General features: G+C 67.7%; 52 protein-coding genes and 1 riboswitch (2 of these 53 only partly in view). Of the genes, 37 read left to right on the top strand and 15 right to left on the bottom strand.

Annotated elements, in window-relative coordinates; translation table 11 throughout:
• The 6 genes from iscA to ACN6PJ_RS17325 form a co-directional block, all read left to right on the top strand.
• A protein-coding gene (gene iscA / locus ACN6PJ_RS17350; RefSeq protein WP_043547644.1) for an iron-sulfur cluster assembly protein IscA crosses the window boundary here: on the top strand, positions 1 to 5 show its 3' end. The gene continues 319 nt to the left of window position 1, outside the view; only the last 5 of its 324 coding nucleotides appear in the window; the start codon falls outside the window, past its left edge; it ends in the stop codon at positions 3 to 5.
• A 3-nt stretch (positions 6 to 8) separates the two neighbouring features.
• Entirely contained in the window at positions 9 to 521 is a 513-nt protein-coding gene (gene hscB / locus ACN6PJ_RS17345) for a Fe-S protein assembly co-chaperone HscB (RefSeq protein WP_427997084.1), read from the top strand.
• 71 nt (positions 522 to 592) lie between these two features.
• Positions 593 to 2443 carry a Fe-S protein assembly chaperone HscA gene (gene hscA, locus ACN6PJ_RS17340; protein ID WP_427997083.1) on the top strand — a complete coding sequence of 617 codons (1851 nt, stop codon included), beginning with the start codon at positions 593 to 595 and terminating at the stop codon, positions 2441 to 2443.
• Between the two features lie 9 nt (positions 2444 to 2452).
• The gene (gene fdx / locus ACN6PJ_RS17335) at positions 2453 to 2794 is read left to right on the top strand and encodes an ISC system 2Fe-2S type ferredoxin (RefSeq protein ID WP_427997082.1); all 342 of its coding nucleotides are present in this window, start codon (positions 2453 to 2455) and stop codon (positions 2792 to 2794) included.
• Entirely contained in the window at positions 2794 to 2988 is a 195-nt protein-coding gene (gene iscX / locus ACN6PJ_RS17330; protein WP_427997081.1) for a Fe-S cluster assembly protein IscX, read from the top strand. Before fdx ends, iscX begins: the two co-directional genes overlap by 1 nt.
• A 212-nt stretch (positions 2989 to 3200) precedes the next feature.
• A complete protein-coding gene (locus ACN6PJ_RS17325; protein ID WP_427997080.1) occupies positions 3201 to 4085 on the top strand; it encodes a methylglyoxal synthase in 885 nt (294 codons plus the stop codon).
• On the opposite strand, the gene ACN6PJ_RS17320 is transcribed toward ACN6PJ_RS17325, so the two are convergent.
• On the bottom strand, positions 4078 to 5037 hold the full coding sequence (locus tag ACN6PJ_RS17320; RefSeq protein WP_427997079.1) for a LysR family transcriptional regulator: 960 nt from the start codon (positions 5035 to 5037) through the stop codon (positions 4078 to 4080). The genes ACN6PJ_RS17325 and ACN6PJ_RS17320 overlap by 8 nt on opposite strands.
• A gap of 123 nt (positions 5038 to 5160) precedes the next feature.
• On the opposite strand from ACN6PJ_RS17320, the gene ACN6PJ_RS17315 reads away from it, so the two are divergent.
• From ACN6PJ_RS17315 to ACN6PJ_RS17305, 3 genes are read left to right on the top strand one after another with little or no spacing between them, the layout of a single operon-like run.
• Complete coding sequence (locus tag ACN6PJ_RS17315; protein ID WP_427997078.1) at positions 5161 to 6132, top strand: Bug family tripartite tricarboxylate transporter substrate binding protein; 972 nt, start codon at positions 5161 to 5163, stop codon at positions 6130 to 6132.
• A 4-nt stretch (positions 6133 to 6136) separates the two neighbouring features.
• Positions 6137 to 7366: a CaiB/BaiF CoA transferase family protein gene (locus tag ACN6PJ_RS17310; protein ID WP_427997077.1), complete on the top strand. Its 1230-nt coding sequence runs from the start codon at positions 6137 to 6139 to the stop codon at positions 7364 to 7366.
• Positions 7363 to 8148: an enoyl-CoA hydratase/isomerase family protein gene (locus tag ACN6PJ_RS17305; protein WP_427997076.1), complete on the top strand. Its 786-nt coding sequence runs from the start codon at positions 7363 to 7365 to the stop codon at positions 8146 to 8148. Before ACN6PJ_RS17310 ends, ACN6PJ_RS17305 begins: the two co-directional genes overlap by 4 nt.
• Here the strand turns inward: ACN6PJ_RS17305 and ACN6PJ_RS17300 are convergent.
• The gene (locus ACN6PJ_RS17300) at positions 8145 to 8948 is read right to left on the bottom strand and encodes an enoyl-CoA hydratase/isomerase family protein (RefSeq protein WP_427997075.1); all 804 of its coding nucleotides are present in this window, start codon (positions 8946 to 8948) and stop codon (positions 8145 to 8147) included. The genes ACN6PJ_RS17305 and ACN6PJ_RS17300 overlap by 4 nt on opposite strands.
• Before the next feature lie 305 nt (positions 8949 to 9253).
• Between ACN6PJ_RS17300 and ACN6PJ_RS17295 the strand changes: the two genes are divergently transcribed.
• From ACN6PJ_RS17295 to ACN6PJ_RS17260, 8 genes are read left to right on the top strand one after another with little or no spacing between them, the layout of a single operon-like run.
• Positions 9254 to 10078: an ABC transporter ATP-binding protein gene (locus tag ACN6PJ_RS17295; protein ID WP_427997074.1), complete on the top strand. Its 825-nt coding sequence runs from the start codon at positions 9254 to 9256 to the stop codon at positions 10076 to 10078.
• Entirely contained in the window at positions 10078 to 10956 is an 879-nt protein-coding gene (locus tag ACN6PJ_RS17290) for a branched-chain amino acid ABC transporter permease (RefSeq protein WP_427997073.1), read from the top strand. Before ACN6PJ_RS17295 ends, ACN6PJ_RS17290 begins: the two co-directional genes overlap by 1 nt.
• 3 nt (positions 10957 to 10959) lie before the next feature.
• Positions 10960 to 11997, top strand: coding sequence for a branched-chain amino acid ABC transporter permease (locus ACN6PJ_RS17285; protein ID WP_427997072.1), 1038 nt, complete (start codon positions 10960 to 10962; stop codon positions 11995 to 11997).
• A gap of 55 nt (positions 11998 to 12052) precedes the next feature.
• Positions 12053 to 13234 (top strand): ABC transporter substrate-binding protein, encoded by a 1182-nt coding sequence (locus ACN6PJ_RS17280; protein ID WP_427997071.1) that lies wholly within the window; start codon positions 12053 to 12055, stop codon positions 13232 to 13234.
• A gap of 49 nt (positions 13235 to 13283) precedes the next feature.
• Positions 13284 to 14078, top strand: a complete 795-nt coding sequence (locus ACN6PJ_RS17275) for an ABC transporter ATP-binding protein (RefSeq protein ID WP_427997102.1) — start codon at positions 13284 to 13286, stop codon at positions 14076 to 14078.
• A complete protein-coding gene (locus tag ACN6PJ_RS17270; protein WP_427997070.1) occupies positions 14075 to 15934 on the top strand; it encodes an AMP-dependent synthetase/ligase in 1860 nt (619 codons plus the stop codon). The genes ACN6PJ_RS17275 and ACN6PJ_RS17270 overlap by 4 nt, the downstream gene beginning before the upstream one ends.
• On the top strand, positions 15931 to 17085 hold the full coding sequence (locus tag ACN6PJ_RS17265; protein WP_427997069.1) for a thiolase family protein: 1155 nt from the start codon (positions 15931 to 15933) through the stop codon (positions 17083 to 17085). Before ACN6PJ_RS17270 ends, ACN6PJ_RS17265 begins: the two co-directional genes overlap by 4 nt.
• 27 nt (positions 17086 to 17112) lie before the next feature.
• Positions 17113 to 17739 (top strand): TetR/AcrR family transcriptional regulator, encoded by a 627-nt coding sequence (locus ACN6PJ_RS17260; RefSeq protein ID WP_427997101.1) that lies wholly within the window; start codon positions 17113 to 17115, stop codon positions 17737 to 17739.
• Positions 17740 to 17748: 9 nt separating this feature from the next.
• On the opposite strand, the gene ACN6PJ_RS17255 is transcribed toward ACN6PJ_RS17260, so the two are convergent.
• The 4 genes from ACN6PJ_RS17255 to prfB all read right to left on the bottom strand — a co-directional run bounded on the left by ACN6PJ_RS17255 (position 17749) and on the right by prfB (position 21519).
• Positions 17749 to 18069: a preprotein translocase subunit TatB gene (locus ACN6PJ_RS17255; RefSeq protein ID WP_427997068.1), complete on the bottom strand. Its 321-nt coding sequence runs from the start codon at positions 18067 to 18069 to the stop codon at positions 17749 to 17751.
• Positions 18070 to 18084: 15 nt separating this feature from the next.
• Positions 18085 to 19608 carry a lysine--tRNA ligase gene (gene lysS, locus ACN6PJ_RS17250; RefSeq protein WP_427997067.1) on the bottom strand — a complete coding sequence of 508 codons (1524 nt, stop codon included), beginning with the start codon at positions 19606 to 19608 and terminating at the stop codon, positions 18085 to 18087.
• Between the two features lie 10 nt (positions 19609 to 19618).
• The gene (locus ACN6PJ_RS17245) at positions 19619 to 20374 is read right to left on the bottom strand and encodes an SDR family oxidoreductase (RefSeq protein ID WP_427997066.1); all 756 of its coding nucleotides are present in this window, start codon (positions 20372 to 20374) and stop codon (positions 19619 to 19621) included.
• Between the two features lie 40 nt (positions 20375 to 20414).
• Positions 20415 to 21519, bottom strand: a protein-coding gene (gene prfB / locus ACN6PJ_RS17240) for a peptide chain release factor 2 (RefSeq protein WP_427997065.1) whose coding sequence is annotated in 2 segments (ribosomal slippage) — positions 20415 to 21437 and positions 21439 to 21519 — 1104 coding nt in all. Because the reading frame shifts where the segments join, the coding sequence is not laid out codon by codon here.
• Positions 21520 to 21773: 254 nt separating this feature from the next.
• On the opposite strand from prfB, the gene ACN6PJ_RS17235 reads away from it, so the two are divergent.
• On the top strand, positions 21774 to 23084 hold the full coding sequence (locus ACN6PJ_RS17235) for an MFS transporter (protein WP_427997064.1): 1311 nt from the start codon (positions 21774 to 21776) through the stop codon (positions 23082 to 23084).
• Positions 23085 to 23266: 182 nt separating this feature from the next.
• On the opposite strand, the gene recJ is transcribed toward ACN6PJ_RS17235, so the two are convergent.
• Both recJ and ACN6PJ_RS17225 read right to left on the bottom strand, forming a co-directional pair.
• The gene (recJ, locus tag ACN6PJ_RS17230) at positions 23267 to 24967 is read right to left on the bottom strand and encodes a single-stranded-DNA-specific exonuclease RecJ (RefSeq protein WP_427997063.1); all 1701 of its coding nucleotides are present in this window, start codon (positions 24965 to 24967) and stop codon (positions 23267 to 23269) included.
• Positions 24949 to 25893 carry a hypothetical protein gene (locus ACN6PJ_RS17225; RefSeq protein WP_427997062.1) on the bottom strand — a complete coding sequence of 315 codons (945 nt, stop codon included), beginning with the start codon at positions 25891 to 25893 and terminating at the stop codon, positions 24949 to 24951. The genes recJ and ACN6PJ_RS17225 overlap by 19 nt, the downstream gene beginning before the upstream one ends.
• A gap of 218 nt (positions 25894 to 26111) precedes the next feature.
• Here ACN6PJ_RS17225 and ACN6PJ_RS17220 point away from each other — a divergent pair, with 218 nt between their 5' ends.
• From ACN6PJ_RS17220 to ACN6PJ_RS17210, 3 genes are read left to right on the top strand one after another with little or no spacing between them, the layout of a single operon-like run.
• The gene (locus tag ACN6PJ_RS17220) at positions 26112 to 27344 is read left to right on the top strand and encodes a lipoprotein-releasing ABC transporter permease subunit (protein WP_427997100.1); all 1233 of its coding nucleotides are present in this window, start codon (positions 26112 to 26114) and stop codon (positions 27342 to 27344) included.
• A complete protein-coding gene (locus ACN6PJ_RS17215) occupies positions 27337 to 28026 on the top strand; it encodes an ABC transporter ATP-binding protein (protein WP_427997061.1) in 690 nt (229 codons plus the stop codon). The genes ACN6PJ_RS17220 and ACN6PJ_RS17215 overlap by 8 nt, the downstream gene beginning before the upstream one ends.
• 39 nt (positions 28027 to 28065) lie before the next feature.
• A complete protein-coding gene (locus tag ACN6PJ_RS17210) occupies positions 28066 to 28884 on the top strand; it encodes a TatD family hydrolase (RefSeq protein ID WP_427997060.1) in 819 nt (272 codons plus the stop codon).
• 6 nt (positions 28885 to 28890) lie between these two features.
• Here ACN6PJ_RS17210 and ACN6PJ_RS17205 read toward each other — a convergent pair whose 3' ends face one another.
• Both ACN6PJ_RS17205 and ACN6PJ_RS17200 read right to left on the bottom strand, forming a co-directional pair.
• A complete protein-coding gene (locus ACN6PJ_RS17205) occupies positions 28891 to 30282 on the bottom strand; it encodes a HAMP domain-containing sensor histidine kinase (RefSeq protein WP_427997059.1) in 1392 nt (463 codons plus the stop codon).
• Positions 30282 to 30998: a response regulator transcription factor gene (locus ACN6PJ_RS17200; protein WP_427997058.1), complete on the bottom strand. Its 717-nt coding sequence runs from the start codon at positions 30996 to 30998 to the stop codon at positions 30282 to 30284. Before ACN6PJ_RS17200 ends, ACN6PJ_RS17205 begins: the two co-directional genes overlap by 1 nt.
• Positions 30999 to 31209: 211 nt before the next feature.
• On the opposite strand from ACN6PJ_RS17200, the gene ACN6PJ_RS17195 reads away from it, so the two are divergent.
• The 5 genes from ACN6PJ_RS17195 to ACN6PJ_RS17175 all read left to right on the top strand — a co-directional run bounded on the left by ACN6PJ_RS17195 (position 31210) and on the right by ACN6PJ_RS17175 (position 36974).
• Positions 31210 to 33225 carry a ligand-gated channel protein gene (locus ACN6PJ_RS17195; protein ID WP_427997057.1) on the top strand — a complete coding sequence of 672 codons (2016 nt, stop codon included), beginning with the start codon at positions 31210 to 31212 and terminating at the stop codon, positions 33223 to 33225.
• Between the two features lie 41 nt (positions 33226 to 33266).
• Positions 33267 to 34217, top strand: coding sequence for a siderophore ABC transporter substrate-binding protein (locus ACN6PJ_RS17190; RefSeq protein WP_427997056.1), 951 nt, complete (start codon positions 33267 to 33269; stop codon positions 34215 to 34217).
• 48 nt (positions 34218 to 34265) lie between these two features.
• A complete protein-coding gene (locus tag ACN6PJ_RS17185; protein ID WP_427997099.1) occupies positions 34266 to 35237 on the top strand; it encodes an ABC transporter permease in 972 nt (323 codons plus the stop codon).
• A gap of 76 nt (positions 35238 to 35313) precedes the next feature.
• The gene (locus ACN6PJ_RS17180; RefSeq protein WP_427997098.1) at positions 35314 to 36210 is read left to right on the top strand and encodes an iron chelate uptake ABC transporter family permease subunit; all 897 of its coding nucleotides are present in this window, start codon (positions 35314 to 35316) and stop codon (positions 36208 to 36210) included.
• Positions 36207 to 36974 carry an ABC transporter ATP-binding protein gene (locus tag ACN6PJ_RS17175; RefSeq protein WP_427997055.1) on the top strand — a complete coding sequence of 256 codons (768 nt, stop codon included), beginning with the start codon at positions 36207 to 36209 and terminating at the stop codon, positions 36972 to 36974. Before ACN6PJ_RS17180 ends, ACN6PJ_RS17175 begins: the two co-directional genes overlap by 4 nt.
• A 15-nt stretch (positions 36975 to 36989) precedes the next feature.
• On the opposite strand, the gene thiM is transcribed toward ACN6PJ_RS17175, so the two are convergent.
• The gene (gene thiM / locus ACN6PJ_RS17170) at positions 36990 to 37814 is read right to left on the bottom strand and encodes a hydroxyethylthiazole kinase (protein ID WP_427997054.1); all 825 of its coding nucleotides are present in this window, start codon (positions 37812 to 37814) and stop codon (positions 36990 to 36992) included.
• A 68-nt stretch (positions 37815 to 37882) separates the two neighbouring features.
• Positions 37883 to 38014, bottom strand: a riboswitch (TPP riboswitch).
• Positions 38015 to 38158: 144 nt separating this feature from the next.
• Here thiM and ACN6PJ_RS17165 point away from each other — a divergent pair.
• Complete coding sequence (locus ACN6PJ_RS17165; protein ID WP_427997053.1) at positions 38159 to 40261, top strand: TonB-dependent receptor; 2103 nt, start codon at positions 38159 to 38161, stop codon at positions 40259 to 40261.
• A 34-nt stretch (positions 40262 to 40295) separates the two neighbouring features.
• On the opposite strand, the gene ACN6PJ_RS17160 is transcribed toward ACN6PJ_RS17165, so the two are convergent.
• Positions 40296 to 40766 carry a MarR family winged helix-turn-helix transcriptional regulator gene (locus tag ACN6PJ_RS17160; RefSeq protein ID WP_427997052.1) on the bottom strand — a complete coding sequence of 157 codons (471 nt, stop codon included), beginning with the start codon at positions 40764 to 40766 and terminating at the stop codon, positions 40296 to 40298.
• A complete protein-coding gene (locus ACN6PJ_RS17155) occupies positions 40767 to 41789 on the bottom strand; it encodes an NADP-dependent oxidoreductase (protein WP_427997051.1) in 1023 nt (340 codons plus the stop codon).
• A gap of 135 nt (positions 41790 to 41924) precedes the next feature.
• Here ACN6PJ_RS17155 and ACN6PJ_RS17150 point away from each other — a divergent pair, with 135 nt between their 5' ends.
• The 8 genes from ACN6PJ_RS17150 (at position 41925) to ACN6PJ_RS17115 (ending at position 51068) form a co-directional block, all read left to right on the top strand.
• Positions 41925 to 42377: a MaoC family dehydratase gene (locus tag ACN6PJ_RS17150; RefSeq protein ID WP_427997050.1), complete on the top strand. Its 453-nt coding sequence runs from the start codon at positions 41925 to 41927 to the stop codon at positions 42375 to 42377.
• A 49-nt stretch (positions 42378 to 42426) separates the two neighbouring features.
• Positions 42427 to 43593, top strand: a complete 1167-nt coding sequence (locus tag ACN6PJ_RS17145) for an acyl-CoA dehydrogenase family protein (RefSeq protein WP_427997049.1) — start codon at positions 42427 to 42429, stop codon at positions 43591 to 43593.
• A 10-nt stretch (positions 43594 to 43603) separates the two neighbouring features.
• Positions 43604 to 44536, top strand: a complete 933-nt coding sequence (locus tag ACN6PJ_RS17140) for a 3-keto-5-aminohexanoate cleavage protein (protein WP_427997048.1) — start codon at positions 43604 to 43606, stop codon at positions 44534 to 44536.
• Positions 44537 to 44568: 32 nt separating this feature from the next.
• Entirely contained in the window at positions 44569 to 45777 is a 1209-nt protein-coding gene (locus tag ACN6PJ_RS17135) for a CaiB/BaiF CoA transferase family protein (RefSeq protein ID WP_427997047.1), read from the top strand.
• A gap of 1 nt (position 45778) precedes the next feature.
• Entirely contained in the window at positions 45779 to 46552 is a 774-nt protein-coding gene (locus ACN6PJ_RS17130) for an enoyl-CoA hydratase/isomerase family protein (protein WP_427997046.1), read from the top strand.
• Between the two features lie 10 nt (positions 46553 to 46562).
• On the top strand, positions 46563 to 47438 hold the full coding sequence (locus tag ACN6PJ_RS17125; RefSeq protein WP_427997045.1) for an HpcH/HpaI aldolase/citrate lyase family protein: 876 nt from the start codon (positions 46563 to 46565) through the stop codon (positions 47436 to 47438).
• Between the two features lie 91 nt (positions 47439 to 47529).
• On the top strand, positions 47530 to 48504 hold the full coding sequence (locus ACN6PJ_RS17120; RefSeq protein ID WP_427997044.1) for a Bug family tripartite tricarboxylate transporter substrate binding protein: 975 nt from the start codon (positions 47530 to 47532) through the stop codon (positions 48502 to 48504).
• 161 nt (positions 48505 to 48665) lie between these two features.
• Positions 48666 to 51068 (top strand): DNA internalization-related competence protein ComEC/Rec2, encoded by a 2403-nt coding sequence (locus ACN6PJ_RS17115; RefSeq protein WP_427997043.1) that lies wholly within the window; start codon positions 48666 to 48668, stop codon positions 51066 to 51068.
• Between the two features lie 25 nt (positions 51069 to 51093).
• On the opposite strand, the gene ACN6PJ_RS17110 is transcribed toward ACN6PJ_RS17115, so the two are convergent.
• Positions 51094 to 52335, bottom strand: a complete 1242-nt coding sequence (locus ACN6PJ_RS17110) for a CaiB/BaiF CoA transferase family protein (RefSeq protein WP_427997042.1) — start codon at positions 52333 to 52335, stop codon at positions 51094 to 51096.
• A gap of 91 nt (positions 52336 to 52426) precedes the next feature.
• Complete coding sequence (locus ACN6PJ_RS17105; protein WP_427997041.1) at positions 52427 to 53404, bottom strand: LysR substrate-binding domain-containing protein; 978 nt, start codon at positions 53402 to 53404, stop codon at positions 52427 to 52429.
• A gap of 143 nt (positions 53405 to 53547) precedes the next feature.
• On the opposite strand from ACN6PJ_RS17105, the gene ACN6PJ_RS17100 reads away from it, so the two are divergent.
• On the top strand, positions 53548 to 54237 hold the full coding sequence (locus ACN6PJ_RS17100; RefSeq protein ID WP_427997040.1) for a glutathione S-transferase family protein: 690 nt from the start codon (positions 53548 to 53550) through the stop codon (positions 54235 to 54237).
• Positions 54238 to 54280: 43 nt separating this feature from the next.
• A protein-coding gene (locus ACN6PJ_RS17095; protein ID WP_427997039.1) for a CaiB/BaiF CoA transferase family protein crosses the window boundary here: on the top strand, positions 54281 to 55474 show its 5' portion. Its footprint extends 78 nt past the window's final position; the window shows 1194 of its 1272 coding nt (coding positions 1–1194); its start codon is at positions 54281 to 54283; the stop codon falls past the right edge of the window.

Raw genomic sequence — 55474 nt, 5'->3', positions numbered from 1 at the left:
TGTAAGTCTTGGCTGGAGACGATCACTTCAGCCTGTTCGGCTTGCCGGCGCGCTTCGACCTGGACCCGCAGGCGCTCGAAACGGCGTGGCGCGCCGTCGCCGCCCAGGTGCACCCCGACCGCTACGCCACGGCCAGCCCCGCGGAACGCCGCGTGGCCATGCAATGGGCGGCGCGCGCGAACGAGGCCTACCGGTTGCTGCGGGATCCGCTGCTCCGCGCGCGCTACCTGTGCGAACAGGCCGGCGTGGACCTGCAGACCGAAAGCAACACGTCCATGGATGGGGCTTTCCTGATGCAGCAGATGACCTGGCGCGAAATGCTGGACGACGCGCGCGGCGACGCGGCGGCCCTCGCGGCCTTGCAGGCGGAATTGCAGCAGGCCCGGGCTTCCATGCGCGACACGCTCGCCCGCCTGCTCGACGAGGAACGCGATTACGCCAGCGCCGGGCTCAAGGTGCGGGAATGGATGTTCGTGGAGAAGCTGGCTGAAGAGCTGGCGCACGCCCAGCCCGCTGGATAGCCCAAGGCGCGACGGGCGCCTGCGACACGGACGCCGGCATTGCGGCGTCCACTGACCAGAAAAACAGAATCATGGCCTTATTGCAGATTTCCGAACCCGGTGAGTCGCCCGCGCCGCACCAGCGCAAGCTGGCGGTCGGGATCGACCTGGGCACTACCAATTCCCTAGTCGCGGCGGTGCGCAGCAGCGTTGCCGAAGTGCTGCCGGACGCGCAAGGCCAGGCCTTGCTGCCGTCCGCCGTGCGTTATTTCCCCGACGGCAAGGTCACCACGGGGCGCGAGCCGCTGGGCCAGCAGGCGCTGGACCCGCTGAACACCGTCGTGTCGGTGAAGCGCTTCATGGGCCGGTCGCTCGAAGAAGCGCGGGCCATGCGCGCGCCGTATGAGTTCGTCGATGCCCCCGGCATGGTGCGTATCCGCACTGCCCAGGGAGATCTCAGCCCGGTGGAAGTGTCGGCGCAGATCCTGGCGGTGCTGCGCCAGCGCGCCGAAGACGTGCTGGGCGACGACCTGGTCGGCGCCGTCATCACGGTGCCGGCGTATTTCGACGATGCCCAGCGCCAGGCCACGCGCGACGCGGCCCGGCTGGCGGGCCTGAACGTGCTGCGGCTGCTGAACGAGCCGACGGCGGCCGCGATCGCCTACGGCCTGGATAATGCCGCCGAAGGCGTGTACGCGGTGTACGACCTGGGCGGCGGCACTTTCGACATTTCCATCCTGCGCCTGACGCAGGGGGTGTTCGAAGTGATCGCCACGGGCGGCGACACGGCTCTGGGCGGCGATGATTTCGACTCCTTGATCGTGGATCGCGTCGCCCCGGGAGAGCTCGGACCGTCGGATCGCCGCAGCCTGCTGATGGCGGCGAGGGCGGCGCGCGAAGCGCTTTCGGACGCCGGCGAGGCCCGGCTGCAGCTCACGCTCTCGGATGGCCGCGCCGTGGATGCGGTGCTGACGCGAGCCGATTTCGAGACGCTGGCCCAGCCCTTGATCGAGCGCACGCTGGACTGCGCGCGCCGCGCGCTGCGCGACGCGGCGCTGGCTCCTGCCGACGTGCGCGGCGTGGTCATGGTGGGCGGCGCCACCCGCATGCCGGTCGTGCGCCAGGCCGTGGGGCGGCTGTTCGGCACGCAGCCCCTGACCGATCTGGATCCCGATCAAGTGGTGGCGCTGGGAGCGGCCCTGCAGGCCAACCTGCTGGCCGGCAACCGCGCGCCGGGCGAGGACTGGCTGCTGCTGGACGTGATCCCGCTGTCGCTGGGGCTGGAAACCATGGGCGGGCTGGTGGAACGCATCATTCCGCGCAACAGCACGATTCCGGTGGCACGCGCCCAGGAATTCACGACGTTCAAGGACGGCCAGACCGCCATGAGCATCCACGTGGTCCAGGGCGAACGCGATCTGGTCGCCGATTCGCGCTCGCTGGCGCGCTTCGAGCTGCGCGGCATTCCGCCCATGGTGGCGGGCGCGGCGCGCATCCGCGTGACGTTCCAGGTGGATGCCGACGGCTTGCTGAGCGTGACGGCGCGCGAGCAGAGCAAAGGCGTCGAGGCGATGGTCTCCGTCAAGCCGTCCTACGGGCTGTCGGACGACGAGATCGCGCAAATGCTGGCCGACAGCGTGGCGCAGGCAGATACGGATGCGAAGGCGCGCATGCTGCGCGAGCAGCAGGTGGACGCGCGCCAGCTGGTGGAATCGGTGCAGGCGGCGCTCGCCGTGGACGGCGATCTGCTGGACGCGGAAGAGCGCAAGCGGGTGGACGAATGCCTGCAGGCCGCCATTGCGGCTCAGGATGCCCCGGATGCGGATACCGTGAAGGACGCGGTGCAGGCCCTGTCGGCCGCGACCGACGACTTCGCCGCACGGCGGATGGACCGCAGCATCCGTGCCGCGCTGGCCGGCCGCAAACTTGATGAGATCGCCTGATAAGACGTTATGCCGAAACTGACTGTATTGCCTCATCCCGAGTACTGCCCGGAGGGCGCCGTAATCGAAGACGCGCCCAAGGGCGTGTCGATCTGCCGCGTGCTGCTGGATAATCACATCGACATCGAGCATGCCTGCGAACTGTCCTGCGCGTGCACGACCTGTCACGTGGTGGTGAAGCAGGGTTATTCTTCGCTGGAGGACGCCACCGACGACGAAGAGGACCTGCTGGACAAGGCCTGGGGCCTGACCCCGACTTCGCGCCTGTCCTGCCAGGCGGTGGTGGCGGATGCCGACCTGACGGTCGAGATTCCCAAGTACACGATCAACCACGCGAAAGAGGGCCATTGATGAAGTGGACCGACACCTACGATATCGCCGCCGCGCTGGTGGATGCCTATCCGGACGTGGATCCCAAGACGCTGCGCTTCACGCAGCTGCGTGAATGGGTCCTGGCCTTGCCGGGCTTCAGCGACGACCCGGCGCACTGCGGCGAGAAGATCCTGGAGGCCATACAGATGGCCTGGATCGACGAGGCCGACTGAGGAAAGGAGCTCCCTGCGGGGAGCTTTTTTTGTGCCCGGCAGATGGGGGGTATGGGGCGCCGGCTTCGGTTCCCGCGCCGTCGGCCACCTCGAAGGCATGGGATGCCCCGGTCAACGATCGCGGTCCGGAGGCGGCACCGCGCTCGCAGCGTTGGGGTAGTGCTTTCCCGGTATCATGGGGGGTCCCGTTGTTCTCCTTCCTGAGTCTACAGATGCCCGCTGCCCAATTGCGTTTTGGCCTGGCCGCCAACCGGCTCCACCACGAAACTCCCGATGCCGCCCTGTTTACCTGGCTGCGCGCGTGCTCGTCCACGATACGCGAACTGGGCGTGCAGCTGCATACGGTGGGTCGCACGCACGATGCGATCGTGCGCGAGGGCATGTTGCAGGGCTATAGCGGGCTGATCCGCTATCCCTATGGCCGCGAGGGCGGCCTGATGAAGCTGGTGGCCCGGGTCACCGAGGGCCGGGACGGGCAGGCGCCGTTCGATGGCGCGATCTACCTGATCGATCCGGTGGATCCCTCCTCGATTTTCCCCGAGGCGCTGGCGCTCAAACGTCAGTGCATCACGCATGGCCGGCCCTTCATTTCGACCCTGGCGGGCGCCATCGAATGGATGGAAGTGGAGCGCGTGCATGCGGGCCTGGCGCCCGACGCTTCGGCCTCGCGCCTGTTCGACTTCACCGGCCAGACCCTGGCGCTGATCGCGCACGATGCCTTGAAGGAAGAGATGGTCGCATTCGCCAGCGAGCATTTCGATGTCCTGTCGCGCTTTGCGCGCCGCGTGGCGACCGGCACGACCGGCGGCCGCCTCAATGACCTGGCGTGGTCGCGCGGGTGGCCCAAGGATACGCCCTGGGTCCACCGCTACCTGAGCGGCCCGCTGGGCGGCGACGCGCAGATCGCCGAGCTGGTGCTGGAACACCAGTGCCAGCGCGTGATCTTCTTCGAGGACCCGCACGTGGCCCGTCAGCACGAAGCGGACATCCAGCTGCTGGAGCGCGCAGTGCGCGTGGTGACTGAGTCGGCCACTTGCGCCACCTCGCCCACGGTGGCGCGGCGCTGGGCCCAGGCGGTGGAGAAGCGCGTTATCTGACCCGGGGCCGGGCGGCTGCCGTGGCGGACCGGCAATCCGCAATGATGCGGCCGACGCGGTCCGCGACGGCCGACGCGGCCATCGACAGCGGCAGCACGTCCGAACGGCATAGAAATACAGGCCGCGTCATGTGGAGCCCTGCGATCCTGTGCAACGTGACCTCGCCGCGCTCGGCTTCCTGGCACACCGCCTCGTACGAGAGTATGGTGTGGGCCACGCCGGCCTTGGCTAGCTCGATCAGTTGAGGAATGGCGTTGGCCTCGGCGATGACGCGGAATTCCACGCGTTCGCTCTGCTGATATTGATCGAGCAGCCGGCGCAGGCTGTGGGGATTGCCAGGCAGCACCAGTGGCAATGCCGCGAGCGCGTCCAGGCCCATCGTCGGCAGTCCGCGCAGTTGCGCGGATTGCGCCCGTTTGCCGCGTGCCGCGGAGGGCGGCGAAACCACCACGAGCTCCTCGTCGATCAGGTGCTGGAAGCGCAGGTCGGCCGAGGCGTCGTCACTGAATGTCAGGCCCAGGTCGGCATGTCCGGAACTGACGAAGCCCGGAATGTACCCGGTGCTGGATTCGATGACCTTGAGATAAACGCCGGGCCAGTGTTCCAGGCTGAAGCGCAGCAGCGGTACGGTCAGCAGTTTGGCCATCGACATCGACATCGCCAACGAGACGGTCCCGCGCGGGACGTTCGCGTCCTCTCGCACGTCCGCGCGCGCGGCATCGATGCGGCCCAGGATTTCGCGCGCGTGCGCCAGCATGCGCGCGCCGGCGGCGGTGGGGCTGACACCCCGGGCGCTGCGATGCAGCAAGACCACGCCCAGGTCCTCTTCCAGATTACGGATCAGCAGGCTCAATGCGGGCTGCGCCACGTGCAGCGTTTCGGCGGCGCGGCTGATCGATCCGGTGGAGACCACCGTGACGAAGCACTGCATGGCGCGTATGGACATCGACATCGCTGAATTCCGGTTGCCAGGGTTATCACAATTTTATTATGGCCTGCATATTTAAACGGTATTTCTAATATAGCCGGCGGTTTCGCATAATTCAGCGCAAGCCTACATAACTATGGAGACATCATGGCGCTGAAGAAGATCCTGGCCGCCTGCCTTGCCGCGGCGAGCTTGTCCGCCCCGGCGTACGCCGACAACTGGCCGTCCAAGCCCATCACGTTGCTGGTGCCATTTTCGGCCGGCGGCCCGACCGATTTCATTGCCCGCTTGGTGGCCGATCCGCTGGCGCGCGAACTGGGGCAGCAGGTCATTGTTCAGAACAAACCGGGCGCCAGCGGCAACGTGGGTTACCAGAGCGTGCTTAACGGGCCCGCCGACGGCTACACGCTTATGCACAACACGGTGGGCATGCAGGCTATCAATCCCTTGATGTATCCGAGCGCGAAAATGCACCCGCTGAACGACTTCGTGCCAGTCGGCACGACGGGAGCCATGCCCAACCTGCTGGTGGTGAACCCCGAGCGCACGCCCGTCGGCAGCTTGGGCGAGCTCGTGGAGCGCGGCCGCGGCACCGCGAACGGCCTGAGCTATGCGACGTTCGGGCCCGGCAGCTCGCCTCACGTCTATGGCGCGTTGCTGCAAAAACTGGCCAAGTTCCAGGCGGTGGGCGTGGCTTACAAGGGCAGCGCCAATGCCGTGACGGACGTGATCGGCGGCCAGGTCGACTTCCTGTTCGACAGCATGTCCACCAGCATCGGCCAGGTCCAGGCGGGCAGGCTGAAGGCGTTGGCGATCACCGCGGGCGAGCGTTCGCCGCTGCTGCCCGGGGTGCCCACGCTGAAAGAGGCCGGCTATCCAGGCCTGGACCTGAAATTCTGGTTCTCCCTGCAGGTGCCGGCGGGCACCCCACCCGAGGTGGTGCAGAAGCTGCGCGGGGCGATCGCGCGGGTCGTGGCAAGCGATGCCTACCGCAACGCGATGCAGGAACGCGGCGCCGAAGCGCTGCAGGTGCCGCCCGCCGAACTGGACGCGTTCTTCAAGCGCGAGACCGCCCAATGGACCGAGGCCGCGAACGCCATCGGCCTGAAGGCCGAGTGACGACATGGCTGACACCAAGCGCATGACGCCGCTCAAGAACATCACGGTGCTGGACCTGAGCAAGGTGCTGGCCGGGCCGCTTTGCGGACAGTACCTGGGCGAGCTTGGCGCCAGGGTGATCAAGGTCGAGCCGGTGGGCACGGGCGACGATACGCGCGCCTGGCTACCCCAGGACGAGGGCCAGTCCGCGACGTTCCTCGCGGTGAACCACAACAAGCGCAGCCTGGCGGTGGACCTGAAGTCGGCCGATGGGAAAGCGGTGGTGCACAAGCTGGCCGCGCAGGCTGACGTGGTGCTGCAGGGCTTCGGCGGGCGCACCGCCGCCCGTCTGGGAGTGGACTACGAAACGCTTAGCGTCATCAATCCCAAGCTCATCTATTGCGAGATCTCGGGCTACGGCAGAGAAGGGCCGATGGGCGAGGAGCCGGGCTACGACGTGATGCTGCAGGCCTTCAGCGGCATGATCAGCACCATGGGCGAGCCGGGCGGAAACTTCGCCCGCGCCAGTTTTTCTCCGGTCGACCTGGGCACGGGTTCCTTCGCATTGAGCGGAATCCTGGCCGCGTTGCTGGAACGCAGCCAGACCGGCCAGGGCCAGTACCTGGACGTCTCGCTGCTGGATACCTCGCTGGGCCTGATGTCGTACATGGCGCAGAACTACTGGCGCACCGGCCAGATTCCGCGCCGCATGGGCACCGGACATCCGGCGATGTGTCCTTACCAGGCGTTTCGCGCCGCCGATGGCGATATCATGCTCGGCGTGGGCAACGACGCGCAGTGGCAGCGGTTCTGCGCGGTGGCGGGCTTGCAGGACCACATGGAGGCGCCCGACTTCGCGAGGAACGCCGACAGGGTGCGCAACTTCGACGCGACGGTCGCCCTCGTGCAGTCGCGAATGGAAACGCGTACCGTGGCGCAGTGGCTGGATGTGCTGAAGCCGGCGGGCATCGCCTGCTCGGCGATCCATACCCTGGACCAGGCCCTGGCCCATCCCCAAGTCGCAGCGCGCGACCTGATCGTGAAAAGCCGGCATTCCGTACTGGGAGAGGTGCGCAACGTCGGGCTGCCGGTGCGCTTCGGACGCCAGCCCCGCGAAGCTGCGCTACCGGCGCCCCTGCTGGGCGAGCACAGCTGCGAGATCCTGGCCGAACTCGGCTACGACGACGCGCAGATCGACGCGATGCTTGCCGCAGGCAGCGTGCAAGCCCATATGCCTAAGGGAGAATCCGCATGAAATTCCTGCATTACGCAGTCCGCGAGCAGGTCGCGGAGATCCATCTCAGCCACGCGCCGGTCAACGCGCTCGACGTGGAGATGCTGGACGAACTGATCGCCGCGCTGGCGCGGGCCGACGCGGATCCGACCGTGCGAGCCATTGTGCTTGCCAGCGATCTGCCCGGGCGGTTCTGCGCCGGGCTGGACATGAAAAAGCTGCTGGACAGCACGCCCGCACGCATCCACCGCCTGTTGACGAGGCTGTACGTCGAGCTGTACGACGCGCAGTTCAATCTGGGCAAGCCGTCGATCGCCGTGGTGTCCGGCGCCGTGCGCGGCGGCGGCATGACGGTGGCCGTTTCCTGCGACATGATCGTCGCGGCGGAGACCGCCACTTTCGGTTATCCCGAGATCGACGTGGGCGTGCTGCCTGCCATCCACTACGTGCACCTGCCTGCCATCGTGGGCAAGCACCGGGCGTTCGATCTGCTGTTCACCGGCAGGACGTTCGACGCCACGGAGGCACAGGGGCTGGGACTGGTGGCGCGTGTGGCGCCGGAAGCGGAACTGCTGGAGCAGGCGCGCGCGCTGGCGCGGTCGCTGGCCGCCAAGCCGCCGCAGGTGCTGGGGATGGGGCGTCGCGCCTTCGTCTTCAGCAATGACAACGAGTTCCGGCGCCGTGTCGCCACCGCGGTGGAAGTGTTCTGCAACGCGGCCGCCACGCCCGAAGCCCGCGAAGGCTTGCGCGCCTTCGTGGAAAAGCGCAAGCCGGATTGGGCTGCCGTGGCGGACCGGACTTAACGGCCGGAGAACCGCGGCGGCCGTTTTTCGCGGAAGGCCTGGACGCCTTCCGCGAAGTCGGCGCGAGAGGCGGAGTCCAGGAAGCGCGCAGTCTCTTCCGCCAGCTGGGTTTCCAGCGTGGCGCCGGCGGCCGAGCGCAGCAACGCCTTGGCGCCCGCGATGCCGTGGGGCGCATTGAGGGCGATGCCCGCGGCATAGGCGCGCGCGGCGTCGGCGAGCCCCGCGGCGGGAGCCACGCGCGTGACGACGCCCCAGGCGTGTGCCTCGGCAGCGGTGAAGGCATCGGGGCGCAGCAGCAGGTCCAGCGCGCGCCGGGCGCCGAGCACGCGCGTCAATCCATGCGTCATGCCGGCGTCGGGCGTGGCGCCCAGCTTCAGGTAGGCCGTCATGAAGCGGGCGTCGTCGGCGGCGATGGCCAGGTCGCAGGCGAGCACCAGCGACAGCCCGGCGCCCGCAGCGATGCCGTGTACCTGCGCCAGCCACGCCTTGTCCATGCGCGCGATGCGGGAGACGAAATCGTTGAGCGGCGTGAACAGATCGAGCAGGGTCTCGCGCACGTGGCCGGCATCGCCTTCGAACATGGCGATGTCGCCGCCGGCGCAGAAGATCTTGCCCGCGGCGCGCAGCAGCACCACGCGGATATCGCTCCTGGCCTCCAGCCATTGGGCGGCCCGTTGCAGGTCTTGAGCCATCGCCACGTCGATCGCGTTGAGCGCATCGGCGCGGTTCAGCGTCACGGTCGCGATGGCGCCGTCGGTTTCCAGAAGCAGCGTCTGGAAGCTTGGAATTCCAGGGGGCATGACGTGTCTCCGTTATCGGGTAAATACCAACTGTCGATCCAAAAATCGCGATGCTATGGTCTGAACCGAGCGCTTGCTTGGTTTTCTTTCAAGCACGCCTAGCGTAACGCATAGAACGATTTTCCGGCGCTGTACTGGCGTAGGTAAAAGACAGGTTCGTTGCATCTCCTGCCTCGCGGGTTCGCCAGTCCGACGTCCCAGAACAGGCCTCCACGCCGCGTCTTCGGCTTGCTGCCCACAGGGCCGCGTCGTTGCCTTGAAGCGGTCCGGCGGCAAAGAACTTCGCGGCAAAAGCGAGGAGACAGATGGTGGATCAGTCCGATAGCCCTCCCTTGCTGGAGGTGGATGGAGTCACGCTGGCGTTTGGCGGGGTCAAGGCGCTCACGGACGTGGGGTTCCGCGTGGCGCCCGGGTCCATCACCACGGTCATCGGCCCCAACGGCGCCGGCAAGACCTCGCTGTTCAATACCATTTCCGGTTTCTACAAGCCCGCGGCGGGCCAGATCCGTTTCCTCGGGCGCGACATTTCGCGCGTGGCGGCCCCGGAGCGCGCCAGGCTGGGCCTGGCCCGCAGCTTCCAGAACATCGCGCTGTTCCGCGGCATGACGGTGCTGGACAACATCAAGCTGGGCCGCCATGCCCATTTGCGTTGCAACGTGCTGGATGCGCTGCTGTACCTGGGGCGGGCGCGGCGCGAAGAGATGGCGCTGCGCGCCGACATCGAGGCGCGCATCATCGACTTCCTGGAGATCGACCACATCCGCCATGCGCCGGTGTCGGCGCTGTCCTATGGCCTGCAGAAGCGCGTGGAGCTGGCGCGCGCGCTGGCCATGAATCCCAAGGTGCTGATGCTGGACGAGCCCGTGGCGGGCATGAACCGCGAAGAGACCGACGACATGGCGCGCTTCATCCTGGACGCGCGCTCCGAATGGGGCGTGACCGTGCTGATGGTCGAGCACGACATGGGCATGGTGATGGACCTTTCGGATCACGTGGTGGTGCTGAATTTCGGACAGGTGATCGCCGACGGCACCCCCGCCGAGGTACAGGCGGACCCGCAGGTCATCCAGGCCTACCTGGGCGCGGGCGACGTGGGCGACCTGCGCCGCAGGCTGAGGGAGGCGGCCTGATGGACCTGCTGTTCTTCCTCGAGGTCACGCTGGCCGGGCTGGGCAGCGGCGGACTGTATGCATTGGCGGCGCTGGCCTTCGTCATCGTCTACAAGGCTACCCGGGTCGTGAACATCGCCATCGGCGAATTCCTGATGCTGGGCGCCTACATGTTCTATGCGTTCGCCGCGGGTATGGAATGGCCTATCTGGCTGGCCATCGCGGGCGCCGTCGTGGCGTCGGGCGTGTTCGGCGCCCTGGTCGAGCGCCTGACGATCAGGCCCATGTTGGGCGAGTCGCCGATCTCGGTCTTCATGATCACGGTGGGGCTCGCATCCATCCTGGTGGGCGTGGTGGAGCTCATCTGGACGGCGGATCAGCGGCGCCTGCCCGAATTCATGCCGCGTTCGCCCGTGATGGTGGGCGAGGCCTTCGTGGCTCCCAAGGTCTTCTACGGATTCTGGGTGGCGGTGGCGCTGGCCCTGCTGGTGCTGACCGTGTTCCGCTATTGGCGCGGCGGCGTGGCGCTGCGGGCCACGGCGTCGGACCAGGGCGCCGCCTACGCGATGGGCATCAACGTGCCGCGCGTGTTTTCGCTGGCCTGGGTGGCCGCGGGGGCGATCGCGGCGGTCTCGGGCGTGATCGTGGGCGCGATCGGCGGGATTTCCTCGTCGATGGGCGTGTTCGGGCTGTCTGTGCTGGTGGTGGTGATCGTGGGCGGACTGGACAGCGTGGCCGGGGCGCTCGTGGGAGGGGTGTTCATCGGGCTGCTGGAGGCCTGGGCGGGCGCCTACCTGGGGGGCGAGTACAAATTGCTGGCCACGTTCATCGTGCTGGTCGTGGTGCTGATGGCCAGGCCCTACGGCCTGTTCGGCACCCGTGAAATCGAGAGGCTGTGACCGATGCGCATCGCGACTGCCAAGCAGACCTATCTTGCCGACGAAGCGCTGTTCGACACTGGCACGCAGCGGGTATGGCTGGCGCTGCTGGCCGCATCGCTGGTGATGTTTCCCTTCGTGGCCGACGCGTATTGGCTGTACCTGGCCTGCCTCGTGGCCATCAACATCGCCAGCGCCACGGGCCTGAACATCCTGACCGGCTACACCGGGCTGGTCAGCCTGGGGCAGGCCGCCTTCATGGGCCTGGGCGCCTATACGGTGGCGGTGATGGAGCTGCGCCTGGGCACGCCCGTGCTGCTCAACCTGCTGGGCGGCGGCGTGGTGGCGATGGCCGGCGGGCTGTTCGTCGGCATCCCGTCGCTGCGCGTGAAGGGCCTGTATCTGGCCATCTCGACCATCGCCGCATCCTTCATCGCGCATTTCATTTTCGCGAACTGGGCGTTCACGGGCGGCACCACGGGGCTGCAGGTGCCGCCGGCGCGGGTGCTGGGCGTGGACCTGGATACCTCGTTCAAGATCTACTGGCTCATCGTGCCCGTGACGGTGCTGATGGTGCTGGGCGCGGCGAACCTGTTCCGCACGCGCATCGGGCGCGCCTTCATCGCCATCCGCGACCGCGACATCTCGGCCGAAGTGCTGGGCATCCGGCTGCTGCGCTACAAGCTGCTGTCCTTCGGCCTGTCGTCGTTCTACGCGGGAGTGGCGGGCGGCCTGTGGGCATACTTTTTCCGGGTCGTCACGCCGGAGAGCTTCCCGCTGATCATGTCGATCTTCTTCCTGGCGGCCATCATCGTGGGCGGGATGGGTTCCATCCTAGGCTCGATCCTGGGCGCGGTCTTCATGACCATGGTGCCGGAACTGCTGAAGCTCATCGTCGGCTGGCTGCCCGTCGGCGGCGACGCGCTGCGTCTCATTTCGCCGGTGCGCACCATTGTTTTCGGCCTGCTGATCGTGGGCTTTCTGATCTTCGAGCCGCACGGGCTCGCGGAAATCTGGCGGCGCGTGCGCCGTTTCTTCCACCTCTGGCCCTTCCGCACCTGAGCCATGCGCAACCGGCGCGGCGGCGGCCACCCATAAGACCCTCAGGAGACAAACCATGAAGCGCATCCGGATCGGCAGCGGTTTATCGAGGTTGTTGGCCCCGCTGGGCCTGGCGGCGGCCCTGACATCGGCGCCCTCCGCGCAGGCCGCGGAGGACCTGGTGCTGGGCGGCTCCATCCCGCTGAGCGGGGTCTTCGCGTTCGCCGGACAGGGCATCCACGCCGGTATCACCGACTACGTGAAGATCGTCAACGATCAGGGCGGGGTGAAGGGGCGCAAGCTGCGTTACGTGCCCGAGGACACCGCATACAAAGTGGATGCGTCGGTGGCGGCCTTCAAGAAGATCACGAGCCAGAACAAGGTCAATTTCTATTATGGCGATTCGACCGGGTTCTCGAAGACGATCAACGCCGAGCTGAACCGCAGCGGCGACATCCTCATGACCGGCGCATCGTTCGCCACCGAGCTGAACGATCCGGCCAAGTATCCCGCCCAGTTCATGCTGGGGCCCGACTACACCGAGATGTTCGGCATCCTGCTGCGCTACATCGCCAAGGAGCAGCCCGGCGCCAAGGTGGCGTTCGTGTACTCGGACACGGAGTTCGGGCGCGACCCCATCGCCAGCTCTCGCGCGGTGGCCGAAAAACTCGGCCTGAAGGTCGCCACTGAAATCATGACCCCGCCGGGCAGCGTGGACGTATCGACCGAGGTGATCAAGCTGCGCCGCGCCGATCCCGACTACACGATCTTCCACGGCTACGTGCTGGCCCCGATTCCGGAGTTCGTGGGGCAGGGCAAGCGCATGGGCCTGAAGACGCGCTACATGGGCACGTTCTGGACGATGGACAATTCCACGGTCATGCAGATGGGCGAGGACGCCGAAGGCTTCATGGGCGTGATGCCGTACCGCTACTACTACGACACCGCGGCCGACGCGCCCATGCTGAAGAAGATCCGCGAGATGCGCCCGCAGTACCAGAGCACCGGCTATATGCAGGGTTTTCTGGCGGCCATGCTGTTCACCGAAGTGGCCAAGCGCACGCTGGACGCGGGCAAGGAACTGACCGGCGCCAATATGAAGGCGGCGCTGGACGGCATCAAGGACTTCGACACGGGCGGCCTGATCGGCGTGCCGATCTCGATCAAGGGCAACTCGATTCCCGTGGGCCGGATCTACCGGGCGGACGTGAAGCAGAAGCAGATGGTGCCGGCGTCGGACTGGATCGTGTTGAAGTGAGGAAGCCGTGAACCCCGGACATGACGCGCAGGCGGCACCGGCCTCGGCGGTGCTCGATATCAACAATATCGAAGTCGTCTACAACAAGGCGGTGCAGGTGCTGCGCGGCCTGTCGCTGTCGGTGCCCATGGGCAGCATCGTGGCGCTGCTGGGCAGCAACGGGGCCGGCAAATCCACCACGCTGAAGGCCGTGTCCGGGTTGCTGGACCTGGAGGACGGCGCGCTGGTGCGCGGGCGCATCGTCTTCGATGGCGGCGATACGGCCGGCGCCAGGCCCCAGAACCTGGTGCGCGCGGGCCTCGCGCACGTCATGGAGGGACGCCGCGTGTTCGAGGACCTGACCGTGGAGGAGAATCTGGTGGCCGCGACCTACGCCTTGACGGGCCGGTCGGGCGCCCGCGCGGACTTCGATCTGGTCTACACCTACTTCCCGCGCCTGTTCGAGCGGCGCCGCGGGCTGGCCGGCTACCTGTCGGGCGGCGAGCAGCAAATGCTGGCGATCGGCCGCGCGCTGATCGCCCAGCCCCGCCTGATGCTGCTGGACGAACCGTCGCTGGGCCTGTCGCCGATGCTGGTGGAGAGCATCTTCTCCATCATCGCGCGCATCAACCGGGAGCAGGGGGTGTCGATGCTGCTGGTCGAGCAAAACGCCTCGGTAGCGCTGGCGGTAGCGCACTACGGCTACATCATGGAAACCGGCAAAGTGGTGATCGACGGGAGCGCCGACAAGCTGGCGGCGGACCCGGACGTGCGCGAGTTCTACCTGGGCGTGGGCGGTTCGGGCGAGGCCCGCGGTTTTCGCGATATCAAGCATTACAAGCGCCGCAAGCGCTGGCTCTCATGATGGACAAGCAACGGAACTCCCCCGCGGCCGATACCGGCGCCTGGCCGGCGCTGACCCTGCCGCAGATGCTGCGCGAACAGGCCCGCCGGCAGCCTGCCGCCATTGCCATCCGGCAGAAGGACTTCGGCATCTGGAAACCTATTTCGTGGTCCGAATACTGGCAGCGGGCCTGCCGCGTGGGGCTGGGGCTGCGCGCGCTGGGCCTGGGCGCCGGCGGCCGGGTGGCCATCGTGTCGGAGAACCGCGTGGAATGGCTGCTCGCCCAGATGGGGGCGGGCGCGGTCGGCGGCGTGGCGGTGGGCGTATACGCCACCAGCCCCGCCGAGGAGATGGGCTACGTGCTGGAGCACGCCGACGTGGAACTGGTGGTGTGCGAGGACCAGGAGCAGACCGACAAGGTGCTGCAGGTGGCGGACAGGCTGCCGCAACTGCGGCGGATCGTGATGATCGAGAGCAAGGGCTTGCGTTCCTACCGGCCGGCCGAGCGCGATCTCATCGTGACCTTCGCCGAGGTCGAGGCGGACGGCGCGCGGCGCGAGGCGGACGAGTTGGCCGCGCTGGACGCGATGCTGGACCGCCAGACGCTGGACGATACCGGGCTCATGATCTACACGTCGGGCTCGACGGGCAAGCCCAAAGGCGCGATGCTGAGCTACCGCAACATGCGGGGCGTGGCCCCGGGCATTGCCGACCGGCTGGCGATGGACCGGCACAGCGTGCACCTGTCGTATCTGCCGCTATGCCACGTGGCCGAGCAGATGCTGTCCACCTTCGTGCCGGTCTATCTGGGCGCGCAGGTGAATTTCGGCGAATCGATACGGACGGTGCAGGAGGACCTGCGCGAGGTGGCGCCCACGATCTTCCTGGGAGTGCCGCGCATATGGGAAAAACTGCACGCCGCCATTTCGATCAAGATGCAGGAAGCGGGGCGCGTGCAGCAGTGGCTGTACCGGCGCGCGCTCGAGGCGTGCGCCCCTTTCCTGGAAAAATCGCCGGCGCAGTACACGGCCGCGCAGCGGCTGACGTATTGGATGTGGTACTGGCTGGTGCTGCGCGCGCTGCAGAATTTCATCGGGTTGCGCCGGGCGCGCGTGGCCATGACGGGGGCGGCGCCGATTCCTCCGGACGTGGTGCGCTATTTCCGCAAGCTGGGCGTGCCGCTGATCGAGGTCTACGGGCTGACGGAGTCGGCGGGCATGATCTTCGGCCAGCATCCGGACCGCGTGAAAGTGGGCACGGTCGGCGAACCCATCCTGGGCGTCGAATGGCGCATGGGCGAGGCGGGCGAACTGCTGGTGCGCGGGGACATGGTGTTCCAGGGCTACTACAAGAACCCCCAGGCCACGGCCGAGACCGTGCGCGACGGTTGGCTGCACACGGGGGACGTCGTGGCGGAGGAGGCCGGACGCGTGCGCATCGTGGACCGCCTGAAGGACATCATGATCACGGCGGGCGGCAAGAACCTGACCCCGTCCGAGATCGAGAATGCGGTCAAGGGCAGTCCGTATGTGAAGGAGTGCATCGTGATCGCCGACGGGCGGAAGTACGTGTCGGCGCTGATACAGCTCGAATTCGACACGGTGGGCAAGTGGGCGGAGTCGCGCCGCATCGCTTTCACGCATTTCCGTTCGCTCGCCGAATCGGCGCCGGTGCGCGAACTGATCCAGCAGGAAGTCGCGCGAGCCAATGCCGGCCTGGCGCCGGTGGCGCAGATCAAGCGCTTCCACCTGCTGACCAAGGAACTGGACCATGACGATGGCGAAGTGACCGCGACGATGAAAGTCAGGCGCGCCAGCATCTATCGCAGTTATGCGGAGGAGATCGAGGCGCTCTACATCGAGGAGACGACGGCATGAATGAAGCCGTGATCGTGGAGGCCGTGCGCACGCCATTCGGGCGGCGCGGCGGGTGGTGGGCCGATACGCGGCCCGATGCGCTGCTGGCCGGAACCGTGCGCGGGCTGTTGGAGCGCGCCGGCCTGCCGGATGGCAAGGTCGAGGACCTCATCGCGGGCTGCGTCAGCCAGGCCGGCGAGCAGGGCGCCAACATCGGCCGGCTGGCGGCGATGCTGGCCGGGCTGCCCGAAAGCGTGCCGGGCGTGGCCTTGAACCGCATGTGCGGATCCAGCCAGCAGGCCGTGCATTTCGGGGCGCAGGCGATTGCGGCGGGCGACATGCGCTACGTGGTGGCGGGCGGCGTCGAGAGCATGAGCCGCGTGCCGATGTTCCTGGACGTGACCTTGGGGCAAGGAGAGTTCCGAGGCTTCGAATCGCTGAATCCCAGGCTGCTGGAACGCTATCCGCTGATACACCAGATCGAAAGCGCGGAACGGATCGCGGAGCGTTGGCAGCTGTCCCGGGAAGACATGGACCAGTGGGCGCGGGAGAGCCACGCGCGCGCCTGGGCCGCGGCGCAGGCGGGCCGCCATGCCGAATTGCTGCCGGGGCCGCATGCGCAAGCGGGCCGCGACGAGGGCATACGCGAGGCCACGGATCCCGGCCGCATGGCAGCCATGGCGCCGGCCCTGAGGCCGCCAGGCCAGGGAAGCGTGACCGCGGCCAATGCCAGCCAGCTTGCGGACGGAGCGGCGGCAGTGCTGCTGGCGGATCGAGACACGGCGCTGGCCGACGGCCTGCGCCCGCGCGCGAGGTTCCTGGCACGGGTGGCGGTGGGATCGGATCCGGTGCTGCAGCTGACGGGCGTGATCCCGGCGGCGCGGCAGGCCCTGGCGCGCGCGCGCCTGGACCTGCGCGACATCGACTGGATCGAGATCAATGAGGCGTTCGCCAGTGTCGTCCTGGCCTGGCAGCGCGAGATGGGCGCGGACCTGGCGCGCGTGAACCCATGGGGCGGCGCGATCGCCCACGGGCATCCGCTGGGCGCGACGGGCGCGGGGCTGATGGCCAAGATGCTGACGGGGCTGGAAGCCAGCGAGGGCGAGCTGGGCATGCAGCTGATGTGCATCGGACACGGCATGGCTTGCGCGACCATCATCCAGAGGCAGTGAATCCAGATGGAAAAAAACGGGACCGCCATGCCGGCCGCCGCCGCCGGGCGGGACGAACGATCGGACTCCGAGCGCAGGCGCGAAGTGATCCTGACGGCGGGGCAGCTGTTCTGCCGGCACGGCTACGAGCGCACCACGGTGCGCGAGCTGGCGCGGGCGGTGGGGCTGCAATCCGGCAGCCTCTTCCATCATTTCCGCAGCAAGGAAGAGATCCTCGTCGCCGTGATGAACAACGGCATCCAGGAAGTGATCGACGGGGGGGAGCAGGCGCTGGCGCGCTACGACGCGCCGGCCGACCGGCTGGCCGCGCTGTTCCGGGTGCACATGTGGAGCATGCTGCATGGCGCGGGCGGCGATGCCATGAACGCGCTCGTGTACGAGTGGCGCAGCCTGTCCGCGCCCAGCCAGGCCATCGTCAAATCGCTGAGCGACCGCTACGAGGAAATGTGGCAGGAGGTGGTCGCGGCGGCGGTGGACGCCGGTTTGCTCAAGGGCGATGCGCGGGTCATCAAGCGCTGCGTGCTGGGCGCCATGAATCTGACGGTGCAGTGGTACAAGCCCGGCGGCCGCTTGCCGCCCGCGGAGTTCATCGACGCCATGCTGCAGGCCTCGCTGCCGGCGCTGCCGGAGGGCGCCGGCAGGTGGCCGGCATGAGGCCGGGGTTCAGCCGCGACGCTTGAGGAAGGCGCCGACGGCGCAGGCCACGGCCAGTGCCAGCAGGGAGCCGGCCACGGGCAGCAGGAAGTCCGCCTCGCCGCGATAGCCGCCGCCGGTGACGCCGCCCGCTACGCTGCCCATCCACAGCACCACGCTGAGCGCCGAGGCGACCGCCGAGATGGCGGCGGCCACGCACAGGGCGACGAAGGCCGGCCGGCGGGGCCGCGCGGGCGCGTACGGAGCGGCCGCCTGGACGCCGCGGGGCTGCCTGATCCAGTAGACCAGCCCCGCCACGACCAGCAGCAGCATCAGGATCTTGAAGATCATGACGCCGCCCGCCCGTCAGTCTTCACGGCGCAGGTGCGGGAAGAGGATGACGTCGCGGATGCTCGGGCTGTCGGTCAGCAGCATGACCAGGCGGTCGATGCCGATGCCGCAGCCGCCCGTCGGGGGCATGCCGTATTCCAGCGCGCGGATGTAGTCCGCATCGTAGAACATGGCTTCCTCGTCGCCGGCATCCTTGGCCTCGACTTGCGCGCGGAAGCGCTCGGCCTGGTCTTCGGGATCGTTCAGCTCCGAGAAGCCGTTGGCGATTTCGCGCCCCGTCATGAACAGCTCGAAGCGTTCCGTGATGCCCTCGCGGGTATCCGAGGCGCGCGCCAGCGGGGAAACCTCCACCGGGTAGTCGATGATGTAGGTGGGGTTCCAGAGCTTGGCTTCGGCGGTTTCCTCGAACAGCGCCAGCTGCAGCGCGCCCAGTCCGGCGCGCGACAGCACCGGGCCATCGGCGTCGGCGCCCAGCTTCTTGAGCTCGGCGCGCACGAAGGCCGGGTCGTCCAGCTGCGCCTGGGTGTAGCCCGGGGCGTACTTGAGGATGGCTTCGCAGATGGTCAGGCGGTCGAACGGCTTGCCGAGGTCGAGCTCGCGTTCCTGGTAGGTGAGCACGGCGCTGCCGGTGGCCGAGACGGCGGCCTGCCGGATCAGTTCTTCCGTGAAGTCCATGAGCCAGCGGTAATCCGCGAAGGCCGCATAGAACTCCATCATCGTGAATTCGGGATTGTGGCGCGGGCTGACGCCTTCGTTGCGGAAGTTGCGGTTGACTTCGAAGACGCGTTCGAAGCCGCCCACGATCAGGCGCTTCAGGTAGAGCTCGGGCGCGATGCGCAGGAACATTTCCATGTCCAGCGCGTTATGGTGCGTGACGAAGGGCTTGGCCGCCGCGCCGCCCGGGATCGGGTGCAGCATGGGGGTTTCCACTTCGAGGAAGCCCGCGTTCAGCATGAACTGGCGGATGCTGCCGATCGCCTTGCTGCGCGCCTCGAACGTGCGGCGCGTGGCGTCCGTCATGATGAGGTCCACGTAGCGCTGGCGGTAGCGCAGTTCCTGGTCGGCCACGCCGTGGAACTTGTCGGGCAGCGGACGCAGCGACTTCGACAGCAGGCGAGCGCTGGCGGCGTGCACCGAGAGCTCGCCCTTGTTCGTCTTGAAGACCGAACCCTCGACCGCGATGATGTCGCCGATGTCCCATTGCTTGAACGCGGCGTAGCTGTCTTCGCCCAGGGTGCCGCGGTCCAGGTAGATCTGGATGCGGCCGGTGCTGTCCTGCAGCGTGGCGAAGCTGGCCTTGCCCATGACGCGCTTGAGCATCATGCGGCCCGCGACCTTGACGGCGACGGGGTTGGCGGCCAGGGCTTCCTGCTCCTGGCCGTCGTACTTGTCGTGCAGCGCGGCCGCGCGGGCGTCGGGGACGAAGTCGTTGGGGTACGCGACCCCGGTTTCGCGCAGTTTGGACAGCTTGGCGCGCCGTTCGGCGATCAAGCGGTTTTCATCCTGGGCGGGTGCCGGAGCGGTCGAGTGGTCGGTCATGGTAGGGAAATCAGTCGTAATTGCGGATGTCGTCGATTTCGGTCGTGCCGAAATCTTCGCGATCCAGGTAGGCGAGGATGCGGGCGGCCACGTTGGCGGGCGAAGACAGCTTGCCGGTCGCGTGGAAGTCCTGGAACTTGGCCAGCGCCGGGAAGTCCTCCGGATCGCTGGAGCGGATGGCGACCTGCATGTCGGTGTCGACGATGCCGGGGGCCAGCGCGACGATGCGCGCGCCGCCGGCGCCTTGTTCCTGCTTGACCACGCGCGTGTACATGTCGAGCGCGGCCTTGGTGGCGCAGTACACGCCCCAGCCGGCGTTGGGGTTGCGGCCCGCGCCGGAGGAGATGTTGAGCACGCGGCGGTCGGCGTCCAGGCCTTGGACGGCGGACAGGAAACGGGCCGTGAGCAGCATCACCGCGGAGACGTTCAGGTTGAAGGCGGAGGCGATGGCCGCGCCGTCGGTGAGCGCCCCGGTGGCGAGAATGGGGTGCACGGTGCCCGCGTTATTGATCAGCAGGTAGCGTTTCGCGTCGCGCGGCAGCGAGGCGCAGATGCGCTCGGCGGCAGCTTCCGCCGCCTTCAGGTCGGAGAGGTCCACGGACAGCTGTTCCAGCTGCGCGTCCTGGGCGCGCGCGTACGCCGCCAGCTCGGAATCTTCGCGGCGCGCCAGCGTGATCAGGCGCGTGCCCGGCTTGGCCAGGCCACGGGCCATGGCGGCGCCGATGCCACGCGATGCGCCGGTGAGAATTGCAATGGTGTCGGACATTCGTGAACCTCTTGATGGGTGAAGGGGCGTGTCGCGAAACTCAGATGCCTTGCTTCAGGCTGGCCTGGATGAAGGGATCCAGGTCGCCGTCCAGCACTTTCTGCGTATTGGAGATTTCGACGTTCGTGCGCAGGTCCTTGATGCGGCTCTGGTCCAGCACGTAGGAACGGATCTGGTGGCCCCAGCCCACGTCGGTCTTGGAATCTTCCAGCTTCTGCTGTTCGGCCATGCGGTTGCGCATTTCCAGCTCGTAGAGCTTGGACTTCAGCATTTGCATGGCTTCGGCGCGGTTGCGGTGCTGGGAGCGGTCGTTCTGGCACTGCACCACGATGCCGGTGGGCATGTGGGTCAGGCGGACCGCGGAGTCGGTCTTGTTGATGTGCTGGCCGCCCGCGCCGCTGGCGCGGTAGGTGTCCACGCGCAGGTCGGCGGGGTTCACTTCGACTTCGAAGGAATCATCGACTTCGGGGTAGACGAACACGCTGGCGAACGACGTATGGCGGCCGCCCGACGAGTCGAACGGGCTCTTGCGCACCAGGCGGTGCACGCCGGTTTCCGTGCGCAGGTAGCCGAAGGCGTACTCGCCCTCGAGCTTGATGGTGGCGGACTTGATGCCCGCGACTTCGCCTTCGGATTCTTCCAGGACTTCGGCCTTGAAGCCTTTCCGTTCCGCATACTTGAGGTACTGGCGCAGCAGCATGGAGGCCCAGTCCTGCGCTTCGGTGCCGCCGGCGCCGGCCTGGATGTCCAGGAAGCAGTTCAGCGGGTCGGCCGGGTTGGAGAACATGCGGCGGAATTCCAGCGCTTCCAGCTTCTCCTGGAAGGCGTCGGCGTCCTGCTCGATGGATTCGAGCGTGGCGTCGTCGTCGTCGGAGGCGGCCAGTTCGAACAGCTCGTTCGAATCCGACAGCCCGGAGCCCAGCGCCGTCAGGGTGTCCACGACGTCTTCCAGGGCCTTCTTCTCGCGGCCGAGGTCCTGGGCGTGCTTGGGGTCGTTCCAGACGGCCGGGTCTTCGAGCTCGGCGTTTACGACTTGCAGGCGTTCAGCTTTGGCATCGTAGTCAAAGATACCTCCGTAGAGCCTGTTCGCGCTCCGCGTAGTCGGCGAGGCGGGCTGCGAGCTGGTTCTGACGTTCGGCTTCCATGATTGATCCTGTCTTGATGACTTTTGTGCGAAACCGAACATTTTAGCGCGCTTGACCCCGGCGCGTGGGCCGGATATCGCCAAGAGGGGGACGGATCGATCCTCTGGGTTCGGCCGGAAGGCTCAAAGTTGTTCAGTTTTTTGTCAACTGTGTGGTTCTAGGCTGCGTAATCGGCCATGCGGCCCTATCCGGCCGCGTCGGCCGCCAACGCGCCGGGCATAGCCGGCTATCCCGTCAGAGGAATGGAGACACAGATGGAAAATGCGATGGCCCCCGGGGTCTCGCCGGCGATCCCGGCGACTGAGGAGGACAGGATCTACCGGAAGGTAGGGTGGCGGCTGGTGCCGCTATTGGTGGTCTGCTACGTCGTGGCCTACCTGGACCGCGTGAACGTGGGTTTCGCCAAGCTGCAGATGTTGCAGGAGCTGCAGTTCAGCGAAACCGTGTACGGGCTGGGAGCCGGCATTTTCTTCATCGGCTATTTTCTTTTCGAGATTCCCAGCAACATCATCCTGCACAAGGTGGGCGCGAAGGTCTGGATCGCGCGGATCATGATCACCTGGGGCATCATTTCCGCCTGCATGATGTTCGTGACCAGCGTGCACATGTTCTACCTCCTGCGCTTCCTGCTGGGCGCGGCCGAAGCCGGGTTCTTCCCCGGCATCATCCTGTACCTGACCTATTGGTATCCCGCCGCGCGCCGCGGCCGCATCACCACGTTCTTCATGACCGCCGTGCCCATGTCCGGGCTGATCGGCGGCCCGATCTCGGGTTGGATCATGAGCACCTTCCACGGCGACCACGGGCTCTCGGGCTGGCAATGGCTGTTCCTGCTGGAAGGGATCCCGTCGGTGATTATCGGGATACTCGTGCTGGTGTATCTCGACGATCGCATCAACAAGGCCAAGTGGCTGACCGCCAGCGAAAAGGCGGTGCTGATCCGCAATATCGCGGCCGAGGAGCAGCAGAAAGAGGATCCGCCGATCGGCGCCGCGCTGGTCAAGCCACGGGTGTGGGCGATGGCGCTGATCTACTTTTCGTTCGTGATGGGGCTGTACGGCGTCGGATTCTGGATGCCCACGCTGATCAAGAGCACGGGCGTGCAGAGCCCGCTGGCGATCGGCCTGCTGACGGCGGTGCCCAATCTGTTCGCCGTCATCGGCATGATCCTGATTTCGCGCAATTCGGACCGGCACCGCGAACGCCGCTGGCACGTCGCGCTGCCGGCCTTGTTCGGCGCGCTGGGCCTGTTCTTCTCGGCGGTCTGGAGCGGCAATACGGTCCTGGCCATCCTGGCGCTGACCGTGGCCAACATCGGCATCTGCACGGTGCTGCCGCTGTTCTGGAGCCTGCCCACCGCCTTGCTGGGCGGCACGGCCGCCGCCGCGGGCATCGCGCTCATCAATTCGGTGGGCAACCTGGCGGGCTTCGTCAGCCCCTATCTGGTCGGCTGGCTGAAGGACATGACCGGCACGACCAACACCGGGCTCTACATGCTGGCCGGCTGCCTGGTGGTGGGCGCGCTGGTTGCGCTGGCGCAGCCGGCGAGGCTGGTGAATAAGTAGGATGGGTGCAGCGCGAGAACGCCGGCGCAAGAACGCAAGCGCCCATCGCGCGCAACCCATGCGGTGATGGGAAAACAGTGCCCCCGTTGGTCGGAAGGCAGTCTCTCGCGGCCGCATGGGTTACGCGCGTTCAGCGCTTGAGTTCTAGCTTAAGGACTCTCGCGCTCCATCGATCCTACGCTTTAACCCGCGTGCTCGATCACCAGTTGCACCGACACCATGCCGTTCCAGACGTTCTGCTCCAGGCGGTAGGCGGCCTGGATATGTTCCGGCAGGGATTGGTCGTGGCCGAACCAGATGGCGTCGAAGCGCTGGTGGCCGCGTTCCAGCGACAGTTTCAGGTGTTTTTCGCCGACCAGGCGCTGGTTGCGCACCACGAACTCATCGAGGAACAGGGGGGCGGCGAAGCCGGCTCCCCAGACCTGCTGCTGGAGCATGCCCGCCACGTCGGCGTTGGCATAGCCCGATTCCAGAGATCCATCCGTTTCGATGACGGGCTCGAACGTATCGCGCCCGGTGAGTTCGCGCACCGCGGCGTCGAAGGCGGGGGCGAAGGCGGCGAAGTCCGCGCGGCCGAGGGTCAGGCCGGCCGCCATGGCGTGGCCGCCGAACTTGCGTATCAGGTTGGGGTGGCGCTTGGACACCAGGTCCAGCGCGTCGCGCAGATGCACGTCCGGAATGGAACGTCCGGAGCCGCGGATTTCGTCGTCGCCCGCGGGCGCGAACGCGAGGGTGGGACGCCAGAACTTCTCCTTCAGGCGCGAGGCCACCAGGCCCACGACGCCCTGGTGCCAGCCGGGGTCGAACACGCAGACGGTGGCTCCGGCGGCCGCGTTGGGTTCTTCCATGGCGGCCAGCGCCTGTTCGCGCATTTCGGCCTCGATCGTGCGCCGTTCGCGGTTGATGTTGTCGAGCTCGCGCGCCATTTCCAGCGCCTGGGCTTCGTCATCGGTGGTCAGGCAGGCGATGCCCAGGCTCATGTCGGCCAGGCGGCCCGCGGCATTGATGCGGGGGCCGAGCGCAAAGCCCAGGTCGAAGCCGTTGGCGGCGCGCGGCTCCCGGCCGGCGACCGCGAACAGGGCGCGCAGGCCCGGCTGCAGGCGGCCGGCCCGCATGCGTTGCAGGCCCTGCGTGACCAGCAGGCGGTTGTTCGCGTCCAGCTTGACCACGTCGGCCACGGTGCCCAGGGCCACCAGGTCGGACAGCGCGTCCAGGCGCGGGCCGCCGTCGGGCGCGTAGACGCCGCGCCGGCGCAGCTCGGCGCGCAGCGCCAGCATCATGTAGAAGATGACGCCCACGCCGGCCAGGTTCTTGGACGGAAAGCCGCAGCCGGGCTGGTTCGGGTTCACGATGGCCAGCGCTTGCGGCAAGGTGTCGCCCGGGAGGTGATGGTCGGTGATCACCACGCCGATGCCCGCCGCGTTGGCGGCGGCCACGCCGTCGACGCTGGCGATGCCGTTGTCCACCGTGATGATGATGTCGGGCTTGCCCGAGCGGTGTCGGCACGCCAGTTCCACCACGGCGGGCGACAGGCCGTAGCCGGTCTCGAAGCGGTTGGGAACCAGGAAGTCCACGTCCGCGCCCATGGCGGACAGGGCGCGCAGCCCGACCGCGCAGGCGGTGGCGCCGTCGCAGTCGTAATCGGCCACGATCAGCAGCTTCCTGCCCGCCTGGATGGCGTCGGCCAGCACGCCCGCGGCATGGGCGGAATGGGTGAGGCCGGCGGGCGGCAGCAGCGAGGGCCAGGCCAGCCGGGTCTGGTCGGGATGGGTGACGCCGCGGGCGGCCCACAGGCGGGCCAGCAGGGGATGGATGCCCGAGGCTTCCAGGACGCGGCAGGCGTCCAGGTCGGACGGGCGGACAGTCAAGCGGGGTGTGACCACCAGGCGCTCCAGTTTTTCTTGGGCGCGGGCAGCAAGCCGAGCAGGCCCCCGCGCGGTTTCAGGGTAAGGGCGACCTTGCGGTCTTCGCCCAGCAGCAGCAGTCCGGCGGGAGCGTCCGGCAGGCCATTCCTGCCGGCCAGCGGCCGTAGGTGCTGCGCATCCAGGGCTGCCAGCGCGTCCAGCCAGGCGGCCCAGTCGCCGCTGCGTTGCGGCGCTTCCAGCCCGGCAAACACGCGCTCGGCGCCGGCCGGCGCGACGGGCCAGGGCGATCCGCCGCCGTACAGCCAGAGCGCGTTGACCGGCGGCAGGCCGCGGGCAGCGCGAGCATCGTTGACCGGGTGCTCGTGCCACGCCATCTGTATTTCATTGAGCAGCCGGCGCCACGGACGGGTCTGGGCGTCCTGGCGCCACCAATCGTTCAGGCGCTGTCCGGCCACGGCCAGCGGGCTGGCCGTCTGCGGGCGCAGGCCGTCGGGCAGCCGCAGGCGCCAGCGTGCTGGCGACAGCGGCTCGGCCGCGAAGTCCGTGCCCGCGAAGAGGGGCAAGGCCGTTTCCAGCAGGGCGGCCGTTTCCTCGGCGCGCAGGTCCATCAGGCCGGGGTCCAGCAGGGTGGCCTGGTCGGTGCCCAGCGCGAGGTGGACCAGTTCGGCCAGCCAGACGGCCTCGCCGCCGTCGGCCCGCGCGCCGGCCAGCAACGGCCCGAGACCGGCCCCCTGCAACAGGCCGGGCTCGGGCACGTAGCCTGCGCGGGCCAGTTGCCAGGACTCGAAGGCGGTGCAGCCATGGGCGCGCGCGTCGAAGGCTTCGGGCCGGGCGGCGCCGGCCTGAAGCCAGGCGTGCAGGGTGGGCGCGCGCTCGGGCAGGAGCTTGGCCAGTTCCGAGGCGACGGGTAGGGCGGGCAGGGCGCCCGGGATCACGATCAGCATGGCCGGGATTGTAGTCCGCGCGGGCCCGGGGAACTAAGCGGCGCCGGCGCTGCCATAGCTGAACATGCCTGTTCCGGGCCTGTCGGCCGCGAACTCAGCGCGCGGGCAGGCGGCCGGCGGGCCCTCCCGGCGCCGGGCGAGTCCCCGCCCGTTAATGCCATAATGCGCACGTGCTGAAAATACCTTACGAACTATGGATAGGCGCCCGCTACGCCGGGCTGGCCCGAATCCGCCAGCGACGCGGGCGCCGCGATCGCTTCATCTCCTTCATCGCCGCCAGTTCCATGGCGGGCATCGCGCTGGGCGTCGCCGCCCTGATCGTCGTGCTGTCCGTCATGAACGGCTTCCAGAAGGAAGTGCGCGACCGCATGTTGTCGGTGCTGCCCCACATCGAACTCTATGTCCCCGGCGCGGTGCCGGAACGGGTGCTGGACCAATGGCAGCAGTTCGCCTCCGCCGCCGAGAAGAACTCCGAGGTCAAGGCCGGCGCGCCCTTCGTGGCGGCGCAGGGCATGCTGGTGCGCGGGCAGGCCTTGCGGGGCGTGCAGGTGCGCGGCATAGATCCACAGACCGAAGGCAAGGTGTCTGACCTGCCCCGGCAGATGGTGTCGGGCCGGCTCACCGACCTGAAGGCCGGCGGTTTCGGCGTGGTGCTGGGCAACGAGCTGGCCGACGCCATGGGCGTGAAGGTGGGCGATACGCTGCTGATGATGGCGCCGCAGGGCTCGATCAGTCCGGCCGGCTTTACGCCTCGCATGCGCCAGTTCACCGTCGTGGGCGTGTTCTCGTCCGGCCACTATGAATACGATTCCTCGCTGGCCTTCGTCGACGACGAGGATGCCGCCCGCGTGTTCCGCGAGAGCGGCACCGCCGGCGTGCGCCTGCGCATCGCCGACATGCAGAGGGCGCCCGAGGTGGCGGCCGAGCTGCAGAAGGTGCTGCCGCCCTATGTGATGGCCAGCGACTGGTCCCGCAACAACCGCACGTGGTTTGCCGCCGTCAAGACCGAAAAGCGCATGATGTTCCTGATCCTGGCGCTGATCGTGGCGGTGGCCGCGTTCAACCTGCTGTCGTCGCTGGTCATGGCCGTGAAGGACAAGCAGTCCGACATCGCCATCCTGCGCACGCTGGGGGCAGGGCCCCGGGAAATCGCCCGCATCTTCCTGGTGCAGGGCGCGCTGATCGGCGTCATCGGCACGCTGCTGGGCGTGGCGGGCGGCATCCTCATCGCCTACAACGTGGACGTGATCGTGCCGTTCATCGAACGCCTGCTGGGCGTGCATTTCCTGCCGCGCGAAATCTATTTCATCAGCGCCTTGCCCTCGGACCCTCAGGTGGGAGACATCGTCACCATCGGCCTGACCTCCCTGGTGCTGTCCCTGCTGGCGACCCTGTATCCCAGCTGGCGCGCCTCGCGCCTGCAACCCGCCCAGGTGCTGCGCCATGATTGACACACTGACTCCCGCATTGCAGGCCGACAACATCGTCAAGGTCTACGACGAAGGCCCCGCGCGAATCGAAGTGCTCAGCAACGTCAGCCTGTCCGTGGCCCGCGGCGAGATGGTCGCCATCGTCGGCGCCTCGGGTTCTGGCAAGAGCACGCTGCTGCATATCCTGGGCCTGCTGGACGTGCCCACCAGCGGCACGGTGTCGGTGGACGGCGAGCTCGCCGTCGGCCTGTCCGAAAGCCGCAAGAGCGCGGTGCGCAACCGCAGCCTGGGTTTCGTCTACCAGTTCCACCATCTGTTGCCCGAGTTCTCCGCGCTGGACAACGTGGCGATGCCGCTGATCGTGCGCCGCCAGGGCCGCGACGCGGCCCGCGAGGCCGCCCGCGAAGTCCTGGGCCTGGTGGGGCTGTCCGCCCGCGAGGGGCATTTCCCGGGGCAATTGTCCGGCGGCGAGCGGCAGCGCGTGGCGCTGGCGCGCGCGCTGGTAACACGTCCGGCCTGCGTGCTGGCCGACGAGCCCACCGGCAACCTGGACCGCCACACGGCGCATACCATGTTCGAGCTGCTGACCCAGGTGAACCGGGAGTCCGGCACGGCATTCGCCATCGTGACGCACGATCCCGAACTGGCCGCCCGCGCCGACCGCCAATTGCTCATGGAGAACGGCCGCCTGGTTTCAGGTTGAGCGGGCCGGGTGGATAATCGGGGCAAGGAGGGCACGCCCATGCTGATCGACACCCACTGCCACCTGGATGCCGCCGAGTTCGACGACGACCGCGAACAGGTGGCCGACGACGCCTGCGAGGCAGGCGTCCAGTCCATCGTGATCCCGGCCGTCGAGCGCGCCAATTTTTCGGTCGTGCGGGAGCTGGCCGGCAGGATCGCCGGCGGCGCCTACGCGCTGGGCATCCATCCCCTTTACGTGCAGCGCGCCGATGACGCGGACCTGGACGCGCTGCGCGCGGCCGTCAAGCAATCGCTGGGAGACCCCCGCTTTGTCGCCATCGGCGAGATCGGGCTGGATTTCTTCGTGCCCGAGATCGCGTCCGGCGAGCCGCGGGAGCGCCAGGAGCGTTTCTATGCCGCGCAGCTGGCGATGGCGACCGAGTTCGGCCTGCCCGTGCTGCTGCACGTGCGCAAGTCGCAGGACATCCTGTTGAAATATCTGCGGAGGCATCCCCGCATCGGCGGCATCGCCCATGCCTTCAATGGCAGCGCCCAGCAGGCGCAAGCATTCATCGAGCAGGGATTCGCGCTGGGGCTGGGCGGGGCGATGACGTATGAGCGCGCGCTGCAGATCCGACGCCACGCCATGGACATCGACTTGGCGCACCTGGTGCTGGAAACCGATGCGCCGGACATTCCCCCCGCCTGGCTGCATCCGCCGCAGCGCCGCAACCGGCCGGGGGAGCTCGTCCGCATCGCCCAGGTCCTGGCGGAATTGCGCGGGCTGACGCCCACGCAGGTGGCGCATGCCACCACGGCCAACGCCCTGCGGGTGCTGCCCCGGCTGCCCGCCGCAATCCTGGCCGACGCCGACTGAAGCCTGTCAGGCGCGCAGCAGGGGCAGCTCCAGCCGCACGCTCAGCCCCTGGGGCGACATGTTCCGCGCCGACATGCGGCCTTTGTGGGCCGCCACCGCCGCCTGCGCGATGGACAGGCCCAGCCCCGCGCCGCTGCCGGGCTTGCGGGCGCCCGACGCCGTCCGGTAGAACGGCTCGAACAGGGATTCCAATTCATCGTGGGCCACGCCTGGCCCGCGGTCCTCGATTTCCAGGCAGGCCTCGCGCGCGCTCACCAGGAGCCGCACGCGTATCGTGCTGTGCGCGGGGGCGAAACGCAGGGCGTTGCGCAGCACGTTCTCGATGGCGCTGGCCAGGCTGCACCGGTCGCCGACCAGCGGCACGGGAGCATGGGCGTCCCAGGCGATGCTGATCTGCCGGCCGCCGGCTTCGTAGCGGGCGTCTTCGACGACGCTGGCGACGACCTCGGCCAGGTCCAGCGTTTCGGTGGGCACGGGCAGGGCGCCCAGGCGGGCCAGCCGCAGCGTGTTTCCGACCAGCGCGTCCAGGCGTTCGCATTCCCGCTCGATGCGCTCCAGCTGCAGGTCCTGGCGTTCGTCCCTGCGCCGCGCCAGTTCGGCGGCCAGCCGCAGGCGCGCCAGGGGAGAGCGCAGTTCGTGCGCGATGTTGTGCAACAGTTGTTCGCGGGTGTCGAGCAGGGCTTTCAGCCGGTCCGCCATGGCGTTGAAATCGCGCGCCAGCAACCCGAGTTCATCCTTGCGCCGGGCCAGCTTCGCGGGAGTGTGCGCGTCGAGCCGCCCGGCGGACAGCGCGTGCGTGGTCTGGCGCAGTTGCGCCAGCGGCGACGTGACGTGGCGGCTCAAGGCCCAGCAGAACGGAGCGGTTACCGCCAGCGCGAACAGCAGCAGCGCCAGCGCCACCGGCGATAGCGCCAGCACCTCCCAGTGGGAGGAGTCGAACGGCAGGAACAGCATGAGCAATTCCGTGCCATCCGGCAGCGCCAGCACTTGTGGGTCCCACCAGGAGACTCGTTCCCCTTCCGGGTCGGCGGGCGGGTACTCCGCCTGGGACGCGCGCTCGGGCGCGGCGCGGTACGAGCCCAGCCAGTCGTGCATGCGGGTGGGCAGGCGCCGGCCCAGGATGTCGGCGTCGCGGGCGTCCAGGATGTAGATCTTCAGGGCGGAGTAGCGCCGGTCCATGGCCTGTACCCAGCGCTCCAGTCCTTTTTCGCCCTGGGTACGGGCGATCTGCGCGGCGTCGCGCGTCAGGCTGGCGGGATTCAGGCCGTCCAGCGAATTGAAGCGGTACCAGGCGACCGCGGCGGTCAGCATCATGCCGCAAACCAGGATGACGGCCATGGCGCCCCAGAAGGTCAGGAAGGCGCGCCAGAAGAGCGAGCGGGCGGGCAGCCAGGCCATCAGGCGTCGCCGCCGGCCAGCACGTAGCCGAGGCCGCGCAGGTTGCGGATCGAGATAGCGTCCGCGGCATTGTCCAGGCGCAGCTTCTTGCGCAGGGCGCTGATGTGGGTGTCGATGCTGCGGTCGTAGCGATCCGGCTTGCGGCCCAGGGCATATAGGCCGATCTGGTCGCGCCCGACCACTTGTCCGGGGGCGCGCATGAGGATCTCGAGAATGCGCTGTTCCGCGCCCGTCAGCGCGATTTCCTCGTCGCCGACCCGCGCCCGCCCGGTGGCCGGGTCCAGGGACAGCGCGCCCAGCGTCAGGCCGGGCCGCGCGGCCTCCGGCACCTCATCGAAGCGGCGTTGCACCGCGGTGATGCGGGCCTTGAGCTCGCGGGGGCTGAAGGGCTTGGCGAGGTAATCGTCGGCGCCGAACTCCAGGCCCAGCACGCGGTCGGTTTCGCCGCCATGCGCGGTGAACATGATGACGGGGCGGCGCGAGCGCTGCCGGTAATGCTTGAGCAGATCCAGGCCGCTGCCGTCCGGCAGCATCAGATCGAGCAGCACCAGGTCGAAGTCGTCCTGCGCGAGCAGGGCGAGCCCGTCTGCGCCCGTGTGCGCCAGCGTCAGCCGGCAGTGATTGGGTTCCAGGTATTCGCGCAGCATCTGCGCCAGCTCGACGTCGTCGTCGATCAGCAGGATGCGCCGCGTCGCCAGAGATGAGGAAAAAGGCATGCGTATCGTCGGTTCTGCACCCGGCAGTGTGGCGGATGCCCACGGGCCCGAGTGTCAAGAAGTGCAAAGAAGATAAAAGTTGCGGAAAGCGTGTTGCCGGCCTAACTGTGGTCCTATTTTAATATGAGAATAGTTTTCATTCATAAATGCGAAGCGGGCGGATGCGGCACGTGGGGTGCGGCCCAAGCCTGGGACGGGAGAAATCGGAATCATGAGCAGGAAAGATCTGGCCGCCGGCTGGCGCGTACCGGGTTCACGCACGCGGCTGGCCGTGGCGCTGTGCGCGGCGGGTTTCGGGGCGGGGTCGGCATGGGCGCAGAGCGACGACGCCGCCAAGACGATGGAAACCGTGGTGGTGACCGCCTCCGGCTATGAACAGCAGATCCAGGATGCGCCTGCTTCGATCAGCGTCATTACCCGCGAGGACCTGGACAAGAAGTTCTACCGCGACCTGAACGACGCGCTGGTGGAGGTGCCAGGCGTGATCGTCACCGGGGGCGGCGACCGCCAGGACATCAGCCTGCGCGGCATGGGCCCGAAATACACGCTGATCCTCATCGACGGCAAGCGCCAGAACTCCCGCGAAACCCGCACCAACTCAGACTCCACGGGCGTCGAGGGAGGCTGGACGCCGCCGCTTTCCGCCATCGAGCGCATCGAAGTGGTGCGCGGCCCGATGTCCTCGCTGTACGGCTCGGACGCCATGGGCGGGGTGATCAACATCATCACCCGCAAGGTGCCGGACGCCTGGGGCGGCGAGATCCGCCTGGACACGACGATCCAGGAAAGCAGCAAGTCGGGCGATATCTACCAGGGCAACTTCTACCTGGCGGGCCCCATCAAGACCGATCTGCTCGGCCTGCAGATCTACGGCCAGGCGACGCAGCGCGACGAGGACCGCATCGTCGACGGCTTTCGCAAGCGCAACGCCGAAAGCGTGACCGCCAAGCTGGCGTTGACGCCCAACCGCGACCACGACATCGTCCTGGAAGCGACGACCATGCGGCAGAAGCTCCAGGAAACACTGGGCAAGACCGTCGCGCCGCTGGCGCCGGGCGAGGCCTGCTCGCGCAATGGATGCCCGGCTTCGTCGGAAACCGACTACCGCAGCAACAAATGGGCGCTGTCGCACACCGGGCGCTGGGGCTGGGGCGTGTCGGACAGCTACGTGCAGCAGGAAGAATTCGATAACCGCTCGCGGCAGATGAAGATCAAGAACCTGGATATTCAGACGAGCTGGTCTCTGCCGCTGGGTTCGCACATGCTGACCCTGGGCGGCAGCTACCTGAACCAGCGCCTGAACGACCAGACGGGCAACCAGCTGGCGGGCGGCCCCAGCAAGGTGGAACGCTACCAATGGGCGCTGTTCGCCGAGGATGAGTGGCGCCTGACCGAGGATTTCGCGCTCACGACCGGCCTGCGCATGGACGAAGACGAGAACTTCGGCACGCATTTCAGCCCGCGCCTGTACGGTGTCTGGCACATGGCGGAACGCTGGACCCTGAAGGGCGGCGTTTCCACCGGTTTCCGCGCGCCCGACCTGCGCCAGACGGTGGCCGGTTGGGGCCAGGTCAGCCGCGGCGGCAACATGTACGGCAACCCGGACCTGACGCCGGAAAAGTCGGTGACCGAGGAAATCGGCATTCTCTATGACGACGGCGAAGGCTTCAACGCCGGCCTGACCCTGTTCAACAACGACTTCAAGGACAAGATCACGCGCGTGGCGTGCCCGGCCAGCCAGTGCACGGACGGGCCCAATCAGTTCGGTTCGGATCCCACCACGTACATGAACGTGGACAAGGCGAATTCGCGCGGCGTGGAAGCCAGCATGAAGCTGCCGCTGTCGCGCGAATGGTCGCTGACCAGCAGCTACACGTTCACGAAGTCGGAGCAGAAGTCGGGGGAATACAAGGGCCAGCCCCTGAACCAGCTGCCCAAGCACCTGTTCACCACCACGGTGAACTGGCAGGCGTCGGACGCGCTGCAGGCCTGGGCGCGGATCAACTACCGCGGCAAGGAAAGCCAGCCCATCACCGGCCCGTCCTCGTCGTCGGTGGTGGCGCCGTCCTACACCTTCGTGGACCTGGGCGGCTCGTATCAGCTCAACAAGACCGTGTCGGTGTATGCCGGCATCTACAACCTGTTCGATAAGCAGGTCACGTATGACGACTACGGCTATGTCGAAGACGGCCGCCGCTACTGGCTGGGCGTAGGCGTGAAGTTCTGAGACCGGCGGGCGCGCGGCGCCCGCCACATGAAGAGGTACGCATGAAGAAGCAAATGCTAGCGGGCTGCGCCCGCCGATGGCTCGCCCGGACCGGAGTCGCGCTGGCCTTGAGCGCCGCCACCGCTGTGGCCGTGGCGCAGGCGACGATCCCTGTGAAACACGCGCGCGGTGAAACCGCCGTTCCCGCCAATCCGGCCAAGACGGTGGTGATGGACCTGGCCGTGCTGGACACGCTGCATGCATTGGGCGTGGAAGTGACGGGCGTGCCCAGCGTCGCCAAGCTGCCGCCGCAACTGGAACAGTACGCGGACAAGCGCTACCTGAAGGTGGGCACGATGTTCGAGCCCAACTACGAGGTGATCCACGCGGCCGCGCCGCAGGTCATCTTCGTGGCGGGCCGCTCGGCGCCCAAGTACGACGAACTGGCCAGACTGGCGCCCGCCGTCGACCTGACCGTGAACGCCAAGGACCTGGTTGGCAGCGTGGCGCGCAACACGGAAACGCTGGCGGCCATCTATGGCAAGCAGGAGGCGGCCCGGCAACAGCTGGACGCGCTGCGCGCCTCTATCTCGGATTTGAACGCCAAGGCGGCCGGCGCCGGCACGGCGCTGATCGTGCTGACCACGGGCGGCAAGATGAGCGCCTACGGCCCGGGTTCGCGCTTCGGCGTGATCCACGACGCCTTTGGCGTCAAGCCGGCGACGACGGGGTTGAGCGTGTCCAACCACGGCCAGGCGATCTCCTTCGAATTTATTGCGCAGACCGACCCCGACTGGCTGTTCGTGATCGACCGGGACGCCGCGATCGGCCGCGAAGGCGTGTCGGCGCAGCGCATGCTGGACAACGAGCTCGTGCGCCAGACCAAGGCCTGGAAGAACAAGCACGTGGTCTACCTGAACGGCTACAACTGGTACCTGATGGGCAGCGCGGGCCTGGCTGCCATGCAGCAGAACGTGGACGAGATCGCGCGCGCGCTGGCGGCTGGCAAGTAGCGCCGCATGCATGGAGCAGGAGCAGGGCGGGTGAGCGGTCGGCAGTCGATGGGCGGTTGGGGCGGGTTCGCGGCGGTGGCGGCATTATTGCTGCTGCTGTGCGCGGCCAGCGTCAGTCTGGGGGCGGGGCAGTTGTCCTGGGCCGCGCTTTGGGGCGGCGAGGACGCGGAGCGCGCCTGGCGCCTGCTGATGGTCAGCCGCGTGCCGCGCACGCTGGCGCTGCTGCTGGCCGGCATGTCGCTGGCCGTGGCGGGCCTGATCATGCAGATGCTGGTGCGCAACCGTTACGTGGAACCCACTACCGCGGGCACGGTCGAGTCCGCCACCCTGGGAATTCTCGTGATCACCCTGCTGGCGCCGGAAACGCCCGTGATCGGCAAGATGCTGACGGCTACCGGATTCGCCCTTGCGGGCACCCTGCTATTCCTGGCGTTGCTGCGCCGCGTGCCATTGCGCACGCCGTTCATCGTGCCGCTGATCGGGCTGATCCTCGGCGGGGTGATCCACGCGGTGACGACCTTCGTCGCGTACCGCTACGATCTGCTGCAATCCCTGCATGCCTGGACTACCGGCGATTTCTCCGGCGTGCTGCGAGGGCGCTATGAGTTGCTGTGGATCGGCTTCGGGCTGGCCTGCGCCGCCTATCTGGCGGCCGATCGCTATACCGTGGCCGGCATGGGCCGCGAGTTCGCGTCCAACCTGGGCTTGAACCACGCGCGGCTGACCCTGGCCGGCCTGCTCATCGTGTCGGCGATCTCGGCCGTGGTCGTCGTGACCGCCGGCGGCATCCCTTTCCTGGGTCTGATCGTGCCCAACGCCGTCAGCCTGATGCTGGGCGACAACATGCGCCGCTCCATTCCATGGGTGGCCGCGCTGGGCGGAATCTTCGTGCTGGCCTGCGACATCATCGGCCGGCTGGTGATCCATCCCTACGAGATTCCCATCGGCACCGTCGTCGGCGTGCTGGGCAGCATCCTGTTCCTTTGCCTGCTGCGCATGCGGAGGAATCGCCTTGCTTGAAAACGTGTTTCCGGCCGCCGCCCGCGCGCCCCAGGCCTGGCGCCTGGGCCTGCTGGCGGCCGCCGCGCTGGCCTGTATGGCCGCTTTCATGACCCTGGGCGCCAATGGGCAATGGTCGTTCGTGATCCCGTTCCGGGGAGCCAAGCTGGGAGCGATGCTGCTGGTCGCCTACGCCGTCGCGCTGTCGTCGGTGCTGTTCCAGACGATCACCCACAATCGAATCCTGACCCCGGCCATCATGGGGTTCGACGCCTTGTACCTGCTGATCCAGGCAGTGGTGGTGTTCGGCTTCGGGCAGGCGGCCGCGACCGTCGGGCATCCGGTGGCCGCCTTCCTGCTGGAGGTCGGGGCCATGACGGCGTTCGCCTGCCTGCTGTTTCGCTGGCTGTTCGCCGACGGGGTGCGCAGCCTGCACCTGATGATGCTGGTGGGCATCATCTTCGGGCTGTTGTTCCGCAGCCTGTCCAGTTTCGTGGTCCGGCTGATCGACCCCAATGAATTCCTGGTCCTGCAGGACCGCATGTTCGCCAGTTTCAACACCGTGCGCGTGAGCTTGCTGCCGATCGCGCTCGCGGCCGTCTTCGCGGCGTCGCTGCTGGTCTGGCGCATGCGCCATCGCTACGACGTGCTGGCGCTGGGACGCGAGATATCCGTGAACCTGGGCGTGGACTACCGTCGCACGCTGATGCGCACCCTCGCGGCCATCGCGGTGCTGGTTTCCGTTTCCACGGCGCTGGTCGGCCCGGTGACCTTCTTCGGGCTGCTGGTGAGCAATCTGGCCTACCAGGCCATGGGCTCCGACCGGCACCGGCACACCATCCCGGCCGCGGCCCTGCTGAGCGTGATCTTCCTGGTCGGCGGCCAGACGCTGCTGGAGCGGGTGCTGGGCCTGAACACCACGGTCAGCGTGGTGATCGAATTCGTGGGCGGCGTCATGTTTCTCGTCCTGATCCTGCGCAGGGGGCGCCGATGATAGAAATCCAGCAAGTCAGCAAACAGTACGGCGACAGCGTGGTCGTCGATGGCGTTACCTTGTCCCTGCCGGCGGGCGGCGTCACCGCCATCATCGGGCCCAACGGCGCGGGCAAATCGACGCTGCTGTCCATGGTCAGCCGCCTGCTGCCCATGTCCGCGGGCCGGGTGCTGGTGGACGGGCTGGACGTGACGAAGGCGGACAGCCGGGAACTGGCGCGCCGCCTGTCCATCCTGCGGCAGGACAATCACCTGCCGCTGCGGCTGACGGCGAGGGACCTGGTGGCGTTCGGCCGTTATCCGCACACTGGCGGCCGCCTGACGCTGGACGACAAGGAGCACATCGACCGAGCCATCGCCTACCTGAACCTCGAGCCGCTGGCCGACCGCTACCTGGACGAGATGTCGGGCGGGCAGCGCCAGCGCGCCTTTGTCGCGATGGTGCTGTGCCAGGATACGCGCTACGTCCTGCTGGACGAACCGCTGAACAGCCTGGACATGAAACACGCCGTCGCCATGATGGGCACCCTGCGCCGCGCGGCGGACGAACTGGGCAAGACCGTGGTGCTGGTGTTGCACGACATCAATTTCGCGTCTACCTACGCGGATCGCATCGTCGCGATGCGGATGGGCCGCGTCGCCCGGCAGGGGACGCCCGCGGAGCTGGTTCGGGCAGAGGTGCTGAGCGCGCTGTACGAACTGCCGATCGAGGTGCACGAGATCGGCGGCAGGCGCATCTGCGTGTACTACCGCCAGGCGGATTGACCGCGTCCCGGCCGGCTATCGGCGCAGCGGCGATTCCCGCGCCAGGCTGTCGGGCTCCAGCGCGGCCAGTGCGTCCAGGAACCGCCATGCGAACGACCCCGGCCCCGCGCAATGGGCGCCGGCGCGCTGGCCGGCGATAGCGAAGCACGACAGGGCCGCCACGGCGGCCGCATAGGGGTCGGCGCGCGACACCGCGGCGAATGCGCCGACCGTGGCGGTCAGCGCGCAGCCCGTCGCGGTGACGCGCGGCATCAATGCGGAGCCGCCCGCGATGCGCACCGAACGTTTGCCGTCCGTCACGAAATCCACCTCGCCGGTGACGGCCACCACCGTTTCGCGCGCCGCCGCGATCGCGACGGCCGACTGCTCGGCCTGGGCCACCGCATTGCCGGAGTCGACGCCCTTGCCGGCGCTGCGGCCGCCGGCCAGGGCGATGATCTCGGAGGCGTTGCCCCGAATGATGGCGGGCCGCAGATCCAGCAGCCGCTTTACGGCACCGCGGCGAAAGGCGGTGGCGTGATGCGCCACCGGATCCAGCACCCAGGGCGTGCCGCCCTGGCCGGCCGATTCCGCCGTCAGCAGCATGCTCTCCAGCCAGGGCGCCGACAGCGTTCCGATATTGATCACGACCGCGCCGCTCATGCGGGCGAACTCCGGGGCTTCCTCGGCGGCATGGACCATGGCCGGAGAGGCGCCGATGGCCAGCAGCGCGTTCGCCGCATAGTTCATGGACACGAAATTGGTCAGGCACTGCACCAGCGGCGCGTCGCGGCGCACGGCCTCGAGGAGGCCCTGCGAAATGCCGGCCTGAGCGGCGGGGGGAAGGGGATGGGCTTGCATGCCGGGCGGTCCTTGCAGGAAGAACGCGCTGGCGGGGAAGGCGGCCGCGCGCGCTGCGCGGGCGAAGGCGCCTGGCCGCTGCACCGTCCCTACGCCAGCGTTATCTGGATCAGGTTCGACGGGTCGCCGTGCATTGCGGGCCCCGGTGGGGCCCGCCAACGGATTCTCAGCTTCTTGCCGAAGCTCCCCGGGTGGATGTCCGTATGTTCCGAGCGGGCGTGGGGCTTGTCAAGTTGCGTAGCAAATTTATATGTAAATGATAAATATATTGAGATTGATTCTTGTATGTATGAAAATGCCGCACCTTTTTAGCTCAGTCCTATCCCGATACGCGCCGCACGCTCATGTCCGCTACCCGTTCGATTTCCGCAGCATTGATTGCCCTGGCGCCGTTTGCCAGCCCGGCCCGCGCCCAGAGCCAGAATATCGCCCCGACCTTGCCCGCCGTGAGCGTGTACGGCAGCGATGACACGTCACAAACCTATAACCCGCCCGACTCCTCCAGCGCCACCAAGATCGACGTTCCTCTGCGGGACATCCCGCAGACCGTCAATGTCGTGCCCGCGGAAGTCATGCGCGACCAGCATGCCAACTCGATACAGGACGCCCTGAAGAATGTGCCGGGGGTGAGCTTTTCCTCGGGCGATGGGCAGCGCGATCAGGTGTCGATCCGGGGCTTTACCGCCATCGCCGACCAGTTCGTCGACGGCTTTCGCGATGACGCGCTGTACTACCGCGATCTGTCCAATGTCGAGCGCATCGACGTCATCAAGGGGCCCGTCGCGGTCCTGTACGGCCGGGGATCGTCCGGCGGCCTGATCAACCGCATCACCAAGAAGCCAGGCGAGGACATTACGCAGCTGGGCCTGAGCTACGGCTCGTGGAACGACCGGCGCCTGGACCTGGACCTTGGCCGCGCGACGGAAGGCGGCAGCATGGCATGGCGCCTGACCGGGGCGGTCGAGAAGGGCGACAGCTACCGCGACAAGCAATTCCTGGACCGCAAGGCCATCGCGCCATCCGCCATGATGCGTCTGGGCGAGGACACGACCTTCCTGATCCAGACTGAATTCCTGGAAGACCGCCGCGTTACGGATTTCGGCATCCCCGCCTATCACGGCCGTCCGGTGGACGTGGACCCATCCACCTATTACGGCGCGGAGAATGCGCGCGATGTGGACTATTCGCAGGCGCGCGTGCAGTCCTACGCCGGCACGCTGACCCACCGCTTCAACGAGAACTGGTCGCTGCGCAACGCCACTCGCTACTACCACTACACCCTGGACCGCAACAACACGCTGCCGGGCGTCGTCAATGACGCCGCGCGCACGGTGACTCTGAACCGCTCGAACGTGCGCCGCGAAGAGCATGGCTGGACCAACCAGACGGAATTGACGCAGCGCGCGCAATGGGGCTCGGTAAGGCACGAGGTCCTGTACGGCGTGGAAGTCGGGCAGCAGAACAAGGACCTGGTGAACTATTCGGCCAACAACGTGGCGACCGTCGATCTGTTCGATCCGGTGCTGCCCACGTTGCCGAGGCAGATCGCGGGCCGGCCCGGCACGGACAACTTGGGCCGTTTCAATACCCTGGGCCTGTATGTCCAGGACATGGTGTCGCTGGGCGAGCATTGGAAGGTGCTGGGCGGCGTGCGCCACGACCGCTTCGAGCAGAAAACCGAAGACCGCCGCAACGGCACGAACCTCGCGCGCACGGATTCCAACTGGAGCCCGCGCCTCGGCCTGGTGTTCCAGCCCGATGCCGCGCAGTCGTACTACCTATCATGGAGCCAGTCGTACCAGCCCTCGGGGGAAGCGTTCTCGCTGGCTGCGAACAATGCCGATCTGGCGCCCGAGAAAACCACCAACTACGAGATCGGCGCCAAGTACGATTTCATGGATGGCAGGCTGTCCACCACGGTGTCCATCTTCCGGCTCGAGCGTACCGACATCAAGGTCAACAATCCCGTCACCAACTCGCTGGTGCCGGTAGGCACGCAACGTACGGACGGCGCCGAATGGACCCTGTCGGGCGATTTGAGCAATGGCTGGCGCGCGATGCTGGGGTACGCCTATCTGGACGCGCGCGTTACCGAGTCCATCGCGAAGGACGGCGGCAAGAGAGTGGAAGGCAAGCGCGCCACCCTCACGCCGCGGCATGCCGGCAATATCTGGATCACCAAGGATCTGGGAGACGGCTTTGGCGCCGGCGCGGGCCTGAACCTGGTGGGTTCGCGGTTCGCGAACCCGGGCAATACCGTCACGCTGCCTGGCTATGTGACCGCCGACGTCGCGGCCTGGTGGCGCAAGGGACCGTATTCGGTGCAGCTGAACGTGTATAACCTGTTCGACGCCGGCTATATCGTGTCGGCGCACGGGAGCAGCCCCAACCTGAACATGCCGGGCGCGCCGCGCAATGCGATGCTGAGTCTGCAGTACCGGATGTAAGGCCTTGGCCGGGGGGCTTGCAGCCCCGCCAGCGTCAGGGGGCGGACGTATCGAAGGCCAGCAAATTGCGCTTGACGAGGCTCAGCATGTCGGCCAACTGGTGGCGCTGTTCGGCGGTGAGCCCTTGCAGGATGGCTTCGCTCATGACGTCGCTCTTGACGCGCATGCGTTCGATCATGGCGCGGCCCTCCGGCGTCAGCAGCACCAGCTTGGTCCGTCTGTCCTGCTCGTCGGCTCCCCGGCGCACATAGCCCAGCGCTTCCAGGCGGTCGACCAGGCCGCCGAGCGCGGCGCGGCCCAGGTCCAGCACGTCGGCCAGGTCGCTTTGCGACATGCCGTCATGGCGGGACAGGTGCGCCATGACCCACCACTGGGACCGCGTGATGCCTTCGGGTTTCATGACCTCGTCGAAGACCTTGCGGCGCAGTCTCGATACATCGTGCATCAGGAAGCCCAACCGCTGGTCCCAGTTTTCCTGCGCGTTGTTCACCGCCTTGTTGGCCATTCAGGCATCCTCCAGCCGGATCAGGCGCTTGCCCATGTTCTTGCCCTGGTAGAGATCCGCGATCGATCCCGGCGCGGCTTCGATGCCGTCCAGGATCTCTTCGCGAAAGCGCAATTTTCCTTCGCGCACCAGGGGCGCCAGCGCGGCGACGGCTTCTTCGTAGCGGTGCTCATAGTCCCATACGAGGAAGCCCTGCATGCGCGCCGCCTTGTTGAGCAGGTGGCGCTCGACGCGTGGACCGGTGGGCCAGGGATCCCAACTGGCCACGGATGCGGTGCCGCAAATGACGATGCGCGCGTGCCGGTTGATCAGCGGGAGCACGGTATCGCTGATGCGCCCGGCGGTGTTGTCGAAGTAGACGTCCACGCCGTCCGGGCAGGCATCGGCCAAGGCTTGCGCCAACTCGGGCGAATGGTAATCGACCGCGGCGTCGAAGCCGAAGTCCTCCATGCAGAGACGGGTCTTGGCTTCCCCGCCCGCGATGCCCACGGCCCGGCAGCCCTGGTGGCGGGCCAGTTGCCCGACGACCGAGCCGACCGCGCCCGCGGCGGTGGAGACGACGACGGTCTGCCCGGCCCGGGGTTCGCCGCAGACGTTGAGCGCGAAGTAGGCCGTGACGCCGTTCAGCCCAAGAACGCCGAGCGACAGCGACAGGGGCAGATCGGTCTCCAGCACGCGCCGCCGGATAGCCTGCCCGTCGGTCACCGCGTAGTCCTGCCAGCCCAGCATTCCCATTACGAGGCTGCCTTCGGGATATCGCGGATTGCGCGACGCGACCACGCGTCCGGCCGCGAACGAACGCATGACTTCGCCTATCGCCACCGGGTCCGAATAGTTCGCGGCGGCATTGACCCAGCCGCGCATGGCCGGATCCACGGACAGGTATAGGTTCCTGACCAGGACTTCGCCTTCCTTCGGTTCGGGCACCGGCGCGGTGCGGACATCGAAGTGCGAGGCCTGCGGAATGCCCAGCGGCCTTTCTTTCAGGACGACCTGCCGGTTTACCAGGTTCCGGATCTGCATTGCCTGTCTCCTTGGGGTTGTTCCCAATATTGTATGGATGCATACAGTATGTTAGCGTTCATTTTAACGCGATGGGCCGGGATGTCCATGGCCAAGCGGGCGGCAGCCCCGCGGCGCGCAGCGAAGGAGACGACGATGGCAGGGTTGTACTTCGAGCAATTCCAGGTCGGGCAGTGCTTCCACCATGACGTGCGGCGCACGGTCACCGAGACCGACAACGTGCTTTTCTCCACCATGACGATGAACCCCGCGGCCATCCACCTGGATGCGGAATACGCCAAGACCACCGAGTTCGGCCGTCCCCTGGTCAATAGCGCCTTCACGCTCGGGCTGATGGTTGGGATATCGGTGGGCGACACCACGCTCGGCACCACCGTAGGCAACCTGGGATGGGACGAGGTGCGTTTTCCCAACCCCGTGTTCGCCGGCGACACCCTGCGCGTGGAAACGAAGGTGCTGGAGCTGCGCGACAGCCGTTCGCGTCCGCGCAACGGCATCGTGGTCTTCGGCCACGAAGCCTACAACCAGCGCGGCGAGCTGGTCGCCAGCTGCCGCCGCGTGGCGCTGATGCTGCGCCGGGCGGCCTGAAGACGCGGCCCGTTTCCCGCCGATTTTCCCTTTACTGGAAAGGCTACCCATGGATTTCGCGCTTAGCGACGAGCAGACCGCCATCCGCCATGCCGTGCAGGACCTGTGCGCGGGATTCGATGACGACTACTGGACCCGCAAGGACAGGGAAGGCGGCTTCCCCGAGGATTTCTACCGCGCCATGGCCGGCGCCGGTTGGCTGGGCGTGGCCATGCCCGCCGAGTACGGCGGCGCCGGCCTGGGCATACAGGAAGCCGCGCTCATGATGGAGACCGTCGCCGCTTCCGGGGCCGGCATGGCGGGCGCTTCGTCCATCCATATGAATGTGTTCGGGCTGCACCCCGTGGTAGTGCATGGCAGCGACGCGCAACGCGCGCGGTGGCTGCCGCCGGTCATCAGCGGGGAGCAGAAGGCCTGCTTTGGCGTGACCGAACCCAATACCGGGCTCAATACGCTCAAGCTGCGCACCCTGGCCGTGCGCCGGGGCGACCGCTATGTGGTCAACGGCCAGAAGATCTGGATCTCCACGGCGCAGGTGGCCAGCAAGATCCTGCTGCTGGCGCGCACGACGCCGCTGGATCAGGTGAGCGGTCCGACGCAGGGCCTGAGCCTTTTCTATACGGACTTGGATCGCAGCCGCGTCAGCGTGCGCGAAATCGAAAAGCTGGGCCGCAAGGCCGTCGATTCCAACGAATTGTTCATCGATGGACTGGAAGTGCCGGTCGAAGACCGTATCGGCGAGGAAGGCAAGGGCTTTTCCTACATCCTGCATGGCCTGAATCCCGAGCGGGTCTTGTTGGCGGCCGAAGCGACGGGGCTGGGGCGGGCGGCGTTGCGCCGGGCCGCTGCCTACGCCGGCGAGCGGATCGTATTCGACCGCCCCATCGGCCAGAACCAGGGCGTGCAGCATCCGCTGGCCGAACGCTGGGTGGAACTGGAGGCGGCCGAATTGCTGTATCGCCGCGCCGCCTGGCTGTACGACCAGGGGCAACCCTGCGGCGCCGAGGCCAATGCGGCCAAGTTCTTCTGCGCCGAGGCGGGCTTCCGCGCCTGCGAGACCGCGGTGCTGACCCATGGCGGCATGGGCTACGCGAAGGAATACCACGTAGAGCGGTACTTTCGCGAAGCCATGCTGCCGCGTATCGCGCCGGTCTCGCCGCAATTGATTCTTTGCTACATCGCCGAGAAGGTCTTGGGCCTGCCCAAATCGTATTGAGGAGACAAGCATGCGCAAATCGCCGAAGGTCATCATCACCTGCGCCGTCACGGGGTCGATCCACACGCCGTCGATGTCGCCCCACCTTCCCATTACGCCCAGGCAGATCGCGGACGACGCGGTGGCGGCCGCCGAGGCCGGGGCCGCCATGCTGCACCTGCATGCGCGCGACCCAGAGACCGGCAGGCCCGACCAGGCCCCGAAGCTCTTCGCGCAGTTCCTGCCCGAGATCAAGGCCCGCAGCAACGCCATCCTGAACATCACCACGGGCGGCGGGCTGGGCATGTCGCTGGACCAGCGGCTGGCGCCCGCCAAATGGGCGCAGCCCGAGGTCGCGTCCATGAACATGGGGTCGCTGAACTTCAATATCGCGGGCGCGGGCGATCGCGTCAGCGAATTCAAGTTCGACTGGGAAAAGCCCTATCTGGAGATGACGCGCGATTTCATCCTGTCGAACACGTTCGCGCAGATCGACCGGGGCCTGCGCGAGCTGTCGGACCTGGGCACGCGCTTCGAGTTCGAGTGCTACGACGTCGGCCACCTGTACAACCTGGCTCACTTCGCCGACCGCGGCCTGGCCAAGCCTCCGTTCTTCCTGCAGTGCATCTTCGGCATTCTGGGAGGCATCGGCGCCGACCACGAAAACCTGCTGCACATGCGCACCATCGCCGACCGGCTCTTCGGCGACGACTATTACCTGTCGGTGCTGGCCGCGGGCCGGCACCAGATGTCCTTCGTGACCGCCAGTGCGCTGCTGGGCGGGAACGTCCGCGTGGGGCTGGAGGACAGCCTGTATGCCGGGCGCGGAAAGCTCGCGACGTCCAACGCCGAGCAGGTCGCGAAGATCCGCCGCATTCTGGAGGAGCTGTCGCTGGAGATCGCGACCCCCGACGAGGCGCGGGCCATGATTCAAACCAAGGGCGGCGGCAACGTCGCTTTCTGAGCGCCGCGAGGCGCACGCGGGAGATGGATGCAATGGATGCCTTGCAGGGACTGAGAGTGGTGGATTTCTCCAAGGTGCTGGCGGGCCCCCTGTGCACGCAGTATCTGGGCGATATGGGGGCGGAGGTCATCAAGGTGGAGCCGCCCAAGGGGGATGACACGCGCCGCTGGCCGCCCTTCAAGGGGGAGGACGGCACGGTATTCCTGAGCGTGAACCGCAATAAGCGCAGCGTGGCGCTGGACCTGAAATCGCCCGAAGGCCGCGAAGCGGCCCAGCGCCTGATTGCCACGGCCGACATCGTGGTCGAGAGTTTCGGGCCCGGAGTGGCGGCCCGCCTGGGCATCGACTACGAGAGCGCGGCGGCGCTGCGCCCGGACGTGGTCTATTGCAGCATTTCCGGTTTCGGCAGCAAAGGGCCGCTGAACAAGGGCAAAGGCTACGACGTGATCCTGCAGGCGTTCTGCGGGATGATGTCCATCACGGGGGAAGAGGACGGGGCCGCGGTCCGCAGCCCGATTTCGCCCATCGATCAGGCCACCGGCATGCATGCCGCCACCGGGATCCTGGCCGCGGTCGTGCGCAAGCTGCGCACCGGCAAGGGTTGCAAGGTCGAGGCTTCGCTGTTCGATACGGCGGTCGGGTTCATGGGCTATGTGATGCAAAGCTATTGGGAACGGGGCAGCGAGCCGCGCCGTTGGGGCTCCGCCCATGAATCCCTGTGTCCTTACCAGGTGTTCGAGGCAGGCGACCGCCCCTTGTTGCTGGGCGTCGCGAACGATTCCTTGTGGCGCGCCTTCTGCAACGAGGCGGGCAGGGCGGAGCTGGCGGACGACCCGCGCTATGCGACGAACGCGGACCGGGTGCGCAACCGCGCGGAAGTCCTCGATCTCGTGTCGCAGATCATGCGCGGCGACGACAGGGATGGCTGGATCCGGCGTCTGGCGCGCGCGGGCATTCCCTGCGCGCCCATCCAGGGCGTGGGCGAGCTGCTGGCGCACGAGCACACGGCCGCCAGCGAAATGATCCATCGATTCGCGCAGTCCGCGCATGGCGAACTGAACGTCGTGTCCCAGCCGCTGCGCTTCGATGGCCAGCGGCCCAGGCCTGCCGCGCCGCCGCCAAAGGTCGGCGAGCATACGGCGCAGGTGCTGGCCGAACTGGGCTATGGCGAGGCAGCGGTCGGACGCTATCTGGATGCGCTGGCGCCGCGGGCAGGCATGGCCACGGCCGGGGAGGGCTGACATGTCCATCGATTTTCACGAACAGGACGGCGTGGCGCTGATCACCATCAACCGCCCGGAGAAAAGCAACGCGCTGGACCACGCGCACTATGACGCCTTGTCCGAGGCCTGGCGCCGGGTCCGCGATGACGACGCCATCCGCGTGGCCGTCATCACCGGGGCCGGCGACCGCGCCTTCTGCGCGGGCGCCGATTTGAAATCGTTCATTGGCGCGCCGCCCAACCTGGCCGCGTTGATGCATACGCAGCAGGGGCAGTTGCTGAACCGCGGGCTCGACGTCTGGAAGCCGGTCGTTGCCGCCGTGAACGGGCACTGCCTGGGCGGCGGCATGACGCTGCTGCTGGCCACCGATCTGCGCGTCTGCGTGCCCACGGCCACCTTCGGCCTGACGGAGGTCCGGCGCGGCGTCTTTCCGGCCAATGGCGGCACCCAGCGCGTGGCGCAGCAGCTGCCGCACGCCATCGCCATGGAAATGCTGCTGCTGGGCGATGCGTTCGACGCCGAGGCGGCCAGCCGCTGGGGTCTGGTGAACCGCGTCGTGCCGCGCGAAGAATTGCTGCCGGCGGCCATGGCGTATGCGCGCAGGCTGGCGGCCAATGCGCCGCTCGCGGTGCAGGCCGCCAAGGAACTTGCATTGCGCAGCCGCGATGCCGACCTGGCGACCGGCCTGCGGCTGGAGCAGTTGTTCCTGCGCCTCTTGCAGGATTCGCAGGATGTCGCCGAAGGCACGAAGGCGTTCGCCGAACGCCGCGCCCCCAGATTCCAAGGACAATGAGGAGCATGCAATGGCGTTGAGATCGATGTTGTTCGTCCCCGGGGACAGCGAACGAAAACTGGCAAAGGCCCCCGCGGCCGGGGCCGATGCCCTGATCCTGGATCTGGAGGATGCGGTGGACGCGGCGCGGCTGCCGGCGGCCCGGATCATCGTGCAGGAATACCTGGCGGCGCGCCCCGCATCCGGACCGGAACTGTGGGTGCGCATCAATCCCCTGGATTCCGGACTGGCGCTGGACGATCTGGCCGCCGTGGTGCGGTCGGCGCCCGACGCCATCCTGCTGCCGAAGGGGCAGGGCGCGCAGAGCATCGTCATGCTGGACCACTGTCTGGCCGCGCTGGAGGCGCGCGAAGGCCTGGCGCCCGGCGCGATCGGCATCATGCCGGTGGCGACGGAGACCGCGGGCGCCATGTTCAGCCTGGGCGGCTACGCCGACTGCAGCCCCCGCCTGCGCGGCCTGACGTGGGGCGCGGAGGACCTGGCGGCGGTGCTCGGCGCGGCCAGCAATCGGCGCGAGGACGGCGAGTACGACTTCACCTATCAGTTGGCGCGTTCCCTCTGCCTGCTGGGCGCCGCCGCGGCGGGCGTGCCCGCCATCGACACGATATGGGGCAACTTCCGGGACATGGAGGGCCTGCGCAAGGACGCCGCGCGGGCGCGCCGGGCCGGTTTCACGGGCAAGATCGCGATCCATCCGGACCAGGTGGCCGCCATCAACGATGCGTTCACGCCCGACCCCGCCGACGTCGAGCGCGCCCGCCGCATCGTCCAGGCGTTCGAGCAGGCGCCGGGGGCCGGCACGCTGCAACTGGATGGCGAAATGCTGGACCGCCCGCACCTGAAGCAGGCGATGCGCATTCTGGCCAGCGTTCCGGCCGCGAGTTGAACCGCCTGGGCGATACAGACCGAATCGTTTCCGCCCAGGACATTCGGCGACCGTCCGGATACAAGGCCGGCGCCTCTTCAAGGAGAGAGACATGACGCGTTCCTTATTCAAGCCGGTATGCGCCGCGGCGTTGCTCGCGCTGGGGCTGGCGGGGCCCGCACAGGCGGCGGACTACCCCTCCCAGCCAGTGAAGATGATCACGGCATTCGGCGCGGGCAGCGCCAGCGATATCGTCGCCAGATTGATCGGCGAGCGCTTGCAGGCCGCCTTGGGGCAGCCCGTGATCGTCGAGAACCGCCCGGGCGCCTCGGGTCAGATCGCCGCCGATCTGGTGGCGCGCGCCCAACCCGACGGCTACACCATCATGTTGGCGACCAACACCACCCATTCATCCAACCCGTATCTGTTCAAGAACCTGCGCTACGACCCGATCAAGGACTTCACGCCGCTGGCGCAGGTCTGCAATTTCCCGTTCGTGCTGGCGGTCAGCGCCAAACTGCCGATCAACAGCGTCGACGACCTGCTGCGCTACGGCAAGGCCAACCCTCAGGGCCTGAACTACGCCTACGGCAACAGCACGGGGCAGATTTCGGCCGCCTCGTTCGACAAGCTGACCGGGCTGAAGGCCACGGCGGTTCCCTATAAGAGCACGCCGCAGGCCATGACGGACATCATCGGGGGACGAGCCACGTTCATGTTCGTGGACCTGGCCTCGGCTACCGCCCATATCCAGGCCGGCACGCTGAAGGCGCTGGCGGTATCCACCGAGAAGCGCAGTTCGCTGGCGCCGAATCTGCCCAGTGTGTCGGAGGCGCTGGGCCAGCCCGGTTTCGACCTGGCGGCCTGGGTCGGGATCTTCGGGCCCGCCAAGTTGCCGCAGCCCGTCGCCAAGCGCCTGGGCGACGAGCTGTACAAAATCGTCTCGTCCGAGGACATCAAGAGGAAGCTGGTGCAGTTGGGGGCCGAACCCATGCCGGCGCCGGCGTCCGAGTTCGGACCTTTCGTGGCGCAGCAGGAAAAGGTCTGGGGAGACAAGGTCAGGCAGGCGGGCATTCAGGCTGAATGAGACGGAGAGGGCGCACGCGGCTGCCTCCGCGGGCGGCGCGCCTGGCGGTTTCCCGAGGTGGATGAAACCGCGCATGCCGCGGCCCGGACCGCGCAGCGGCGGCCTACGCTTCCCCCTTTCGGGAGGCGCATATCACAGGCCGCATTTTCTGCGTTGCGTTCGTGGCGGGGGCGGGGCTGGTCCAGGTGGCGCCGCGCCTGCCTGGGGCCGGCGCGGCTTGGCTGCTTGCCGCAAGCTGCGTCGCGGCGCTTGGCGCCTTGCTGCGCTTGCGGCAGGGCGGCGCCAGGGCGTGCGCGGCCGCGGCGCTCGGCTTGTGCGCGGGGCTGCTCAATGCCGGCGCGCAGGCGCAATGGCGGCTGGACGACGCGCTGGCGGACGAGCACCACGACGCCGTATCCCGGGTTGTGCTGCGCATCGCCGAACTGCCTGACGGAGATGATCGCGGGCAGCGGTTCCTGGCAGAGCTGGCCGAGCCCGCCGCGCCCGGCATCCCGTTCCGCATCCAGGTTGCCTGGCAGGCGGCGCCGGGCGCGTCGCCCGGGCTGCCCGCGCTGTTGCCGGGGCAGGTCTGGCGCATGGCGCTGGTGCTGCGGCGTCCGCACGGCCTGCTGAACCCTGCGGGCCCCGACGCGGAAGGGCGCTGCTTCGCGCGGGGCGTGCGCGCGGTGGGCACGGTGCGCGGTCAACCCCGCCTGCTGGCCGACCGGCCTTGGGCGACGCCCGGCGTTGCGATCGCGCGCGCGCGCCACCACGTCAGGGAGGGCCTGCGGGCGGCCCTGGGGGAACACCGCTATGCGCCGGTGCTGATCGCCCTGGCCATCGGCGACCAGGCGGGCGTGGCGCGCGAGGATTGGCGCTTGTTCAACCGTAGCGGCATCACGCATCTCGTGTCGATCAGCGGCATGCACGTCACGTCCATCGCGGCCATCGCAGGCCTGCTGGTGGCGGGCGCGTGGCGGCGGGCGCGATGGCGGGGCGCGGGGCTGGCGGAGTACGCGCCTGCGCGCGTGGCGGGCGGCGCGGCTGCGGCGGCCGTCGCATTGCTGTACTGCCTGCTGGCCGGCTGGGGCGTGCCGGCGCGCCGCACCTTCTTCATGTTGTCGGTGGTGCTGGCGGCGTCCGTGTCGCGCCTGCCGGTGTCGGCGGACAGGGTGCTGGCCTGCGCCGCGGCGGCGGTGGTGGCGCTGGACCCCTGGGCGCCGACGGCGCCCGGCTTCTGGCTATCGTTCGGGGCGGTGGCCATCCTGTTGCGCATTGCCGACGCGCCATTCGACGCGGAGGCCGGCTGGCGGACGCGTTGGGCGGCGCGCTTCGCCCAGGCGGCGCGCCTGCAGTTGATGGTCACGCTGGGGCTCACGCCGCTGCTGGCGTTCCTGGTGCGGCAGGTGTCCCTGGGTTCGCCCCTGGCCAATGCCGTGGCGATCCCCGCCGTCACCTTCGTGGTGACGCCGCTGGCGCTGCTGTGCGCGGCCCTGTCGATCGTGCCCGGCGCCGAATGCCTGGCCGCGCTCGCGGGGCGGGCGGGGCTGCATGCGTTCGACCTGACCATGGCGCCGGTGGCCTGGGTGGGCAACGCCGAGTGGGCCAGTATCCCGGTCGCCGCCGCGCCCTGGCCCTGGCTGGCGCTGGCGGTGGCGGGCATGGCTTGGGCGCTGCAGGTCCGCGGATGGCCGGGACGGCGGCTGGGGTGGGCCTGCATGCTGCCGCTGCTGTTCTGGCGTCCCGACCGGCCGGAACCGGGGTATTGGCGCATGAGCGCGCTGGACGTGGGGCAAGGCAGCGCCATCCTGGTGGAGACGGCCAGCCAGGCCTTGCTGTTCGACGCGGGGCCGCGCCACTACGGCGGGGGCGACGCGGGCGAGCGCGTGATCGCGCCGTTCCTGCAGGCGCGCGGCATCCGGCAGCTGGACGTGCTGGTGCTGTCGCACGCCGACATGGACCACGTCGGCGGCGCGCGCGCCGTGTTGGCGGCGGTGCCGGTGCTGCGCAGCCATGCCTCGTTCGACGTGGAGGCGTTTCTGCGCCGCGATGCCGCCGTCTGGCCCGACGCAGGCGCTGCCGCGACAGCCCCGCCGCGCGACATGCGGCGGTGCCGTCGGGGCGAACGATGGGAAGCCGACGGCGTGACGTTCACGTTTTTGCATCCCGCGCGCGAAAGCCGCGGCCCGGAGGAGGACCGCAATGCGGACAGCTGCGTGCTGCGCGTGGAAGGCGCCCGCCATTCACTGCTGCTGACGGGCGATGTAAGCGTGGCGCAGGAGCGCGAGCTGGCGGCCGCCGGGCTGCCAGCCACGGACGTGGTGCTGGCGCCCCATCACGGCTCGGCATCGTCGTCGGGGCGCGAGCTGGTGGCTGCCACCGCGGCCGGCCATGCGATCGCGCAGGTCGGGCACCTCAACCGCTTCCGTCATCCGGCCCGCGCGGTGGAACAGCGCTGGATCCGCGCCGGCGCCGCCTTCTGGCGCAGCGACCGCAATGGGGCTGTGATGGCGCAGTCGGGGCCGGCGGGTCTGGAAGTGTGGGCCCAGCGGGAGCAGGGACGCAGGTATTGGCACGGACGTTGACGGCGTCCGCTCACCCGCGCATCGGTCATGGCGCGGAGACGGCGCCGCGTTCGGCCAGGGCGTCGATCTCCTCGGCGGAAAGCCCGCCCAGGTCGACGAGGACTTCGCGGCTGTGCTGCCCGGGAAGCGGGGCGGGGGCGTCGTAGGACGCCTTGCTTGCGCTGAATTTGATCGGAAATCCCGGGCCCTGCGCTTGCATGGCGGCCCCGGCCAACGGGTTCCAGAGGGGCGCCATCATGTCGCGCTCTTTCAGCTGGCGCCACCGCATGACGTCGCCGATTTCGCGCACCGGGCTGCAGGGCACCTTGGCCTCGTTGAGGCGCCGCAGCACCTCCGCGGAAGCGAACCGCCCGGTCCACGCCGAAACCAGGCCGTCGACGGCCGCGTTGTTGGCCAGCCGCCAGGCCAGGCTGTTCATTTTGGGGGCGTCCGCCAGGTCCTCCTTGCCCATGACGCGCAACAGCGCATTCCAGTCGTCCTGGGTTGCCGCGCCCGCCACGATCCAGCCGTCCCGCGTGCGATAAGCGTTGAAGGGCGAGAACCGCATGATCCGGTTGCCCTGGCGCAGGGGCAGTCCCAGCGAGTCGTAGCAATCGAAAGGTTCGTCGAACATCAACGCGAACAGGCAGTCGGCCATGGACACGTCGACCGATTGCCCCACGCCCGTCCGGTTGCGGTGCAGGAGGGCGGCGAGTATGCCCATGGCGGCGAAGGTTCCGGCGATCGCGTCGGAAAGGGGCGAGCCCGCCTTGGCGGGCGGGGAGCCCGGCTGTCCGGTGATGCTCATCATTCCCACGGCGGCCTGCACCATGAGGTCGTAGGCCTTGAGATGCCGCTCGGAACCCGTCGATCCATAGCCGGTCAGGGAGCAGTGGACGATTTGCGGGTTGCGCTCCCGGAGCGCGTCGTAGCCTATGCCCAGGCGGTCGGCCACCCCGGAGCTGAAGTTGTCCACCACCACGTCCGCGGACCGGACCAGCTTCATGAAGGCGGCCAGCCCCTCGGGGTCTTTCAGGTTCAGGCCCACCGACTTCTTGCCGCGCGCGCGCTTCAGATAGGCAATGCCCATATCGGCGTGCGTCCGGCGATCGAACGACACGCCTTCCGGACCGGCGAAGGGAGGTGAGAACGTGGTGGGGTCGCCGGTGGCCGGGTCATCGATCTTGATCACCTCGGCGCCGAGGCCCGCGAGAAACAGCGTTGCCTGGGGACCCGAGAAAAAGCGGGTCAAATCGAGCACCACGGTCCCTGCCAGTATCTTTTCCATAAGCTCCACCTGGACTGTCATGTTTTTCCAGTCTAAGCAGAACTCGAGGCGAGTACGCCATAGGACTTTGCGCTGGGGGCATACCTGGAATCTATTGCGCGGGCCCGCCTTGCAGAAGACGGGCGCCCGCCCAGCGGCCGGAAGCCACCAGCTCGCATACCAGTTCCGGGATCAGCGCGCCGATCACCTCGGCGGCGGCGCCCATGCCCAGCACGTCTGAATTGCACAGGGACAGCCGCCTGCGCAAGGGCGGATCGTCAACCGACCGCACCGACAGCTTCTCGCGGACGCCGGCGCCCACCAGCGCCGAGAGCGAGAGAATCGTGGCGGCCTGTCCGCTTTCGACGATGGACTGGATCGTCGACAGGGAATCGAGCTCCATCATGACCGACGGCGCGAGGCCAGCTTCGGCAAAGCGGCGTTCGATGATCTGGCGCGTTACGTTCGAGCTTCCGGGCAAGACCAGGGGCACGCCCGCCGCTTCCTCCAGGGACACCGTCGGCGCGCTCCCGCCGCCGTGCGGCGGCCTTGCCAGAAGATAGAGATCCTCGTCGATCAAGGGGACCCATTGGATGCTCCCGCCCCGCTGGATTTCCTTGGACGGCGATCCCGCGCCGGGGACCGCTTCGAACAGAAGCGACATTTCCAGCCGCCCGGTGGCCACGAGTTCAAGCAAATGCCCGCTCAGGCTTTCCACGATACGGAGCTGGATGTCGGGGTAGCGCTGCTGGACCGCCGCGATCAACGGCCCCGCGAGCACGTTCGCCGCGCTGGTCGGCAGGCCCACGGAAACGGGGCCGCCCGGAAGCGCGTCCGTGTTCGCGACGTCGTATTTCAATCTTTCGATTTGCCGCAGCACGGCCTGCGCGTGCAGATACAGCGCGTCGCCCGCCCGGGTCGGGCTGACACCGCGCACGCTGCGCGAGAGCAGGCGCGCGCCCAGTTCCGATTCAAGGTTGGTGATCTGGGAGCTGAGGGCGGGCTGCGCGATGTACAGGTCTTTCGCCGCCTTCGACATGCTGCCCAGTTCCACGATCCTCAAGAAATAGCGTAGCTGTCTGAGTTCCATAGGTCTCGTGCCGATGCGGAAGGCGAAGCCCTGGCGGGCCATAGATTCGTCGTATACCGGGATCGCGATGTCCTATTTTCGCCGCCGATTCAATGTCCATACCATGGATCCCAGTCGTTGAGTTTACGTGACGGGGACCGTTGATGATCCAACTTTTCTTTTGGTCTACACCCAATGCATACAAGGTGTCGATCCTCCTGGAGGAACTGGCCATGCCCTATGAGGTGGTGCCGGTCCACATCGGGAAGGGCGAGCAGTTCAAGGCCGACTTCCTGGCGATCAGCCCCAACAACAAGGTTCCCGCGATCGTGGACGAGGACGGGCCGGGCCAGGAGCCCATCAGCATATTCGAGTCGGGCGCGATCATGGTCTACCTGGCCGACAAGGCCGGCAGCGATCTGTTTCCGGCCGAGCCGCGGCGCCGGTCGACGGTCCTGCAATGGCTGATGTTCCAGATGGGCGGAGTGGGGCCGATGCTGGGCCAGGCCCATCACTTCCGCAAGTACTCGCCCGAGCCCATTCCCTATGCCATCGACAGATACACGCGAGAGGCCCATCGTCTTTACGGCGTCATCGACCGGCGGCTCGCGCAGTGCGAGTACCTTGCCGGAGACCGGTATTCGCTGGCGGACATCGCCACGTATCCCTGGCTGCGGCCCTACAAATGGCAGGGGCAGGACCTGGATGAATGGCCGAACATCGGCAGGTGGTATTCGGAGGTGAGGGCCCGTCCCGCCGTGCAGCGGGGCCTGTCCGTCCTGGCAGAGAAGGTGGACCGCAGCGGGAAGCCCCCTGAAGGCGAGCGCTGGAAGAACCTATTCGGCCAGTCGTGAAAAAACGGCGCAACCGTCAACGAAGACCGCGAGGAACACGGATATGAGTACCGCATTGCCCATGCTCAAGGGATACCGGGTCCTGGACCTGACCCAGATCGTCGCCGGGCCCACATGCACGCGCATCATGGCGGAGCTGGGCGCCGATGTGGTCAAGATCGAGCTCGCTCCCTTTGGCGACCGGACGCGCATCGGGGGATTGAAGTCACGCGATCCCGATCACAAGGGCTCCAGCCGAAGCACCTACTACTTCCAGCACAACCACTCGAAGAAGAGCATCGCGCTCGACATCAAGCATCCGGGCGGGCAGGAGATCATCAAGCGCCTGATCTCGACGTCCGATGTGCTCGTCGAGAACTTCAGCCCCGGCGTCATGGCGCGCGCGGGGCTGTCCTACGAAGCGCTGCGGGAACTGAATCCGCGCCTGGTGATGTGTTCGATTTCCCTTGCCGGGCAGGACGGGCCGCTCAGCCAGAAGCCCGGCTATGACTACATTGCCCAGGCGTACGCGGGCATAACCGACCTGATCGGCGCGCCGGACGGCGATCCTTCGCTGATCACGATGGCGATGGGCGACACCGCCACGGGGATCACCGCCGCCATGGCGGTCGGGTTCGCGCTGCTGCATCGCGAACGGACCGGCGAGGGGCAGCACGTCGAGGCGACGCTGCTGGATACCTATTTCCAGATGCACGAGGTCGCGGTGCCGCGGGTCGCGCTGCGCAAGGGCTACGTGCCGGCGCGCACGGGTTCGCAGCACCCCGACGGCGGCCCGACCGGCATATTCCGTTGCGGCGACGGCACATATCTGTCCCTGGCCATCCTGCCGCATCAATGGAATGCCTTCGCCGGCGCGCTCGATATGCCGGAACTCCTGGAGGATCCGAGATTCGCCACGGCCTCATTGCGCAGGGACAACAACGAGGACATCAAGGCCATCCTCGAGGCATGGCTTGCCCGGATGGGCACACGCGAGCAGGCGATGGCGGCGCTCGACGCCAGACGGATTCCCTGCGCGCCCGTGCTGACGCTCAACGAGGCCATGGCGCATCCGCACCTTCGAAGCCGGGGCACGGTGCGCAAGGTCCGGGACGAGGCGATCGGGGAATTCGAGATTCCCGGGTTCCCGGCGAAGTTCTCGGCGTGGCGGCCGCAAGAAGCACTCCGCGCCTCCGCGCTCGGAGAGGACAACGAGGAAATCCTGATGGGGCTTCTCGGCCTGTCGGCCGCGGAGATC

The organism is Achromobacter sp. (genome assembly GCF_050285585.1).
Lineage (GTDB): Bacteria > Pseudomonadota > Gammaproteobacteria > Burkholderiales > Burkholderiaceae_B > Achromobacter.
Note: the sequence above shows the minus strand (reverse complement) of the source record. Positions and strands in the feature narration are given on the sequence as shown.

What these genes read in the sequence shown, in the direction of transcription:
- ACN6PJ_RS17225 (WP_427997062.1), bottom strand. Translation starts at nt 25,893, where the DNA reads ATGCTGATCGTGATCCCGGGCGCCCTGCCCGCCCTACCCGTCGCCTCG.
- ACN6PJ_RS17200 (WP_427997058.1), bottom strand. Translation starts at nt 30,998, where the DNA reads ATGCCTTTTTCCTCATCTCTGGCGACGCGGCGCATCCTGCTGATCGAC.
- ACN6PJ_RS17140 (WP_427997048.1), top strand. Translation starts at nt 43,604, where the DNA reads ATGCGCAAATCGCCGAAGGTCATCATCACCTGCGCCGTCACGGGGTCG.
- ACN6PJ_RS17120 (WP_427997044.1), top strand. Translation starts at nt 47,530, where the DNA reads ATGACGCGTTCCTTATTCAAGCCGGTATGCGCCGCGGCGTTGCTCGCG.
- ACN6PJ_RS17325 (WP_427997080.1), top strand. Translation starts at nt 3,201, where the DNA reads ATGCCCGCTGCCCAATTGCGTTTTGGCCTGGCCGCCAACCGGCTCCAC.
- ACN6PJ_RS17235 (WP_427997064.1), top strand. Translation starts at nt 21,774, where the DNA reads ATGGAAAATGCGATGGCCCCCGGGGTCTCGCCGGCGATCCCGGCGACT.
- ACN6PJ_RS17315 (WP_427997078.1), top strand. Translation starts at nt 5,161, where the DNA reads ATGGCGCTGAAGAAGATCCTGGCCGCCTGCCTTGCCGCGGCGAGCTTG.
- ACN6PJ_RS17195 (WP_427997057.1), top strand. Translation starts at nt 31,210, where the DNA reads ATGAGCAGGAAAGATCTGGCCGCCGGCTGGCGCGTACCGGGTTCACGC.
- ACN6PJ_RS17245 (WP_427997066.1), bottom strand. Translation starts at nt 20,374, where the DNA reads ATGTCCGACACCATTGCAATTCTCACCGGCGCATCGCGTGGCATCGGC.
- iscX (WP_427997081.1), top strand. Translation starts at nt 2,794, where the DNA reads ATGAAGTGGACCGACACCTACGATATCGCCGCCGCGCTGGTGGATGCC.
- thiM (WP_427997054.1), bottom strand. Translation starts at nt 37,814, where the DNA reads ATGCAAGCCCATCCCCTTCCCCCCGCCGCTCAGGCCGGCATTTCGCAG.
- ACN6PJ_RS17285 (WP_427997072.1), top strand. Translation starts at nt 10,960, where the DNA reads ATGCGCATCGCGACTGCCAAGCAGACCTATCTTGCCGACGAAGCGCTG.
- ACN6PJ_RS17100 (WP_427997040.1), top strand. Translation starts at nt 53,548, where the DNA reads ATGATCCAACTTTTCTTTTGGTCTACACCCAATGCATACAAGGTGTCG.
- ACN6PJ_RS17180 (WP_427997098.1), top strand. Translation starts at nt 35,314, where the DNA reads ATGGCCGCTTTCATGACCCTGGGCGCCAATGGGCAATGGTCGTTCGTG.
- ACN6PJ_RS17175 (WP_427997055.1), top strand. Translation starts at nt 36,207, where the DNA reads ATGATAGAAATCCAGCAAGTCAGCAAACAGTACGGCGACAGCGTGGTC.
- ACN6PJ_RS17310 (WP_427997077.1), top strand. Translation starts at nt 6,137, where the DNA reads ATGGCTGACACCAAGCGCATGACGCCGCTCAAGAACATCACGGTGCTG.
- ACN6PJ_RS17295 (WP_427997074.1), top strand. Translation starts at nt 9,254, where the DNA reads ATGGTGGATCAGTCCGATAGCCCTCCCTTGCTGGAGGTGGATGGAGTC.
- ACN6PJ_RS17130 (WP_427997046.1), top strand. Translation starts at nt 45,779, where the DNA reads ATGTCCATCGATTTTCACGAACAGGACGGCGTGGCGCTGATCACCATC.
- ACN6PJ_RS17290 (WP_427997073.1), top strand. Translation starts at nt 10,078, where the DNA reads ATGGACCTGCTGTTCTTCCTCGAGGTCACGCTGGCCGGGCTGGGCAGC.
- ACN6PJ_RS17155 (WP_427997051.1), bottom strand. Translation starts at nt 41,789, where the DNA reads ATGCAGATCCGGAACCTGGTAAACCGGCAGGTCGTCCTGAAAGAAAGG.
- fdx (WP_427997082.1), top strand. Translation starts at nt 2,453, where the DNA reads ATGCCGAAACTGACTGTATTGCCTCATCCCGAGTACTGCCCGGAGGGC.
- ACN6PJ_RS17145 (WP_427997049.1), top strand. Translation starts at nt 42,427, where the DNA reads ATGGATTTCGCGCTTAGCGACGAGCAGACCGCCATCCGCCATGCCGTG.
- ACN6PJ_RS17105 (WP_427997041.1), bottom strand. Translation starts at nt 53,404, where the DNA reads ATGGAACTCAGACAGCTACGCTATTTCTTGAGGATCGTGGAACTGGGC.
- ACN6PJ_RS17190 (WP_427997056.1), top strand. Translation starts at nt 33,267, where the DNA reads ATGAAGAAGCAAATGCTAGCGGGCTGCGCCCGCCGATGGCTCGCCCGG.
- ACN6PJ_RS17165 (WP_427997053.1), top strand. Translation starts at nt 38,159, where the DNA reads ATGTCCGCTACCCGTTCGATTTCCGCAGCATTGATTGCCCTGGCGCCG.
- ACN6PJ_RS17270 (WP_427997070.1), top strand. Translation starts at nt 14,075, where the DNA reads ATGATGGACAAGCAACGGAACTCCCCCGCGGCCGATACCGGCGCCTGG.
- ACN6PJ_RS17125 (WP_427997045.1), top strand. Translation starts at nt 46,563, where the DNA reads ATGGCGTTGAGATCGATGTTGTTCGTCCCCGGGGACAGCGAACGAAAA.
- ACN6PJ_RS17210 (WP_427997060.1), top strand. Translation starts at nt 28,066, where the DNA reads ATGCTGATCGACACCCACTGCCACCTGGATGCCGCCGAGTTCGACGAC.
- ACN6PJ_RS17185 (WP_427997099.1), top strand. Translation starts at nt 34,266, where the DNA reads ATGGGCGGTTGGGGCGGGTTCGCGGCGGTGGCGGCATTATTGCTGCTG.
- ACN6PJ_RS17320 (WP_427997079.1), bottom strand. Translation starts at nt 5,037, where the DNA reads ATGTCGATGTCCATACGCGCCATGCAGTGCTTCGTCACGGTGGTCTCC.
- ACN6PJ_RS17280 (WP_427997071.1), top strand. Translation starts at nt 12,053, where the DNA reads ATGAAGCGCATCCGGATCGGCAGCGGTTTATCGAGGTTGTTGGCCCCG.
- ACN6PJ_RS17300 (WP_427997075.1), bottom strand. Translation starts at nt 8,948, where the DNA reads ATGCCCCCTGGAATTCCAAGCTTCCAGACGCTGCTTCTGGAAACCGAC.
- lysS (WP_427997067.1), bottom strand. Translation starts at nt 19,608, where the DNA reads ATGACCGACCACTCGACCGCTCCGGCACCCGCCCAGGATGAAAACCGC.
- ACN6PJ_RS17160 (WP_427997052.1), bottom strand. Translation starts at nt 40,766, where the DNA reads ATGGCCAACAAGGCGGTGAACAACGCGCAGGAAAACTGGGACCAGCGG.
- ACN6PJ_RS17265 (WP_427997069.1), top strand. Translation starts at nt 15,931, where the DNA reads ATGAATGAAGCCGTGATCGTGGAGGCCGTGCGCACGCCATTCGGGCGG.
- hscA (WP_427997083.1), top strand. Translation starts at nt 593, where the DNA reads ATGGCCTTATTGCAGATTTCCGAACCCGGTGAGTCGCCCGCGCCGCAC.
- ACN6PJ_RS17205 (WP_427997059.1), bottom strand. Translation starts at nt 30,282, where the DNA reads ATGGCCTGGCTGCCCGCCCGCTCGCTCTTCTGGCGCGCCTTCCTGACC.
- ACN6PJ_RS17305 (WP_427997076.1), top strand. Translation starts at nt 7,363, where the DNA reads ATGAAATTCCTGCATTACGCAGTCCGCGAGCAGGTCGCGGAGATCCAT.
- ACN6PJ_RS17260 (WP_427997101.1), top strand. Translation starts at nt 17,113, where the DNA reads ATGCCGGCCGCCGCCGCCGGGCGGGACGAACGATCGGACTCCGAGCGC.
- ACN6PJ_RS17110 (WP_427997042.1), bottom strand. Translation starts at nt 52,335, where the DNA reads ATGGAAAAGATACTGGCAGGGACCGTGGTGCTCGATTTGACCCGCTTT.
- ACN6PJ_RS17215 (WP_427997061.1), top strand. Translation starts at nt 27,337, where the DNA reads ATGATTGACACACTGACTCCCGCATTGCAGGCCGACAACATCGTCAAG.
- ACN6PJ_RS17135 (WP_427997047.1), top strand. Translation starts at nt 44,569, where the DNA reads ATGGATGCCTTGCAGGGACTGAGAGTGGTGGATTTCTCCAAGGTGCTG.
- ACN6PJ_RS17255 (WP_427997068.1), bottom strand. Translation starts at nt 18,069, where the DNA reads ATGATCTTCAAGATCCTGATGCTGCTGCTGGTCGTGGCGGGGCTGGTC.
- ACN6PJ_RS17150 (WP_427997050.1), top strand. Translation starts at nt 41,925, where the DNA reads ATGGCAGGGTTGTACTTCGAGCAATTCCAGGTCGGGCAGTGCTTCCAC.